Below are 47,732 nucleotides of genomic sequence, written 5' to 3' on the forward strand. Positions count from 1 at the left end.
TTTCTCTATACAGGAGCCTCACCTAACAGAGACTTATTTTCATTACATTGAAAATGTTACTCTTATTTAAAATAGATGTCAACCGTAGCCTACAATTTTTTCAAATGGTATGGCAAACTAACGTATATAAAGTGAAACTTTAATCAGTGGGGGTTTTGTTCATCCGCCACTGATTATTAGCCCTCACCAATCGGGCTGCCCGGCAAATAGCGGGATAAAATAAAAAACTTTACGTTTAAACGTAAAGTTTTTAATAAGTTATACAACCAGCGATTACAATCCCAATTGAAAGCGATAAAAACATAAGAAAAAGACCGACTGCTTGATTATCTTCTTCGAGACTTTTGTTTATATTAAAGCGTGGTGTAAGCCACTCAGCTAAATAAAAGACGATAATTTGAGCCAAAATCCCAACTGCTCCCCACGAAATCATATCAAGAAGTGAAATTGAATTAGCTGCTGTCGAATATAAAACGATAGCTAACCCAAGTAATCGCCCTCCAAGCACATAGCTTACCGCCTTATTACCTTGAGCCATTAACTTAAATTCCTTAACTTTCGTTGTCACTTCCATCAAGAACAGACCAATACATAAAAGTCCAAGTGTTACTGCTAAATATAATAAAAAATTAATCATTTTTCCCCCTCCTTTTTATACCTACCGGTAAATAGTACGATTCATTTCCTGTAATCTTTTCTCCCGCGCGAATACCGATACTACTCGCTTTTCCAGCAATTAAAAAAGAACCAAACACATAGGACAGTTTCTCCATCCCTTTTTCTGTTTCCAAGGATACGACTGGCAGTTCTGTATACTTTTGAAATATCGGCAGTGCAGTTTTATACGTTTGATGTGCATTTTGAAGCATAATATTTTCATCCTTATCGCGAATCGTAATTGTATCTCCTTCTCTACCAAATGAAGGTTTTTGAACGAAAGAACCTTTTCCTAAAAATAAATCTGGTTCTAAATATGTAGGTAACATATATTCTTTAATCCACTGTTGTTCCTCGTTTGTATAAAAGACCTCTTCTTCTGCTAACCCCCAAATAAGACACTGAATTGATTTTGGCTGAAGTAAAAATGCTGACAAAGGATTTATTATAAAAAGCTTTCCGGCTTTTACAAGTTGCAGCAGTTCCACACCTACCAAATCTCCTGTTTCAGGATCTTGATCCTCAATTAAATCTTCTATCGGATATGTTTGGCGATATAAAACATCAATCTTCGCCCCATCTTTATCAACTAGAGCATCTTTTGTAATTCTAAGTTCTGACATTGGCACTACTTTATTTTCAACATGGCATAGCTGACTTAAATACATAGTGGTATTCCAATCCTCGATATGTTCATGATGTGCTGTAAAAACAACATTTGGATTATCTAATCCCTTTGTCGCTTCCATTACTGCTTTCGTTAGACCAGAAGATAGCAATCGTTCTTGATCCGAGTTTGGATCATCATAGCCTAGATTTTCACATACTTTCCCATTCATTTGAAAACATTCCACAATAAAAGTTGGTGTATCACTATTAAACTCAAGCATTTTGATTTTGTTATCCTCTGTTACAGCAAAATCAAATCGCGAAATTACAGATTCAGGATAAAGCCCTTTCATTCTAATGAATGATAAACTCGGGGATGGAAAGCCAAGATCTAGAAGCTGTTCGTCACTTAGATTACGCAGCAGTCTAGCAGTCTTAAAAAATATTTTGCCCATTCGTTCAGTCGCTAAGTGTAATTGGTCCAAAGTCTGATTTGTTATAGAAAAAACATGAAACAAACTATACTCACATTCATATAAATCCGACCAAAAATTCGGATATTTTAAATAAAATTCTTTTCGATCCCTTATGTATTGCGACATATTTTAGCCCCCAAATCCTCCCTTTGAACCGCTTCCAATTCCACCTTTAAATTCAGTAGACGATTGATACGATTTAAACGCCGATGAATTTTTAAAAGTGGATTTATTTTGATAGTATCGCCCACCATAGAAATAATGCCCACGATAACCTGAACTACTATCATCACACTGCCATACCCCAAGTTCATCATCCCAATCCCAATCAGAACAACTATTATCATTCGGTTTTGGGGGAAGATCTTGTGCGCAACCAAATAAAGTGCCAGTCATTAAAGACGTTACGACACCACCTACTAGCCATTTCGTTTTTGTCACCTTCGCACTCCCCTTTTTAAATTCTATTCCTATTATATAGGATGGCATGATAAAGTAGAAGAAAAAGGAAGAAGAGGTATAAAATGCGCTTAGAATATCGACTTAATGATGAAACGAAAGGGTATCCTGCTTTATGGAACTACGCCAATATTTCTAATTCTGAAATTATCGCACGCATGACTTGTGAATATTTTATTAAAGAGAAAAATACTTATGTTGTTACTGCAACTTCGGTTGACCCAGACGGAACAGCAGTTATTTATATTCAAAAAGAAGTTTTCGCCAATGACCCTTCAGACCCTACATACTCCCACATCGGTTTTGAAATTAGAGAACTAAGTGAAACAAGTTCAAGCTTAGTAGATAGTCAAGATGTATGGAACTACGAAGAAATTTTACCATCTCTTCATTCAGATATTATATATATTCAGCGAGACGGCATTTCTATGGAATTCTCCTTGGATTCAAGAGAGATTGATGAAGACAGAAAGTGCTACATTTATTACGGAAACTTCACAGGTGAATCAAGATAATATTAATATATCTATGCAACAAAAAAACCTTACGTATAAAACGTAAGGTTTTTATATAGCCCCACATATGCCGTTCTCTCTAGATGTCCATAAACCTGCTCTCACAGGTGGATGCCCTCACAAATGTTTGTAACTTCCTTCTTAAAAAGATGGCATGTTAGCTACATTTAAATATTGAACTTCCATATTAAACTTATTGGTTTAAGACATGCATAAGCTACGTACACCGTAGGAATTTTATATAAGGTTAGTTGAAATAAGACCCCCGCACGTGCCGCTCCTCGTAAATGTCCAAAAACCCGCTACTCGCAGGTGGATGCCCTCACAGTTACCGTACATCTTCCTCCACAAGGAAGGCTTGATGATGGTCGCTAAATATTGAGCTTCCGTATAACTAACATCGGTTTTAGACATAAATAAGTTACGCACACCGCAGGATGTATTATTTACTTGTCGTTATATTATCACATTGTTTCCAATGTGTAAAATACAAAGTTTTTCGAGCAATCTCTTGCTTGTGACCTTATTTTAATACAAATTATTTTTGCATGCAAGTGATTAATCTTCTTCTTTTGCAATTTGATTTTCTGGATAAGAGATCCAATCACTCCAGCTACCTGCATACAATTTAACATTTTGGAATCCAGCCAATTTTAATGCGACGATATTTGGACATGCCGTAACACCAGAACCACAATATACAATGGTTTCCTTATCTTTCGACAGATTTTGGAATCGTTCTTGTTGCCCAGCTTTATTCTTAAATTGTCCTGATTGCAACATTCCATCCTTCCAAAAATGGTTTACCGCTGTTGGAATATGTCCTGCTTTATGATCGACAAGTTCCTCTACACCAGCATAACGTTTGGGCTCTCTTGAATCAATTAATGTAACATCCGCACCTGCACGGATATTCTCTCTGACCGTTTCCATCGTTACAAGCATATGATCTTGTATATTAGCTTTGAATGTTTTTCGTATAGCAACAGGAATTTCCGCTGTTGTCGGTAGTCCATTCTCTTTCCAAGCCTGGAAACCACCATCTAATATATATACTTTCTCATGTCCTACATAGTTACATAACCACCATAAACGAGCAGCATTTGCACCGGCTTGACTGTCATACGCAATTACTGTCGTATGTTCATCAATACCAGCCTTCGAAAGCTTGTCTGCAAACTCCTCAATATTTGGTAAAGGATGGCGGCCACCATGTTCTGCTATAGGACTTGATAAATCTAAATTCAAATCAAAATATAACGCATGAGGAATATGTCCTTCTTCATACTTTTCTCTACCCCAATTAGGATTCGCTAAATCAAAACGACAATCGATTATACGGACATTCTCATCTTCTATATGCTCACGTAACCATTCGACTGTAACTATCATCTTTAACGACCTTCTTTCTCTTTCAAACGACTTACATACTCCATAACCATTTCTTCTGTAACATATTTACGCTGCAAGGTAACACCATTTTTTGCAAGATCATTAATCTGCTTCGTTACAACATTAATGACATCAACCGAAAATTCTTTCCCATTTGACGCAAGAGATACGGCAGCTTCAATAGCTGCTTCACGCTGTGCATCTAATTGTAAACATGCTTTTACACTTTCATTTTGTTTACGAGAATGTGCTGTAATTGCTTTATGTACTTCCATCTTCTCTTCCCCCTAAATAGTTATACGTTTTTATTCAATTCCATTGCAAGCCGGATCATATCACGACATACAATCCCATTTTCAATAATCTCTTCTTCATAATGCTTCGAAAAGTAATCAAAATCAATAGAAAAAATACGAAATCCACATTTTTGATATAAAGCAAGTTGTGAAACACTAGAATTGCCTGTACCAACTTCAAGTTTTGACATACCATATCCTTTAGCAGTTTCTACAGCATGCCTTAATAGCTTCTTCCCAATCCCTTTTCCTTGCAAATGCTCTGCAACCGCAATATTCATGATTTCCATCGTCTTTGGCCTTGTTTCCAAAAGAACATATACACCGATAACGCTCCCCCCCTGCTTAGCTACGTATGTTAATCCTCTTTGTACATACGTAGCTATTTGCCGTTCACTTGGATCAGCAAGTAACAATAAAGCCTTCGGTATAGCCTCTTTTGGAATACGTTCTATTACAACAGACATAAAAAATTCCCCCTTCTCTATTGTTCTAAACCCTCCTTGTCTACCATAAATAATAGAAAGGAGGGATTCACCATGGACAACAATGAGAAAAAATGCAACGTCATCTCTATTGATGGAAAGAAGAAGAAAAGCGACACGTATTCCTATCCAAAATTAGTAGTTGAAAACAAAACATATGAATTTTCTTCATTCGTCTTATGCGGTGAAACACCAGATGGCAGACGACTCGTTCTTACTCATATGATTTCTACCGATGAATTTGCTGGATTTGTAAAATCTTTAGATACTGTACTTCAAAAGAAAATTGAACGAATCTTTTTCTCATAACGACTATATAACATAAATTTCTTTTTCAATCTCTACTAACTGCTTTTGCAATTGTTCTTTACTTTGTTCATATAGAGATACATCGATCGTTTCAGCCAATGCAAACAATATACTTTCATAATAGTTCATCACATCTTGCTGCATCACTTTTTCGAATAAATTCCACTTCATATCCCACTCTTGCTTATAATGATGAACAAATAAATGTTTTTCATCAGCTACATAGTTTGATACGAGCGGTTCTAATACAGATTTAGCGTCTTCTTGCATAAAAGCCTTGTCATTCTTTTCAAAAAAGCTTTTCTCATTTTTAAAATGTGCCAGTGCTTTTTTGAAATCTTTTATTTCAACTGAAGGGAACGGTTCTTTATGTGTAATATCTTTGTATTCATACTCCACTGTTCCATTCATAGAAATTGATTCATTTTCTACTTTACAGTTCACTACAATTTCATCCTTTGCACGCTTCATCGCTTCGTCTATCCATTTTTCAAGGCGTAATGATGTCGCACGCATTTCTTGTAATAAATCATGCTGAATAAATGCTACTAATTCCATAACACACTGTTGCAATTGTGTTTTCACATTTCCATCCGTTCGAAGTGATGCCGGATTAATAAATTCAGTAAACACATCATTATAGCGGAGGAATAGACGCTGTTGCACGTAATAAAGCAACTCTTTCACTTCATTTTGCATCGCCTGTTCTTCAGCAAGTACACTATATGAAGAAATGATATGAAGTAGTTGATCACGCTCTGCTTCATATTTTTTCGTTTGCTTCTCTTTCTCTTCATTCCCCTGCTTTGCACCCTTTATCATGTTTACTAAAAGCTGATCTGCCCCTTGCAACGCACCATATAGAGCATGCACAGAAACAAGCATTAAATCTCTCATCATAAAGGACGTAAATGATTCCTCAAACTTAGTAATCCCAGAGTTTTGTAAAATACCATACTTCTCTTTTTCAACATTCTTTCCTTGTTTCTCTTCAAGCGCACATAAACTTGAAATTGCAAATAAACGCGGATTTCTAATACCGTATTGTAGTAGCTGATCTGCGATATAACCTTTTACCATTTCAAGTTCTTCTTCAGACTCTGCTAAATCCGCCGCATTAATTAAGAAGAACATTTTATCAAGGGCAAAAGTATCCTTTACACGACCAAGCTGAATTAAAAATTCACGGTCAGCACGAGAGAATACATGGTTATAATATGTTACAAATAAAATAGCATCTGCGTTTTTAATATACTGGAATGCAACATCCGTATGGCGAGCATTGATAGAATCCGCTCCAGGTGTGTCTACAAGCGCTACTCCCTGCCTTGTTAAAGCACAATCATAATAAAGTTCCATATACTCAACGAAGCATGATTTCTCTTCATTCGCTACATAATCAGAGAACTCTTCTAATGTAACTTGTACTTGTTCTCCTAAATAAGTAGAAACTGCATCATACCCTTTTTGTACCGCTCGTAAAAAGCTAAATGTTGTTTTTTGCTTCCCAGTTGGTGAAGGATATTTCATAACGTTATCAATTTGTGCTAACGCTTCATCTAACGTAGCAATCTCATAATGAAACAGCTTATAAACAGCTTTCATATCTTCTAATAACGCTTGCTTTGATTTAAACTGAACAATTACTGTTCCATGTGGTTTTTCCTCTGTAACCGGCAAAATTTGATTAATCGTTGCCGTCGTCGGGTTTGGTGATACAGGAAGTACTTTCTCACCGAGTAAGGCATTGGCAAATGATGATTTTCCAGCACTAAATGCCCCGAATAACGCTACTGTAAATTGTTTTGTTTCTACACGTCTTCTTTTCTCTATTACCTCTTGCTGTACATGTTTCAGCGCTGGCAATGGCTCTAATATCGTTTCAGCTTTTTTCACTTTCTCTAATATCCGCTGAATATTTAAAGCCGCCGTTCCTTTCAGCTCTTCTTCATGAATCGCTACGTTATCGTTTACGATTTCCTGCTCTTGTAGTGTAAATTTCTCACTAACAATTTGCTTTTCCCTTTGCAATATCTCATCTATTTGCAAACCTTCAGGCGTAGCAACATGATCGTGCCAAACATTTCGTAAATAGTCTTCATATGCCGCCAAATTGTTATTGTATTGTAATTGTGTTTCTTTCGCCGTTTGCAACATCGTATATGTTTCAATCTCTTCTTCAATACGAGCAACTGCTTCCCTCACCTTTTGCTTTAAAACGACCGCACTTTTATCAAAAATTTGCTGTGCTTTTATAAAATAACGCTTCTTTAGTTCATTCGCTACATCCGCTGTATAAAGAAGTAAGTAATCACCTGTGAAACCTGCGCCTTGTTTAATTACCTCAGCCAACATTTCTGGTCCGAAAGCAATTTCTAACCCATATATGTCTTTCCCAATTTCCTCCGTGAACAATCCTTCTTCTTTTAAGAAGGCTACAATAAATTCCTTCACATGAAAATCAAGCTGCGTTTCAACAGTCTTTTGAAGGGCAGAATAAAACGCCTCTACACGCCTTTGTTTTTCTTGCTCCGTCTTTCCTTTCGCAAATAGCAAACCGACTTTAAACTTTGTTAATTTCGTTTCTAAGTACGCATTTGCCAATTCTCTCATTTCAAATGGCATTAAATACGCGTTATCTAATATAGCTTGTAGGCCTTTTATAAATTCATTTCTCACATGAGACTCTTTACTAGCCTCGCGACGTTTCGTTTCCATTAGCTCCGCTTTCTTTTCAACTATCTCTGAAATAGAAAGCGGTGATGCTAACTCTTTCTCATATTTCAAAAGAGCTTTTTCATTTTCAGAAAGAATAAACGAGAAATGTTCCCCCATTAAATATTCTGTTTCTCTCTCCATTCCCTCTCTTACATACCGCTCTTTTTCTTTCATGATAGATGTAATTAACGTTTCTAAGCTTCCAATTTCATTATGTGGATGGTTCATCATTCGTAATGACGTATAATATACTCCATCTACTTCAATATCCCAGTTAGAGAACGATTGCTTTACACTATCTTTATAATTCTCAAACGACAATTCATTTTCTTTATGTTTATCTATTTGATTGACAACGAGATAAACCGTTTTATTACGTTGTTTCAATTCTTTAACAAATTGCAAATTCACTTCCGATTGGACGTGATTATAATCCATCATATAAAAAATTACGTCTGCTAGATGTAGCGTTGATTCTGTCGCTAATTGATGGGCATCATCTGTTGAGTCAATCCCTGGTGTATCTACTAACATAACACCTTCAGGAATTGGCGCATCATTCCGATAAATGTGAACACCAATTACCTCATCACCATCTTTACAAATTTGTTTTAATTCTTCAGCTGAATATGCACCGTCATACTCGTACTGTTCTCCAGATTTAACCGTTACAACAACACGATCCATTCCTTTTTCAATTTTGACAACGTTAGCGCTTGTCGGAATTGGACTTGTTGGTAACAGCTGCGCTTTATATAGATGATTCATCATCGTTGATTTCCCTGCAGAGAAGTGACCACAGAACGCTATCATAAGCTGTTCTTGTTTATATTTTTGAATCACCTCAAACAACTTTAAACTATTCTCTGCATCGCCGTGTTTTTGCCACTCTTCATAAAAACAAACAAGTTTTTTCATACCGTTTGTCTGTACTATGTTTGTCATCCCCTTGTTCCCCTTTATCCAAGATGTATATACTTTTTCCCGCTAATTGCGAGCTCATAACCAGTGAGAGTTACACCTACCCATTGATTACAGTTTCACTTTACTATCATACTAAATTTTCAGCATATTCTCATTAAAAATAAAAAATCCCTTTCATTCTTTTTACAAATGAAAGGGATTTTATGTCATATCACTCATTTTGCTGTTCCTACTCCATTTAAAACATACTTCGCAATAACTGCATATACAGCGACTGTACCTGCTACTAATGCATATACCATACTGATGCACCAACCTTTTTTGATAATGATTATCACTTTTAAATACATTTTATCATTAAAGAGAATCATTATCAACACTTTTCATAAAGAAAGCCCCTTATAAGAAGGAGCTTTACTGCCTGTTTTGAAAAAGGTTAAAACTTGTTGTGCACTCTTATTATATCTCATCCTACATAACTTAACAGTTTAAAAAAATGGAAATATCCCCTATCCCCTCCATCTTACATTTTGTACAATAAAAGGGAATTACTTAACAAGGAGGAAAAAAAATGACACAAAATCTCACACAAGGCGAGAGGATACACTCCATTGACATTATTAGAGGAATAGCTGTACTAGGTATTTTTCTTGTGAATTGGCCTGTTATCGCCGGAGTTGACTCACGTGATGTTTCAGGAATTTATGAAGGGATAGACAGCTACATTCGCCTATTTTACGATATGTTTATTCAAACGAAATTTTATACAATTTTTTCGTTTTTATTCGGATTAGGTTTTTATATTTTTATGAGTCGTGCTGAAGCGAAAACAGATCATCCGAAAATTTTATTTGTTCGCCGCTTACTTATTTTATTATTATTCGGTTTCTTACATTACGTTCTTTTATGGGACGGAGACATTTTACATACTTATGCGATTGCTGGATTTTTCTTATTTTTATTTTATAAGAGAGAACCTCGGACTATTTTAATATGGGCTATCGTTTTATTGAGTATTTTTCAATTCATTATGCTAATGGCTGGTATTACAGTTGCATTGGTACCAAAGGAAGAGCTAGGTTTTTCCTTACCTATCATGCCATTAGAAGATTGGCTGTCACAAATACAAAATCGTTTCCATGCATTTTACGCTGATGGAATTGGATTAAATTTACTTATGCTTCCAGAAACAGTTGGGCTATTTTTGCTTGGTTTATACGCCGGCAAAAAGGATATTTTCCGCCGCACGAAAGAGTTAGATCTAAAACTTAAAAAATGGCAAATTATTATGTTCCTTTTAACATTACCAATGTGGTTCTTCATGGTCCGTTACTTCTTATCAAAACCATTTTATGAACCAATTTATATGCAGGTCTTTACAATGTTTAGCGGAAAAACGTTATTCATATTCTACATTTTCACGCTAATGCGTTTATTACAAAAAGAAAAATGGCAAACGTTATTACGTCCATTCCAATACGTTGGACGAATGGCATTAACAAATTACATCTCGCATACAATTGTTACATTACTTGTATTTGGTCTATTCCTTAAAAATTATTATCCTGCTCCATTATGGGTTGGACCAATATTCTGCATTAGTTTCTACACGTTACAAATCTTTATTAGCCGCTGGTGGCTTTCACATTACCAATACGGGCCACTTGAGTACATTTGGCGTCTTGGTACGTACGGGAAAATAATGCCACTTAAAAAGAAAAGCAAGGTCTCATAACGAGACCTTGCTTTTTCACGCTTCTCTTACTGCACTTTGTATAGATACTGGCTCTTCTTCTACTTTCACTTTGCGCTGTGGCACCATATTAAATACGATATTTAAAAGTACTGCTGACGCACTTCCAAGTACAATTCCGTTATCTGTTAAAATACGAATGCTTTCTGGAAGTTGTGAAAATAATGTAGGAACGACTGTTACGCCAAGCCCAATTCCGACAGAACATGCAACGATTAATAAGTTTTCTTGTTTACCAAAATCAACGCTACTTAACATTTTAATACCATATGCCATTACCATACCGAACATTGCTAACATCGCACCGCCCAGTACTGATTTCGGAATGATTGTTGTAATAGCTGCAATTTTTGGAATAAATCCAAGAACGATTAACATACCACCGCAAGTATAAATAATAACGCGATTTCTTACTCCAGTTAATTGAACAAGTCCTACGTTTTGAGAGTATGTTGTATATGGGAACGCGTTGAAAATGCCACCTAACACCATCGCTAATCCTTCTGCGCGATAGCCTTTTGTTAATTCTTTTTCACCGATTTTTTTATTGCAAATATCAGATAATGCAAAGTATACACCCGTTGCTTCTACAATCCCTACGCAAGCAACTAAAATCATCGTAATAATTGGCGTCAATTCAAATGTTGGTGTACCGAAGTAAAATGGCTGAATACCATGGAACCAATCTGCTTCTCCAACTGCTTGCAAGCTTACTTTCCCCATAAACGCTGCAACGATAGTACCGAACAACAAACCTAATAGAATAGAAATGGAACGGATAAATCCATCAAAGAAACGATACATAATGATGATAAATAATAACACTCCAAATGCTAACGCTAAGTTTTCAAGACTTCCGAAATCTTTGCTTCCTACTCCGCCAGCCATATCATTAATAGCAGCTGGAACAAGTGTAACTCCAATTACTGTAACGACAGATCCTGTTACAACAGGTGGAAATAGTTTTACAAGTTTTCCAAATAATTTCGCAAAAATAACAACGAATAACCCAGCTGCAATAATTGCTCCATAAATTGAAGACACACCGTATTGTTTTCCAATCGCAATCATCGGTCCAACGGCTGTAAATGTACAACCAAGTACAACGGGAAGTCCTATACCGAAAAAGCGATTTGATAATGCTTGTAAAATTGTCGCAACGCCGCACATTAATAAATCAATTGAGACTAAATATGTTAACTCTTTTTGATTTAAACCAAGTCCACCGCCCACAATAAGCGGAACGATAATTGCTCCAGCATACATTGCAAGCATATGCTGCATACCAAGCGATGCAATTTTAAATGGATGCTGCTTCATCGTTTATTTCACCTCCGCAGTTTCTTGCTGTACAAATGTAACTGTGCCGTTATCAAGTGATGCAATTTCTGCTAGTGATTCAACACGAACGCCTTGTTCACGAAGCTTCTTTCCTCCATCTTGAAATGCTTTTTCAATAACAATTCCAATTCCTGCAATACTCGCTCCGGCTTGCTCTACTAAACTCATTAAACCTAAAGCAGCCTGACCATTTGCTAAAAAGTCATCGATGATTAATACACGATCATTTTCATCGATATGATTTCGAGATAATGAAATTTCATTTGTTTCTTGTTTTGTAAATGAATATACGTTTGCAACGTACATATTATCTTGTAACGTTAACGATTTACGTTTTCGTGCAAAAATTACTTTTACACCAAGCTCTAATGCAGCCATAACTGCTGGTGCAATGCCTGAAGATTCAATCGTCACGATTTTTGTAATGTTCTCTTCTTTAAAACGTTTAGCAAATTCTTTTCCGATTTCTTGCATAAGTACTGGATCAATTTGATGATTTAAAAAAGCATCTACCTTTAATACGTCACCAGATAAAACCTTTCCTTCGTTCAAAATCTTTTCTTGTAATACTTTCATGTTTGTTCCCCCTCTTATGCAATAAAAAAACTCCAAAAGCCGCCACCACTCGTTACAAGTGAGAGACGCGCTTTTGGAGTTTCGCAAAAAAAGAATGCTAAACAAGCAATTATATTCGTCCTCACTCATAGTCAAAGTATTTACGGTACTTCGGTAGAAACTTGCAGGCCATATCCCCGCGATTATATGAGTGTAGCTAACTATTTATTTTATAGAAGGATTATAACGTACTTTTTATGCTTTGAAAAGCATTTATCAAAAAAACACGTACAAATTTTTAAAAACCACTATCTTTGTTCGAGTTTTGCAAACTCTTTCATTCCCAATTACACCTTCGTTAAAATGATTGGCCCATCTTTTGTAATCGCAATTGTATGCTCATATTGAGCTGATAATTTCCCGTCCATCGTTCGTGCAGTCCACCCATTTAAATCTACTTTAGAATATCGCATACCTATATTTACAATCGGTTCAATTGTAATTACCATTCCTTCTTGTAACTGAGGTCCTTGTCCTTGTTTCCCAAAATGAAAAATTGCTGGTTCTTCATGAATCTCTTTACCAATCCCATGTCCCGTAAAGTCTCTTGCGACAGAAAAACCTTCATTTGTTACATAACTTTCAATTGCATAGCCAATGTCTCCTACATGATTACCAATTACCGCCTGATCAATCCCTTTATACAAAGCATTCTCAGCTACTAACAACAACTTTTCTGCTTCATCAGAAACTTTTCCAACTCTATACGTCCAAGCAGAATCTGAAAGCCCCCCATTTAAGTTTACTACCGTGTCAATTGTTACAATATTACCCTCAGTTAAAGGAACATCGGCCGGAAACGCATGACACATTTCATCGTTTACAGATGCACATATCGCATATGGATACCCGTTGTAACCTTTCTGTTCAGATGTGGCACCATGCTTTTTTAAATACATTTCAACAAACGTATCAATCTCTTGTGTCGTTATACCTGGCTTTATCATTTTCGCAATTTCTTTATGACATGAAGCAAGTAATTTTCCAGATTCATGCATCAAATCTATTTCATTTTTCGTTTTAATTGTAATCATACTACCTCTACCTTTCCTTGCTAAACCTACTATTTGCTACTAAACTTCTATCATACACACCCTCTACCAAAATTTCAAAACCCTCAATTACAACAAGTAAAAAAATATGTATCATATATTTCTAAATCAAAATAAAAAAACAGAAGATCCTCTGTTTCTTAATCACGTTTACATATATAGTTCATTTTCAAAAACTCAAAATAACTACCATTTGTTTTCTGTATAAACGTTCCAATCGCTTCAAACCCCACCCTTTTATACACTTTTATCGCTCTCTCATTAAATGTCGCTACTGATAGTGTTATATAATTGCACCCGTATTTTTCTTCACTAAAAGCTAGTCCAGCATTCACGAACTGTAAACCAAATCCATTTCCAGTTATATCAGGCCTCATTCCAAGTCCTATCTCAACCGTTCTATCATTCATTTTACAAACAGTAAAAAAACCAATGAGAATGCCATTTTCCTTCACAGAAAATGTATGATTCCCTCTACTCTCATCATGTAAAAACTCATCTAAATCTTCTTCATCTGCCTCTATATCGTAAAAAGAATATTCCCCTTCATAATGCCAGTTATACGCGATTTCCTCCGCTTCTTCTTGCTTCATTACTGTATATGTATACCCCATTCTCTCATCCCCTTTAATAAAAAGAGCTGCAATTAAGCAGCTCTTTTTTTACAACTCATAAATCTCTTTATATTTCGTTTCTAAATAATCGGCTAAGTAGTTTGCATTTAAGCCTTCGCCTGTTACATCTTCTAAAATTTCAAGTGGCTTTTTCGTTTTACCATATTGGTGAATATGTTCTGTTAACCATTCACGAATTGGTGTTACGTTTCCTTCTTCTAATAATGCATCAAAGTTCGGAATGTCTTTTAACATTCTTTGCTTAAATTGCGCTGCATACATGTAACCAAGCGCATAAGATGGGAAGTATCCAAATGAGCCACCAGCCCAGTGAACATCTTGCAATACACCTTGCGCATCATTTTCCGGACGAATTCCTAAATATGCTTCCATCTTATCATTCCAAGCTGCTGGTAAGTCCTTCACTTGTAATGTACCATCAAATAATTCTTTCTCTAATTCATAACGCACCATAACATGAAGCGGGTATGTAAGCTCATCTGCTTCTATACGAATGAATGACGGCTTCGATTCGTTAATTGCATCATAAAATTCATCGACTGACATATCATCAAATTGACCATTGCTATACTCTTTTAATAAATCATAATTTTTCTTCCAGAATGATTTATTACGGCCGATAAAGTTCTCAAAGAATAACGATTGTGACTCATGAATACCCATAGATGTTCCACTACATAACGGTGTACCTTCAAATTTCTCTGCAATATTTTGTTCATATACAGCATGACCACATTCATGAATTGTTCCAAACACAGCCATGCGGAAATCCTTTTCGTCATAGCGTGTCGTAATACGAACATCCCCTCTATTTAATGTAATCTCGAATGGATGTACTGTTTCATCAAGACGGCCTGCTTCAAAGTCATAATTCAATTGCTTTAATAGTTCTAATGTAAAGTTCTTTTGTTTTTCTTTTGAAAATTTTTCCGATAAAGCACTTGTTTTTAATCCTTTTTTAGACTCAGAGATTTCTTTTACAAGCGGCACGATGCGCTCACGAAGTTGACCAAATACGTGATCTAAAACTTCTACTGTAATACCTGGCTCATACATGTCTAATAATGTATTGTATTTATATGTTTCGTAACCCCAATATGTAATAAATTTCTTTTTAAATTCAACAATTTTTTCTAAGTACGGGCGGAACATTTCGAAATCAGATTTTTCACGAGCTTCTTCCCACACACTCTCTGCTTTCGCTTCTAATTTCACATACGCTTCGTATTCCGCTTGTGGAATTTTCTTATTTCTATCATATTCTTTCCGACACTCTTCAACCATTTTCTTCGACGTTTCAGAAAGTTTATCTTCACGTATTAAAGCTTCAAGCTCTGTTAAATAGTTCCCCATCTCATCTGAAGTCGACATGGCAAATACTTCTGATGAAAGCATGCCAATTACTTCTGAACGCTGGTCTACACCTTTTTTAGGCGCCCCTGTTCTCAAGTCCCAAAACATTAAGCTTAATGCTTCTCCGTAATTTTGTATCTTCTTCACGTATGTTAAAAATTGTTTTTCTACTTCATATGTAGCTACTGTCATTGTATAAAAACCTCCTTTTTCTACCTCAAACTTAATTCGACATGAAAATCTAATTTCCTTTTATAATAGAAAAAAAGCTTGGCAAGCGCCAAGCTTTCTCCTTATAATTCTTTACCTTCTACTGGTAGTACGTTTTTCACCGCTTCTATCACTTTCTCATCTTCTGTATCAGATAAGAAGATTGATATAGCACCTTTATCGTCGCTCGTACGAATTAAACGGCCAATCCCTTGACGAAGACGTAAAATCATATACGGTACATCTACATCCCAGAATGGATCATTTACATGTTTACGCTTCGCCTCAAACACAGGATCGTTTGGAGGGAATGGTAATGACCAAATGATAACATGTGATAATGATGAACCAGGAATATCTAAACCTTCCCATAAATGAACGGCACAAAGTACAGTCTCTTCTTCATTTTGGAAACGAGAAACGAGCTGACTAATTTCTTGATCCCCTTCATATAAGAACGGAACTGACATTTGTTCTTTACTTACATATTCTTTAAACGCTGCAAGTTCTTGCGTTGTACGGAATAATACAAGTGTACGTCCGTTTGTTTTCTGTATATTTTCAAGTGTATATTGACACTTTCTTTCCCACTCATTTTCTTTCGTATGCGATAGTAAGTTTACTGCCATTTGCTCTTCATAATCAAATGGTGAGGCAACTGAGAATGATAAGTAATCTTTTACCCCTAGGCTATTTGCTGTAAATGCGAATGAATCGTTATTAGATAATGTAGCAGATGAGAAGATATACGGGATTTTCTTCGAGAATACTTTCTCTTGTAATACTTCTTCAACTGCACGTGGCATAATTACTAACGTGAAGGCTCCATCACCTTCTTCACCCCATGTAATTACATTTTTCTCATGCATGAATAGACGAAGTGAATGTTCTAATACATCTAAATGTTCATCAACGATATTTAAATCATACGTATTTACTGTATGCATTTCACTTTCAAATACTAACGCATCACCGACTTCACCAATTTTCGCATAAAGTCGTTTTGCTTCAGCTGTTACTTTTTCTGTCACAGTAATTTCTAAACGATCAGAACCGGCAATTTCTTTTTTGTTTTCTTGTAACACATCAAAGAATCGCTCTGTTTGCCAAATTGTTTCTTCTACTAAATGTGCAAACTCTTCACGAATATCGTTTTGTAATAATCTCGTTAAAAGTTGCTCCATCATCGTTTGCTTTAAACGATATGTTAAAGCTTTTTGAGCTGCATATTCTACAAGATGTCCTTCATCGAATACAACACAACTACTTTCTGGTAATAATGGAATTTGTCCTTCACGCTTTCGAGCATCGTACGTCCAAATATGATCCATATAAAAATCTTGAGAACAAATAATTAAATCTGCTGCTTTACGATAATGTTCACGTGAAAGAGTTTGACCGCAACGATGACGAGAATCACAAGTGAAGCAATCTTGGAAGTAATCCCAATTTACTTTTGACCATTCTTCGTCATTTAATAGTGGAAATTCTTTTCGGTCACCATAGTGAGTAAAGTTTTGCATCGTACCATGATCAAATACGAATTGTGGTAATTCATAATATACGTCTTCAATTACTTCTGGAGCTCGTCCACTCATAACATCTTCAAGCTTACGTAAACATAAATAATTATCCATTGATTTCGCAAGTCTTACATCTACAGATAAGCCTAACGCTTCAGATAATTTCGCAATGTCTCCTTCTTCTTTCACAAGCTGTTCAATTAACGTTTCATCTGCACAAGCAATTATAGCTGGTTTTCCAGTATAACGCGCATAGCAAATTGCATATAGAAGATATACAATAGTTTTCCCTGTTCCTACACCCGCTTCTGCGAACATAACTTTCTTTTCTTGGAAAGCACGCTCTAATTGAAACGCCATAAAAATTTGTTCATCACGCTCTTCAAAACCTTTTTCCGGAAGGATGTCGTAAAACACATCTCCAATCCACTCATTCAACTTATCATAAAAATTGTCTTGTTTTCCTACTTCAAATGGTAATCTCTTCTCAGTAAACATCCTTAGCCTCCAACCAAAAAGTTTTTCTATAAAAAGATATAGTAACCGCTACTTATATGTGTGCAGCTACTTTCCCCTGTTGCCATACATATAAATACACGAAAAAAAATTTCCCTTTCGAAAAAGGAAAATTTTCTTCTATATTAATGACTTTAAATACCTTTTATCAATCGCTGTTTCATGTGAAAGAGCTGACAAATATTCTTCTTGTGCTTTTTGTATTTCATCTACAATCGCATCTTGACTATCCACTTCTTTTCCGAGCTCATCATACGTACGGTGAATAGCTTTTTGAATCATTGATAATTGGAAATTATCCATATCACTTCCTCCTTTACGCATTACATAATAGCCAGTATATGCGCGCTGGAGGAGTTTTATACTATGAATTGCGCGGTGGACGTTTTCCGAAGTATTGGTAGTAATCTGTACGGATAAATCCGTTAAACAGTTTACGCTTCTTCGACGCATCTTTTCCGTAACACTTCTCAAATGCTTCATAGCTTGTTAATACATATGCTGACCATGTATCTAATGGGCGGAATACTTGTCCCATTTCTTTGTACAGTTGTTCAACGAGTGCTTTTTCACTTAAACGTTCTCCGTATGGAGGATTCGTTACAACGTAGCCATAATCCTCTTTTGTTGTGAAATCTTTTACTTGCATTTGTTTAAATGTAATTAAATCGCCCAAGCCTACTTCTTCTGCGTTATCTTGAGCAACTCGAATCATACGATGATCAATATCGGATCCAATGATTTGTAATTGTTGATCATAGTTCGCTAAATCTTCAGCTTCTTGACGAGCTTCACGCCAGTTTTGTTTACCTACCCAGCCCCACTCGTCAGATGCGAAACCACGGTTAAATCCTGGTGCAATGTTTTGTCCAATTAATGCTGCTTCAATCGGAATTGTACCTGATCCACAGAATGGATCAACAAATGGACGATCCGGCTTCCAGTTTGTTAATTTAATTAAAGACGCAGCTAATGTTTCTTTTAACGGAGCTTCCCCTTGATCCATACGGTATCCACGTTTATGAAGTCCAACACCGCTCGCATCAATTGTTAATGTCGCAATATCCTTTAGCATTGCAATCTCGATACGGAATAACGGGCCATCTTCTTCAAACCAAGTTGTCCGTTTATATGTTGTTTTTAATTTTTCAACGACAGCTTTTTTAACGATACGTTGGCAATCCGAAACACTGAATAATTCAGATTTTAAAGATTTTCCGATAACAGGGAATTCACCATTCTCTGGAATATAATCTCCCCAGTTTAATGCTTTCGTTTTTTCAAATAGCTCATCAAATGTTGTTGCTTTAAATTCGCCAACTTTAATTTTTACACGGTCCGCAGTACGTAACCATAAATTCGTACGACAAATCGCCTTTTCATCTGCTTCAAATGTTACTTTGCTGTTTTCTACTTGACATTCATAACCAAGATCGCGAACTTCTCGGGCAACTAACGCTTCAATACCCATTGCCGCTGTTGCAATTAAAGTAACTTTTCCCATTTGCATTCACCTCTTATGTATATTCAAACAATAATTAATAGCAATTGGTCCTATTAATCATTACATTTTACGAAAAATTTTCTCATTAACCATTTTAACTCATACTTTATAACTTCATACAAATAAAAAGCCCTCCTCTAACAAAGGAGAGCTGAGTTATTTCATAGTTGGTTCATAACGTTCTGTAAGCCATGTTCTGTTCCTTTGTACTACAAACGGCCCACGCCTCGTACTCCGGTGGCAATCATCTATCTACAGGTTATAAAACCTGTCCTTTCCCGTCGTTCATTTCCTTGGAAAAGATTCCCCTACCATTATTTGGGTTTCTCGCTCGTGGGGTTTACCTCGTTCCACTCCTATCATTTCTTCAAGGACTTCGTCACTGTGGCACTTTAAAGGTAGTCAAACCATATCCGAAAGGACTTAGGTTTTTTCCCTGCCGTTAAACCAGCCTTACAGCCAGAATACCCTAGCTTATGAATTGGCTAGGCACGAACACTACAGCCATCTCAGGCCGTGCGAGCATGGACTTTCCTCTACAACGTTGGCGTTGCAGCGATTACCCAAACGTTATGACATCCATTAGTATAGTGGAAACAAAAAGATTTTGCAACGTTTTTTTCTATGTAAAATGCTTAAACCTTTTCCCACCTTACATCATTCGTATAACTTACTTCCAAATACAGCTTTTTCTAAGTTAGATAAGCGTTTTAAAATATCCGTATTCGTGTTGTTATAAACTGGTTGTGCAACTGGTGTTTGTACAGGTTGTTGTGGAACTTGCGTTACTGCTAGTTTTTGTTCCTCTAATTCACGCTTTAAACGAGCATTTTGTTGCTTTAATTGCTCAAACTCTTTGTGGAAAGCTTCATAGTCTTTAATGATCATATCAAGAAACTTGTCTACTTCTTCTTGCTGATAACCTCTCATACCTGTTTTAAATTCTTTTTCTAAAATATCTTTCGCTGTTAATTTAATTTTATCCGAAATCATTTTCTTCACCTCAAATTTTTACCAAAACTTTCATTAACTAAATTTTTTCAGAAACAATGCTTTTTGTCAATCATATATACGAGTACTATATTACATATTTACTCTGCATTATTCCACTGTTCCTCTTCTATTATATCTTGTAAATCAGAAAAAAGAATGAAATAACTGTGATAATTTTCTATTTCTCCTTTTTTCTTTGCTGCTTCTACAATATATTTGGGACTTCCTGGTTTTTCTTCATCGTATACCGCTAAAAGCGCATCACTTTTTTCAATAAAAAATTGATTTTTTAATTTAAATTGCTCTGGACTTTCATACTTCCGTTTCGTGATACTATCAACATGGTCTGCTTGAGAAAGGATAAATTCGTAATATTCACGATTATCTTCTTTCCAATTTTCTTCTTGTTCTAAAAACGGAGTGAATACCGCTAATTTTAAATCTGGATATTCTACTTGAATTTCAAAAACAACTTCAGCAGCCCATAATTCTACACCTAATTGGCCACTTATTATAACCCACTCTAAACCATCTTCTACAAAATTGGTTAATTTACGGTGTAACGCTTTCTTTATACACTCCACCCCTGGATGATCATTTTTAAATATTCCAAGTTCAAATGGCTTATATCCTGTTACTGCAATAACTTTCATATCAACACTCCAATTACAAAAAAAGAACTAGCATTTCGCTAGTTCTAACATATCATTTACTTTTTAAACATTCCACCAACGTTTGGTCCGATATTTGGACCGAATGGTGATACGTTTGGTCCAATATTCGGTCCGAATGGTGATACGTTTGGTCCAAACGGAGATACATTTGGTCCTGGACCAAATGGTGATACGTGATGTCCATGATGTCCATGATGTCCATGACCACACGGTCCACATCCGCCACCGAATCCTGGGTCGATTGGGTCCACAACATTTACATTTGAATTTGTTTGTGGGAAGAAGTTTTGGTTTTTAATTTGTTGATGATGTACATGTGTTGTATGTGTTGGAAAAATGTGTGGCACCACCGTTGTTGAAAAAGAGTGTGTTACGCATTGTTTCGTCGGATGAATGACAGGAGCAGTCGTACAAATAGGTCCTGTAGGCTTATGCCCTCCAAAGCAAGGATGACAATGATGCATAGTTTTTTCTCTCCTCTCTCGTTAAAAAAATCTGATTACACTTTACAGTATGAGAAAAGAGAGAAAGCCGTTTGTTATATATACCCATTTATTACAAGGAAATTTGTCTAGTCCTTTATTTCATTTACATTGTTTTTATAGACAATCCTTCAACATCACTTACCAAAAAAGCCTCCAACTTGCTTTACAATACCTGTCACTTGATTCATCGCATTCATCATTTGTCCAGCTGTATTCATCATTTTATTTACATCATAGTTACCATCTGATGTTTTAAATTGAGAAACAAAACTAGAAAACTGGCTTGGCTGTTGTTGCTTTTGCTTACCCTGCGTCGGGTACGGTTGTTTTGGTGGATAAAACATCGCTTGTTGATTAGCATACGGCGATGGTGGTGGCATATAATATTGCGAATTCATATAAGGCTGCTGCTGTGGTTGATTCATGTATGGTTGCTGAGCTTGTGATTGTTGAGCTTGATTCACATAAGGTTGCTGCTGTTGTGGTTGTTGAGCTTGATTCATAAAGGACACTTCAAACGGTTGATAATAATTTTGATTTCCATAATAAGGCTCGAAAGGATACATATTATACCGTAAATATGTATCCGTATTATATTGGTACATATTTTGCTGTGCATATGGATTCGTTTGCTGATATACGTTAGGTTGTTGAAACATGCATTCTCTCCTCCTTCACATAAGTTTCTACATATATAATATGTACCTATAAAATAATATGTGTGATGGAATATATGTCTATTTTTGTCGGAAGTTTAAATTTTTAAAAAATTAAAAAAGAAAACCCTTCCATGCTATGATAATTAAGAAGAAGATTCTCATGGGGGAGGAATCAACATGGTATTAGGGGATTTAAAACAAGCGTTTTCTCAAAAAAAGGGGTATTGCACAGAGAATGCAAATGAATTATTAGACTTTGCGAGACATTGGTATCTCGAAGGAAAAATATGCATATCAGATTATCGAACATTAATAAAAGAATTAGAAATAAACGGCGCAACAAAACCTACAACAATGACAGAAGCATAAAAATAACAAGAGGGCTCTCCCTCTTGTTATTTACATTGCTCAACTATATTTTGCAAAGTATACGAAATGGCTTGGTGTGTTTCAAAGAATCGTTTACCTTTACCTTTATTTACAAAGCATTGCAACACATTCGTTTGTAAATTATCGTATACTTGATCAATTTGCTGTACATGTATATACTTTGGCTTTTCTTCTTTAATCCACGTATAAGCTAGTTCTTTCCACTTCTTTAATTCCTCATCTACCATATCTACAAACGGTTTCATATCCTTATAAAAGTCGTATTCAGTTAGTTCTCTTTTTTTTACATTCGCTTCATTATTATACTGCATGAGTTTTTCTGAAGACTGTATTAATGCTTCATTCTTCATTTCTTTCCCACCTTATTATGCACTCACTACGACGTTTTGAAATGTCTTCACCCAATTCCCTTTTTCTTCGTGATGCACTAATTTATTTTCCATATGTTCAATATGCATTTCTGTTATTTCTATCTTATTACATATTTTTTCACTCGCATCCTTTAATGCATGATTCATTCTAATCCCTATATTCATTTCCAGCAAATCGAGAGAACTTAACATTTGATCCATTTTTTTCATTACATCTTCCTTCTGAACCATCGCCATATACAAAACGCCTCCTTCTTTGCTTTTCCTTTGTCATGTAATTTCGCCGGATGATTCACCACTCCTGCCCACATGACAAAACTAGTTGTTATTCGTCAAAGAAATCATTTCGTATGTCATTTATAGAAATGGTAACAATACAAAAAGGAGGTGTATTACAATGGCAAAGAACAAAAATGAAAAAAAGAAAAACCAAAACAAACAACAAAATAAACCCGAGACTGGCAATCCAAAGCTAGATGGTCCAAACTTCCCTGCTACATAAAGCGAGACTTTATTACGAACATTTAAATTTCAAATCATCCTTAATCTCCTACTAGCATTACGTTTTGAAATTAAAGTTGTAGCACGCATAGCAGAATTTTTTCAAATTAAGAAGTCCCGTCTTCAAAATGGAAGACGGGACTTCTTTTTTATTATATCATGAACTCATCGATCCTTTTAGCAAAACGGTTTACGATAGATAGCCTATAGATTTGTTCTCTCTTTCTTCTATACCATTCTGTTATATTAACTTCCCCTTTAGGTTCTTCAAGTACAAATAGCACATTCATTTTCATATTTGCACAAAACCAATCTCTCATTTTTATTTCTTCATGTAAAATAACAGGATAAATATCTCTAAGTGTTGGCGTATAAGACTTTCGAGTTTCCTTTGCGTAAACTTCATAATCTTCTCTAGACCCAGTATGTGTAGTTTGCAGTGCAAACTTATAAAACGAACCATTATAAATTGGATGAAACAATAACCATGCTAATTTTTTTCCTAGTTCTATACGCTGTTGTAACGTTTCAAATTGATAAACCGAAAACCCATACATTCTCCCTTCAATTGTTGGGAAGATAACTGCACTAATATGAAGTCTTTCTTGTACTTTAAAAAGTGCAGTATGGAATACATGTTTTTTAAAATATGTGTTCTCAATGACTGGTTTTTGAATTTTATTTTGTTCATTTATAATAAGCGCTGTCATAAGTCTATTCATATCTCTTCTTTCCCAGAAAAGTAACCATTCTTTTTCCATAAAAATTGATACGTTGAAGTATTGCAACAAATGAAAGAGAGGTGCATGTCTCTTCTTACTTTCCTCATACAATAATAGCTGAGGAAATGCATCTAAAAAAATAATCCAATTAGCCTGTTCGTACAGAAGAAATAAATGTTTTTTTACCGTTCTAGGTAAAACAGTAGCATAATATCTCCCTTCTAAATCAGTCATATTCCAGCCCGCATTTCTCGAAACCATACTCGCTAAAAAGGCCCACCTGATTTCACTATTTCTCAAATAATATTCTTGATAAGATTGTGTCCGAGAAATATTGTCCACATTAGCTATTTCTGTTTTCTTTTTAATATTGTGAATGATTGCTTTTTCTTCCTCTGTACAAAAATTTTTTTCTCGATTTTGTTTAATTTTCATATAATCATTCCATGTAAACATAAATAAGTCATCATACCTTTCATCAAAAAGGTCACATCTTTTTTCATTTTTTGATATAATCACCTTTGTAAGTAATTCTTAGCAAGTTGGGGGTGGACACACTATGACCATTCGTTACCCAAATGGAAAAAGGTATAATCAAGCTTCACAACCTCAAAAAACACCTATAAAAACACATACTTATAGTAATAGAGGTATGTCCCTTGAAGAGGAATTGAATGAAACAAATCAATATTACTTAACCCATAATATTGCATGTGTACATAAAAAGCCTACACCTCTTCAAATTGTAAAAGTAGATTACCCCGCTCGAAGTGCTGCAGTGGTAAAAGAAGCGTATTTTAAACAACCTTCTACAACAGATTACAACGGTGTATACAAAGGGAAATACATCGATTTTGAAGCAAAGGAAACCAAAAATAAAACTAGTTTCCCACTTCAAAACTTCCACCTTCATCAAATTGAACATATGAAGCAAGTCGTTGCTCATAATGGAATTGCATTTGTTATTATTAAATTTACACTTTTTGATGAATTTTATTTACTAGATGCAAAACATATTATTGCATTTTGGAATCGTCAAAATACTGGTGGACGCAAGTCGATTACGAAAGAAGAAATAGAAGAGCATGGATCCTTATTATCATGCGGTTATCACCCTCGGATTGACTATATCCGTGTACTAGACATGGTTTATTTTTCGTGATAGAGTCATCACTAAGGCTCTTTTTTCGACTTTTGGGGGAGAGAATGAAAGGTAGGAGAAAGTATAATGTCAGATAATTATCGTTCTCGTACAGAACGAAATCATGTGAAAAATCAAGAGAAAAAAACACATAAAGAAGAAAAACCAAAGAAAAAAGGCTCCTTTTTCAAGAAATTCCTTATAGGTTGTCTACTTCTTGGTATCGTTGGTCTTGTAGCCGGCGTTTCCGCTTTCTTTGTTATGGTAAAGGACGCTCCAAAATTAGACAAATCCAAACTTGTTAATCCTTTATCAACAAAGTTTCTCGATAAAAACGGAAATTTCTTCTATGAATACGGTGCTGAAAAACGAACACATGTTACTTATGATCAAATTCCAAAAGTAGTTGAAAATGCATTTCTTGCAACTGAGGATTCGCGTTTCTATGATCATAATGGAATTGATTTTAAACGAACTACAAAAGCAGTTATGGAAAATGTCACTGGTGGTTTCGGTTCCCAAGGTGGTAGTACGATTACACAGCAAGTCGTTAAAAACTACTTTCTAACGATGGACAAAACTGCTAAAAGAAAAGTGCAAGAATGGTACTTATCTTACAAATTAGAGCAACAATACTCTAAACATGAGATTTTAGAAATGTACTTAAATAAGATTAATTTAGGTAACCGTTCATACGGTATTGCGACAGCAGCGCAAAAATATTATGGTAAAGATTTAAAAGACTTGCAATTACATGAAGCTGCTATGCTCGCTGGTTTACCCCAAGGTCCAAACATTTATGATCCAACAAAAAAGGAAAATGTTGAACGAGCAACAAATCGTCGTAATGTCGTATTATCATTAATGAATCGACATGGTTATATAACAAAAGAAGAAATGAATAACGCCGTTAAGATTCCAGTAACTGAGGGCCTTCAACCGTCTTCAGAAGTAACTGAGATGAAGTATCAAGCATTTTTAGATGCGGTTGTAAAAGAAGTTGAAAAAGAATATCCTGATGTAAATATCGGTTCAGATGGTTTAACGATTCATACAACACTTGATCAAGATGCTCAAGATTACGCCGACAAAATTATGGATGGCAATCTTATTAAGTATCCGGACGATCAATTCCAAGGGTCATTCGTATTTATGGATACACAGTCTGGAGAAGTTCGAGCAATTGGTGCTGGACGTAAAGAAAGTAAGTCTACTTTCAAAGGTCATAATATGGCAACTGATTTAAAACGCCAAGTTGGTTCAACAATGAAACCAATTTTCGACTACGGTCCGGCAATTGAAAATTTACAATGGTCTACATACCATCAATTAAACGACTCAGAGTATACGTATTCCAATGGTAAGAAAATACAAAATGCAACAAAGAGTTACAAAGGTGACGTTTCACTACGTGAAGCTTTGAAAAAGTCATTAAACATTCCAGCTTTAAAGACAGCACAAACAGTTGGTCTTAATAAGTCAAAAGAATTTGCTGAAGGTTTAGGCATGACCTTTAAAGAAGGAAAAGTCTACGAATCAACAGCAATCGGTAGTAACGATAGTTCTCCATTAGAAGTAGCAGGTGCATATGCAACCTTTGGTAATAGTGGTAACTATAATAAACCACACTTCGTAAAAGAAGTAACCTTCCCGGACGGGAAAAAGAAAAGCTTTAAACCGAAAGAACATCGCGCAATGCAAGACTATACAGCTTATATGGTTACTGACGTTCTTCGTGACGTAGTAAAACCTGGTTCTGGTGGTACAGGTCCAACAGCATACGTTTCAGGTGTTGACGTAGCAGGTAAAACAGGAACACAAAACTTTGATGAATCAGTTCTTCAAAAATATGACATCCCAGCTGATGCAAACAGAGATAGCTGGTTTGCTGGATATACGCCACAATACACAATGGCTGTTTGGACCGGTTACGAAAAAGATGGTCCAAAAAATTATGTTAGCGATCGCTCCACTAGAATTGCACAGCAAATGTTCCAAGTAATGATGAGCAAATTCGCTACAGATAAATCACGCTTTGAACGTCCTTCTTCTGTACAAGAAATAAACGGAGAGTTATACGTAAAAGGTGCGAAAAAAGATGCAATTAAACAAATTAAAGTAGATGCCCCTAGTGGTCTGAATGTCACTTTTGATGGCGCTAGCACAGTTACACTAAACTGGTCTGGACCAGCAGAAGTTGATGCATATGCAGCCAGCTATAAAGCAACTGACGGTTCAAGTGGTAGCCTATCAATAAGTGGTACGACAGCTACTCTTGGTGGTATTAAACCAGGTGTTACTTACAGCTTCTCTGTAGTAGCGAAAAAAGGTACTGGCACAAGCCCAGCAGTTGGTGCATCCTTCACTGCGCCTGGCGGAACTCCAGATGCAAAAAAAGCTGAAGAAGAGGCTAAGAAAAAGGCCGATGAAGAAGCTAAGAAAAAAGCTGATGAGGAAGCCCAGAAAAAGGCTAATGAAGATAAAGTAAAACAAGACGAAGCTAAGAAAAAGGCTGAAGAAGAGGCTAAGAAACAACAAGAACAGCAACAGCAAGAACAACAACGTAAACAGCAAGAAGAAGCTCAAAAGAAAGCTGATGAGGAAGCTAGAAGGAAAGCTGAAGAAGAAGCTAAGAAAAAAGCTGAAGAAGAAGCTAAGAAGAAAGCTGAAGAAGAGGCCAAGAAAAAAGCTGAAGAAGAGGCTAAGAAACAACAAGAACAGCAACACCAAAATCCCGGAGGAGATACACCTCACGCAGACGGTGCTGTTGTTACAACAGAGTCCTAATATACAAAAAAAGAAGTCCGTTTCTCTTAACGAGAAGCGGACTTCTTTTTTGTTATCATTTTCTTTACATACAGCTTTTCTATTTCGATATACAACTGCGCTAATTGAATATAAGAATGATAATTACTCGGTTTCTTTATAATGAATGAATATCTTTCCATAAAATTAACAGGTTGCACTTTTAATTTATTCGTATTTATTTGCATTTCATTCAAACTATGAACAGGTTGTTCATTTAGCCAATAGACAACCGATAACAAGTGAGCTGAAAAAAGAATCATTGGTCCCTCAGCCTCTTGCTTATTTCTATTTCGAAACAGTATAGCAATGTCTTCATGCTTATTTTTCCATACATTCAACATCACTGGAATGCTGTTTTCAATTTCCTTCCATGGCTCATACTGTCTTTCAATATCAAATATAAAGTAAGTATTTTGTATTATCTCTTCAAAAGAATTGTCTGTATGATACTTAATTAAATTTACACTTTCTTTAAAAAATGGTAAACAGTGAAATTCTTTCGGTATTTCTATAACTCGTTCCATCCTTTATTTCACCTTCATTCGCTTCTTTCCTTCACGACATACTTCTAACAGTCTGCATTCCTCACATTGCGGTCGTTGTGCTTTACAATGATAACGTCCAAAGAAAATCATACGATGATGTGTAACTCCCCACTCATCCATTGGTACTTTCTTCATTAATGTTTTTTCTACTTCTAACACAGAGTCTTTCCATCTACACATAGCTAATCGTTTACTCACTCGCTCCACATGTGTATCAACAGCAATTGCCGGAATTCCAAACGCTACGGAAACTACAACATTCGCTGTTTTCCTTCCTACACCTGGTAATTTCGTAAGTTCATCTCGATCGTTCGGTACTTCTCCATTATAGTCATCTAATAACATTCGGCATAATTTTTGAATGTTTTTTGCTTTATTTCTATACAATCCGATAGAGCGTATATCTTGTTGTAATTCTTCTAGAGAAACACTTAAATAATCTTCTGGTGTTTTATATTTTTGAAATAAATTTCTTGTCACTTTATTTACAAGTACATCCGTACATTGTGCAGATAACGCCACCGCGATTACAAGTTCAAATGGATTATCATGAACCAATTCACAATGTGCTTCTGGATACATATCCGCCATTGTGTCTAAACAATAACGGATTTGCGTTTTGTTAAGCATATTTTTCCTCCTATATTACTGCTCCAACCAATTATAAAAAGGCACTTTTCCAGTAAATTTCGTCTCTTGTTTTGTCATTTGTTGTGCCCTTTGTTGATTCGCTCTAAATTTTTGACCTTGATTTTGAGCCTGATCTACCGTTTTAATTCCATTCTTTTTCCACTCAAATAAAATACGATCAATATATCGGAAATTTAGTTTTCCACTCATTACAGCTTCTCTAAGAGCCGCTTGAATTAAATTTGGATGATGTTGATCTTGGTCCTCCCACATCCCTAACGTTTCACATTCGAACGGCGAAAGTGGTCTTCCAAATTCTTTTTCAAATACTGTATATAAATTTACTTGTAGCTGTTTTTTTTCTTTTTGCTCTTCCTCTATTGATTCATCCATTAAGAAATGTAATATTTTTTCCCATAACGGTTGTAAAGAATAACTTTCGCACATCATCGCTTCTGATCTTTGTCCACCTTCTAGTGATAAAAAACCTTTTTGAATCAACGTCTGAATTACTTCCATACATTTCATTTCCGTTATCGTCATCCGTTCAGAAATCTCTGAAGGAGTCGGAAACGAATTACCTGATTCTAAAAATGTGTGTACATGAAGTACAACCATAAATTCCGTCTCATTTAAACCTAATTTTTTATAATGCATCATAAGCAATTTTGGAATTGCAATGCTTCCCTGCTCAAACCACTGTAACATCATTTTCTTTTTCATCACCAAACACCTCGCTCTCTAGTATAACACACCTTTAGCTATTTCTTTTTGCCACAATCCGTCAAAAAAACCTCCCCATTAATAGGGAGGTTTTTTATATTACATGAATGAAATATAAAATTAAGCTTGCACTTTACTTTTCATAAATGTATGGATGCGCTCTAATGCTTTCTCTACTTGTTCAAGAGATGTCGCATATGATAAACGAACATTATTTGGAGCACCAAATCCTGTACCTGGTACAAGAGCCACTTTTTCCTCTTCTAATAGAGCTTTTGCCCAATCATCAACTGTTGCATATCCTGATAAAGCTACAGCTTCTTTTACGTTAGGGAATAAGTAAAATGCCCCTTGCGGTTTAATACAAGTAAAGCCAGGGATTTGAATTAATTTATCATAAATGATGTTTAATCTCTCTTCAAAGGCTTGACGCATTGTTTCCACAGGTTCTTGTGAGCCTGCATATGCCGCAATTGCGCCGTATTGAGCGATTGAAGTAGGGTTTGACGTACTATGACTCGCTAAATTCGTCATTGCTTTAATAAGCTGCTTATTTCCTGCAGCATATCCAATACGCCATCCTGTCATAGAATGAGATTTAGATACACCATTAATAATAAGTGTTTGTTCTTTTAATGCATTAGAAAGCTGGGCAATTGAAGTATATTCTACGCCACCATAAATTAATTTTTCATAAATTTCATCAGAAACGATTAAAATATCATGTTCTAAACATACTTCTCCAAGCTGTTGTAATTCTTCTTTGCTATAAATCATTCCTGTTGGATTGCTCGGTGAATTAATAATAACTGCTTTCGTTTTCTCTGTAATTGCCTCACGCAGCTGCTTTGCTGTAATTTTGTACTCATTGTCTTCTAAACCTTCTACATAAACCGGCTTACCGCCAGCAAGCTTTACTTGCTCTGGATAGCTTACCCAGTAAGGAGTTGGGATGATAACTTCATCTCCCTCATCAAGTAATACTTGGAATAATGTATATAATGCATGCTTTGCACCATTACATACAATAATTTCAGATGGATCATACGCAATACCTTGATCGCGAGTAAATTTCTTCACAATTTCTTGTTTTAACGATTGTAATCCACCTGTTGGTGTATACTTCGTATGCCCTTCTAACATCGCTTTATGTGCAGCATCCATAATATGCTCTGGTGTATTAAAGTCAGGTTCCCCTGCCCCTAATCCAATTACATCATGACCCTCTGCTTTTAATGCTTGTGCCTTTGCTGTAATTTCTAAAGTTGAAGACGGTGTTAAAGCAGCTACTCGCTTTGCTAATTTCATTTGTAGTTCCCCCTACATCTATTTTTCAATGCTATATCGTCTTAAAAATTTTCCATCTTTAAATTCAAGATAGTAATAACTATAACGATTGTCATCATCAATATATGTAACTTCCCATAGTGGTACATCATTTTCAAAGCCTAATTTCACTTTCATAATCTCTTTCGGCTTACTTTTTGATTCCTTACTTTCATTGCCGACTTGCTCTATTGTTCTTTGTATAGCCTCTTTTTCAGAAATACCTTCGCTCTTTTTCCTTACTACAGTATCCCCTTTTTTCTCAGGCACCCAAACGATAAGTTGTTCTCCCTTTTCATCTGTACCTTGCACGACTATATATGCAGATTTTCCGTTGTAATAATCAACAGATTTCACCTTTGTAAGCTTTGCTTTTTCTTTAGCAATTTCTACAAATTTCGACTCTTTTGGAATTTTCTTTCCCATCGCTTTATTATAAACATACGCCCCATATATTCCGCTAGCAACGATAACAATAATGATTGCAAAGATCCACTTTTTCATTGTATCACTACGTTCTGTAAATCGTAAATACAGCTGTTTCTTTATCTTTTTCGTCTAATGCTAGTCCGAACATGAGGTCCTGCTCTTTTAACGTACGATTTAAACTATCAACAATTTTATACAAATCCGACGAATATTTAATACGCGTCGTTGATAGTACTTCGATTTTCTTATCCATGAAAAAACTCCTCCGTTACACAAAAATTTCTAATTATAGAAGAACGCAATGCGGTTACAATAAGAGTACATTCTTTACAACCCCTGCTTCATCACCCATCTATTATAGCAGGACATGTACAGCAAAAAAAGGTTTCAAGTCGAAAACCAACACATTTTGTATACAAGAAGTAAGAAAAATAAAATTCCTCCTACCCACATTTTTTACGCCTGAAGTTTATAAGTACTTCAGGCGTATTTTTCTTCCATTTTTATTCATTTGATGGTTCTTCTAATTGTACTAACAATTCTTCTAATGGTCCTTCATAAAGAGGTACGTTAGGAATCGATTGTAGAAATCGTTTTCCATAGGAAGAACTCGTCAAACGACGATCTAACACTACTACCGTTCCTGTATCTGTATTCGTTCGAATTAAGCGGCCGAATCCTTGTTTGAAACGTAATATTGCTTGTGGGAGCGCTAATTTAGCGAATACATCTTCACCTTGATTTTTTAGCCACTCACCTTTCGCTTCCATCATCGGCTGATGAGGAGGTGTAAATGGTAGACGGACTATAACAAGACAACTTAAGGCATCTCCAGGAATATCTATTCCTTCCCAGAAACTGCTCGTCCCTAATAAAATTGATTTGTCGAACTCTTGAAACTTTCGAATTAAGCGGCTTCGACTTCTATTATTCACACTTTGGGTGAGTAATAAATAACCCTCTAATTCATCATTATTTTTTAAATTCGCATACGCTTCTTTTAACATTTCATACGAAGTGAATAAAACGAGCATTCTGCCTTTTGTGGCTTTTGCTATCTTTGCAATATGTTCCGATACAGATTCAATATATCGCTCATTACTTACTTGCTTAATAAAAGGTACATCCGTTGAAACCATTAATTTCATCTGTTCATCATAACGAAATGGTGACGGAACCTTTAAAGTATTTGGAGCGAAATCATGTAAACCAAGTTCCTCTTTTATATAATCAAACGTATCGTTAACTGTTAGTGTTGCGGATGTAAAAATAACACTCTTTTTTTCTGTTAAAAATTCATCAGCAAATCTTTCACCAATATGGACAGGCTGTGCGTATAGAACTGTTGAATGAATCGTCCCTTTCGTTTCAGTCTCCATCCAAGTTACATACGAATTCTTTTCTAATACGAGTAACTGTAATGATTCTGCCATCTTTCTCAGCAACTCAATTAAATGCATAAATTCACCTGTTACAACATGCATCTCCCATTCTAACTTACTTTGCAATATATCCACTTGCTTCTCAAGAGCAGTTACTACCCTTCTTAATTCATATATAAAACGATTTGTTAATTCGACGATACTATCCCACAACTTACCTTTTTCTAGTTCTGCGTTATACCTATAGATGAGCGGCATATTATTCGTTCCTTGCTCTTGCTTTGTTTGTTTAAATATAAAAGTACGTAACATTTGGAAGAGTTCATCCGCATCAAACTTAAGTTCCTTCAAACTATAACTTATCATACGGAAAGTTGAACGAGATGCTTGCTCTGATTTTTTCATCATTTTATATACTTTGGAGAGTACATCTTCTGTTTCTAGCGTCCCAAGACGAGATATAACCAATTGAAAATACATACAAGAGAACTGTTCACCCAATGTTCTACTCGCAGCTTCTTCAATATGGTGAGCTTCATCAAAAATAATATGTTCGCATGAAGCAAACAACGGTTCTTCACTTGAAAAATCTTGAAATAATAACGCATGATTTGTAATAACGATATCTGCAAATAAAGCTTTATTCTTCGCTCGCTGATAAAAACAACGACTAAACCAATTACTTTGCATACCGCCTGGACTATACGCATCGCTACAAATACGATTCCAAAGTAACTTTCCGCCCTCAGGAATATTTAATTCGTCTCGATCACCTGTTTCAGTTTGCAATAGCCAAACTAAAATCTTCGCCTTCGTAAGTGCCATATCATAATTTTTTTCTTCCTCTTGCAAAGCATACTCAAATTTATGTAAGCATAAATAATGCTTTCTTCCTTTTAGAAGAGCTGCCTCAAATGAAAATGGCATTATTTTTTGTAATAACGGAATTTCTTTTTCTAATATTTGTTGTTGGAGTTGTACCGTTTGTGTACTTATAATGACAGGTTCTTCTTTTCTCTTTGCAAAATAAAGACTAGGAAGCAAATAAGCAAGAGTCTTTCCTGTTCCTGTACCCGCTTCAATTAGTGAAAAACGAGAATCTCTTAACGCCGTATATATCTCTTTCATCATCAGTTGTTGACTTTCTCTTCTTTCAAACTTTGGCATATGTGATTCCAATTTATCCATCGTTTTATTCAAGAAAGCATCAAACTTTGATGAACACGTTTCTCCAAGGTTTAAGGAATAGTTCCGCTTTTTCAGCGCAATATTTCGATGTATTTCATACTCCGCTATATCTTCTTTACCGTGCATTACTTTCTTTAAAATATTTTCAGAAAGCACATCAGCTATATCGCTTTGGAACACATCACTTAATTCATAAAGCGATTGCAACGTGACAAGTGGTAACTTTTCAATTTCATTTAAAAATTGTAAAAATAATTCCGCTGTTGCAAGAGCATCACTATCCGCACGATGTGGTTGATCGTGCTCTAGTTCATGCTTCTTAGCTAAATCACGTAATTTATAACTATCGGCTGTCGGCAAAAGAATTTGAGCCAATTCAACCGTGTCGATTTTCGGACAATGTATTTCTGTATATCCAGCTTGCCTTAATTCTTCATTTAAAAAATTCCAATCAAAGTGAACATTATGCGCAACGAAAGCCGCACCTTGTAATAGCTCAACAATCATCGGGGCTACATCTTGAAATAACGGGGCTTGTTTTACAAGACTTTCATCAATCCCTGTTAATTCTGTAATAAATGGTGGGATCTCTCTCTTTGGGTTAACAAAAGACGAAAAAATCTCCAATATCTCTCCATCTTCTACTACAACAGCTGCAATTTGGGTAATTTTATCCTTCCCATCTTTCCAGGAGTTCCCTGTCGTCTCTAAATCAACAACGACATAACGCTTACTCATATATGTAACACCTCAATTTCTTACCTTTCAAACAACAATAATTTATATAATGTTACTATACCACGTTTTATCTCATCTTAATGAAAAGATGCACAAAAAAGCTATCTCCGCAATGGAGATAGCCTTTCTACTTATAATATCGTACCCGCTTTTTCAGCACCTAACATTTCAATAATTTGATTATTATCGTCTAATACTGCAATTTTTGGTTCTTGTTTATGAATCTCTTCTTCCGTAACTAGCCCATAACAAATAATAATTACTTTGTCCCCTGGTTGTACAAGCCTTGCCGCAGCACCGTTTAAACAAACAACACCACTACCGCGTTCCCCTTTAATAACGTATGTCTCTAAGCGAGCACCATTATTATTATTTACAATTTGGACTTTTTCGTTTTCTACAATATTTACTGCATCCATTAAGTCTTCATCAATTGTAATACTACCTACATAATTTAAATTTGCCTCCGTTACAGTTGCACGATGTAACTTTGCTCTCATCATTGTGCGAAACATAGATGCTCCCCCTTATTTAACTGTTAATGTTATATTGTCAATTAATCTTACATTTTCAAACTTAACTGCAATAGCTAAAATGATTCTTCCTTTGACTTTCTCTACCATTGTTAATGACGGATATGCATATAAATCTGCATAATCTACAGTGCCTTTCGTATGCGTCTCAATATACTCTTTCACAAGATTTGTAATGATTTCGGGATTACGTTCACCTGCCTCAATTCTTTCTTTCGCTATACATAGGCTGCGGTATAAATGAAGAGCTTCTTCACGTTCATCTTGTGATAGGTACACGTTACGAGAACTTTTCGCTAAACCATCTTCTTCCCTTACAATATCAACTGGTACGATTGTAACTGGAATATTGAAATCAGTTACAAACCCTTCAATTACTGCAACTTGTTGAGCATCTTTCATACCGAAATAAGCACGCTTTGGCAGCGTAATATTAAATAGTTTCATTAGTACAGTTGCAACACCAGCAAAATGACCAGGTCTTTGTTGACCGCATAATACGTCCGTGCGCTTCACAACTTCTACCGTTGTTGTTTGTTCTGCTGGATACATTTCTTCTACACTCGGATAAAATAAATAATCTACACCGTTTTCTTTTGCTACATTTTCATCTCTATCAATATCACGAGGATATCGATCTAAATCTTCATTTGGGCCAAATTGTAGTGGGTTTACAAATACACTTAAAACTACAGTTTCATTTTCTTCTCTTGCCTTACGTAATAAAGTAGCATGGCCTTCATGTAAATAACCCATTGTTGGAACAAAACCAATACTCTTTCCACTTGCACGAAGTTCGCTCGTAATTTGCTGCATCTCTTGCACTGTAGTTACGATTTTCATTATTGTTTTCCTCCATATAACGCTAAGCATTCTTCCTCTTTCATTGTGAACGAATGTTTTTCTTCAGGAAATTGCCTTGTCTTTACTTCAGTAACATATTGTGAAATCCCACGCACAATCTCCTCTTGAACAGACGTATATTGCTTCACAAATTTCGGAACACGATTTACGCCGTATGAGATAAGATCATGATAAACAAGCACTTGCCCATCTACTTTTTGTCCTGCGCCAATCCCAATTGTCGGTATTGTTAGTTGCTCTGAAATAAGTTCTGCTAACTGCATTGGTACACATTCTAACACAAGCGCTATTGCACCAGCTTCTTCACATTTCTTTGCATCTTCTATTAATTTTTTTGCACTCTCCGCATCTTTTCCTTGCACTTTATATCCACCCAACACTCCTACAGATTGAGGGGTTAAACCTAAATGCGCTACAACAGGAATTCCTGCGTTCGTCAAATATTGAATCGTCGATATAACTTCTCCAGCACCTTCTACCTTCAGTGCGTGTGCCCCGCTCTCTTGAACGATGCGGCGTGCATTCACCATCGTTTCTTGTAATGATACGTGATACGACATAAATGGCATATCAGTTACAATAAACGTCTCTTTCGCTCCGCGGCGTACAGCTTTCGTATGATGAATCATATCCTCTACTGTTACAGGTACTGTTGAATCGTATCCGAGTACAACCATTCCAAGAGAATCTCCAACTAGAATCATATCAACTTCAGCTTCTTCTGCTAATTTAGCAGATGGATAATCATACGCCGTTAGCATTGTAATCGGCTCACCTTGCTCTTTCATCTTCAAAAAATCTGTTTTTGTTTTCAAAAACTACTCCTCCTTTATGCAGGAGAGAGGAGATGGCCGAAATCATATAAAAAAAACCCCTCTGGCCATAAAAGGGCAGAAGGGTTGTGTGTTAGTCGGCATTATTCATCCCTCTGTCCCAGTCCGTTATTGGATCAAGGCAGAATCCAAGTTATTATTTTTCGTATGACTTCGAATCATGGTGCAGTTCGCTCTGATACTGCCCACATTCGAACTAATTATAGCAAACTACAAAAAGGAATTACTACATTTTTTTGAAAAAATAATTTTTTATTCTTATTACGGTATATGAAATTTAACACGAGAGTATATATGCTATACAGTTTTTATGGATAATTCAATCCTGAAAAGATACATGTTTTTTCAACGCATGTTAAAAAAGTCCAAGTTAATTTTTTCTGTAATCAATTTAACTATATAGTATAACTCTTAAACTAATGATGCAGGTTAATTGAGGAAAGTACTTAACAAAGGAGAATTGCAGATGTCTATGAACAGGTGGTTATTTCGATTCAGCAGTTTGCTTGTAATGATTGTATGGTGGATGTCTTTAGGATCCTCCCAAGTATTTGCCTCAGTTCATGTCGTAACACAACCCACCGATTTAACGAAAGTGATTGAGGTTGAACTAAATGATGATTACTTTAATCCAAATGTCATCACGATTCCGCTTGAAGGATCAACAACATTACTATTGAAAAATAAAGGTAAAAACGAGCACACCTTTACAGTGAAAAAACTCGGTATTGACGTCGTAGTCCAGTCAGGAAAAGAAAAGAATATTACCGTGAAACCTAAAAATACTGGTACATATGAATTAATATGTCGATACCATCTTCTTAAAGGAATGACAGGCAAAGTAATCGTCAAATAACATGCCAGGTCAACTCGACGGAAGCTATTTTGAAATGAACTTTAAATATGAAAAGAATTTATTATCATGTTACAAATTTAACTCAAAACTATTGAAATAAAAAGAAGTTCCAAAAGAGGAACTTCTTTTACTTAATTTCGATATCTGCAGAATGAATATGATGTACTTTCCCCTCATGATCCTCCAGAAGTAATACACCATCCTCTGTGATTCCTTTTGCTAACCCCGTAATTGTCTCTCTCATCGTTCGGGCGGTAATTTCTTTCCCGATGCTCACAGCGTAACTTTCCCAAAGAATTTTAATGACAGAGAAACCATTTTGTAAATATTCTTCATATAATTTTTCTAGTTGTAAATAGATTTGTTGCATAAGTTCTGCACGAACAATCGGCTTACCTGATTCAATCGCTAATGAAGTAGCGATGTGCTGAATTTCTTCATCAAAATGTTCTTGCTTTTGATTCGCATTAATACCGATGCCCATAATGACAGCATTAATTTTATCAGGATCCGCTTGCATTTCTGTTAATATACCTACAGCCTTTTTACCTTGAATTAAAATATCATTTGGCCATTTTATTCCTACGTTTACACCTGTACATTTTTCAATTGCCTGTGCAACACTAACAGCCGCTAACAAAGTAAGTTGCGGTGCATGATGAACTGGGATTGACGGGCGTAAAATAATACTCATCCAAATCCCTGTTCCTTTTGGTGAATGCCATTTTCTGCTTAAACGACCTCTTCCCGCTGTTTGTTCTTCTGCTACAACGACAGTTCCTTCTTCTGCACCTTCATAAGCAAGTTTTGCTGCAATGTGCTGCGTTGATTCAACAGTTTCTTCAAAATACACTGTTCTACCAATCCGCTTCGTTTGTAGCCCTAACTGAATTTCATTAGCAGTCACTTTGTCTGGCTTACTTGCAATTCGGTAACCTAATCGGCGCACAGCTTCAAGTTCATATCCCTCACTCCGCAGATCCTCCATATGTTTCCACACAGCAGTTCTTGAACAACCAAGTTTATCACTAATTGTTTGGCCGGATACAAACTCGCCATCCGCTTCAGAAAAAACTTGCAATAACTGCTTTCTTATAGTAGATTGCATCCTTGCAGCCACTCCCTTATACGCTCTTTCTCATTAACTACGTTTCCTTGTACGATTGCTTCTTCGATTTTCTGAAGCATTTCAGCAACCCACGGACCAGGCTTTTTGTTTGCCCAGTTTAATAAATCATTACCAGTCACATTCATTTCTTGACGTTCCTGGATTGGCAATGCATGAAACATTAATTGTACTCGTTCAACAGATGTAGGGTCATAGCTTTCAATCATCGCTTCATATACTCTCTCTGCCATTTCAGCGATATGAATTCCCGTTTTATAAAGAAGGACTGTATCCCAATCCTTCTCCTTTCTAGTACGAATTGCCAATAAAACTGCAACAATATCTTTTATTTTTTTATTCGAAAACTTCCATTGACGTAAAAAGACAGATGGATGTTCTTCTCCGATACAATATAAGAAAAATGCCCACGCCTCAATATCCGTTTCGAAAGAATCCCATTTATACTGCGTAGCTTTTAACAGTCTCTCTTCTGACATTTGTAAATATGGCAAATGAGAAAATAGCTTCGTCTCTACTAATTCTTTGAGACCTTTCACACAATATGTACCAGTTAACAGTTTCTCAAACTCTACTGTAATACGCTCAATTGCTATATGTTCTAGCAAATGCCCATACGTTTCAATCGCTTGCTTCGTTTTCATTTCTAATGAAAAACCTAACGTGCTTACAAACCGAATACCACGCATCATTCGCAGGGCATCTTCTTGAAAACGATCCGCAGCATTTCCAACTGTCACAATTTCTCTCTGTTGAATGGCTTCCTGTCCAGCAAATAAATCAACCATTTTGCCTTCTTCTGTCATAGCAATTGCATTCATCGTGAAATCACGACGTTTTAAATCCTCTTCTAATGAACGAACAAATTGAACACTACTAGGTCTTCGAAAATCTTCATATTCGCTTTCTGTTCGAAAAGTAGTTACCTCATAAGGCTCACCATTTTCTACAACAATTACAGTTCCATGCTCAAGACCAACAGGAACATTTCTTGGGAATATAGCCATCACTTCTTCTGGTAGAGCAGATGTCGCAATATCAATATCTCCAATCGGCCTATCGATAATAAGATCTCGTACGCTCCCACCAACAAAGTAAGCCTCATGTCCTTGTTGCTTTAATGTCTCAATAATAGAACTAGCTTTTTTAAATCTTTCCATTTTTTTCATCCCTTAGTACGTCATAGTAAATCGTTTCATATTGTGAAACAATTTTTTCTGAGCGAAATTGCTCATAAACACTTTCTCTTGCTCGTTCTCCCATATTACGGTGAAGTTCCTCGTCCTTTAATAGCTGAATAGCTTGATTTGCCACTCCTGTTGTATCGCCAACTTCACATAAATATCCTGTTTCCCCGTGTTGAATAACCTCTGGAATACCTCCAACCCGCGTTCCGATACAAGGTACACCACACGCCATTGCTTCTAATAAAACAAGACCAAAACTTTCCTTCTCTGATAGAAGCAACATTAAATCACTCATCGCAAGTAGTTCTGCAACATTATCTTGCTTCCCTAAGAATAAAACGCGATCTTCAATATGTAAATTTTTCACTATCTGTAAAATCGTACAGAATTCTGGTCCGTCTCCAACAAGAAGCAACTTCGCATCTACTTCTTTAACAATTTTAGCAAATGCCTGAACAACATCCTGCACACGTTTCACTTTACGGAAATTCGAAATATGAATAAGTACTTTTTCACTCTCACTTATACCATATTCTTTCTTTAATTGAGACATATTACGCTTGAAATATATACGTTCGTCTATAAAGTTATATACCGTTTGAATTTCTTTACTTGGTTTTACAAGCTCATGTGTTTCGTTAATTAATGAATGCGAGACAGCAGTGACAACATCTGATTGCTCAATACCAAAACGAATTAAATTATTTAACGAAGGGTCGGAACCTAACACAGTAATATCTGTTCCATGTAAGGTTGTAACAATTTTAATACGCTCTCCGATCATTTGTTTTGCTAAATATGCACAAATTGCATGTGGTATTGCGTAATGCACATGTAAAATGTCTAAGTTTTCTCTTTGTGCAACCTCGGCCATTTTACTTGCTAACGCTAAATCGTATGGTGGATATTGAAATACAGAGTATTGATTTACCGTCACTTCATGAAAATAAATGTTTGGATATACTTTATTTAACCGGAATGGTAAACCCGATGTAATAAAGTGAATTTCATGCCCACGTTCCGCCAATTGCTTTCCTAATTCTGTTCCAACAACTCCAGAACCACCTACAGAAGGATAACATGTAATACCTATTTTTAATTTCATTTACATCCCCCTAATAAATCAGCATGTAATAAAACCGGTTTCTTACTCATAAATCCCTCGGCATACAAGACTCCAACTTCTTTTCCAAACATCTTCTCACGAGCGATTACAGTTTCAACGTAACCTTCTGTTAACGGTGTCTTAACACCATCGCTCCCTGTTGAAAACTGACTTTCATACGCTTCTAATGCTTCCACCTTTATAGAGAGGTACTCACTTATATCTATACAAAAATTCGGTTTATGAAAACCATTAATCATATAATTATAAAAAGACTCCACACGATGTGGTGAAAGTTCCGGCATATATTTACGGATTCCTGCTGAAAAAATAGCCTCTTCCACAAGCTTTGCACAATTTGCATGATCTGGATGGCGATCTTCATAGTACGGCGCAAAAACTAGTTTTGGTTTATATGTACGGATCACCTTGACAATTTCACGTATATACTCTTCTTTCATATACAAACCACGGTCTGGCATCGCTAAATTCAGCCTCGTTTTTACTCCCATTATACGAGCTGCAACCTTCGCTTCTTCTTTTCTCAACTCTATCGTTCCATTTGAAGAAAGATCAGCTTCTGTTAAATCACAAATACCTACTTCATACCCTTGCTTTGTATATTTAGCGATGGTACCAGCCATGCCGATTTCAACATCATCGGCATGAGCACCAAACGCTAATATATGTAATCCACTCATAATTGTTCCCCTCATTTTCTTAACTTACGATAATCTAAATCTCCTCGCTCTAATGCGTGCATTAACATTTCAGCACTTGCCATATTCGTTGCAAGTGGAATCGCATATACATCACATAAACGAAGCAATGCATTCACATCCGGTTCATGCGGCTGTGCTGTTAATGGATCGCGGAAGAAAATCACCATATCTAAATCGTTCTTTGCAATCATTGCACCAATTTCTTGATCTCCACCAAGAGGGCCAGATTGATATCTTGTTACAACTAATCCAGTCGCTTCCATAATACGAAGCCCTGTCGTTCCTGTTGCAAATAATTCATGTTGTTCAAAAATTGGTTTATATGCGTATGCAAACGAAACCATATCATTTTTCTTTTTGTCATGTGCGATTAAGGCAATTTTCATCCGTTGTCTCCCCTTTAGTCGATAATATTTTCTAAACCGTACACAAGATGATCAAGGTTCATTACTGTCTCAATTGATAGTTTTACACCTGACATAAATGATGCACGATTGAATGAATCATGACGAACTGTTAACATTTGTCCATCTCCACCGAACATTACTTCTTGGTGTGCAATAAGCCCTGGCAAACGTACACTATGAATGTGAATACCGTCTACATTTGCACCACGTGCACCTGCTAGTTGCTCTACTTCATTTGGATGACCTTGCTGCTTTGATTCACGATTTTGACGAATTAACTCTACCGTTTTTACAGCTGTACCAGATGGTGCGTCTAATTTTTGATCATGATGTAATTCAATTACCTCAACATCTTGGAAATATTTCGCTGCCATTTGTGAGAATTTCATCATAAGAACTGCACCAATTGCAAAGTTTGGAGCAATAATTGTTCCTACTGCTTTTTCTTTTGCATTCTCTGTTAAACGTGCCAATTCTTCTTCTGTAAATCCAGTTGTACCAATAACCGAACGAAGTCCACGCTCAACTGCAAGTGTAACGTGTTGTTTCCCCACTTCTGGTGTTGTTAAATCTAACAACACATCTGCTTCTACTTCATCTAAACAAGTATGTAAATCAGCGTAAATCGGTGCATGTAATGCTGGCATGCCAGGTAAATCAGAAATCTTCTCACCACCATGCTTATAATCCACTGCTGCTACTAAATTAAAATGTTCCGTTCTTTCCATAAGAAGAACTGCTTCATGTCCCATACGTCCTCTTGGTCCGGCGATAATTACTTTAATTTCTTTCATTATTCTTTCTCTCCCTCATCAATACGTGTCCAGCGATCTTTATCACGTGTATTAAATTTATTCATTACAATGTTATGTGCTGTCTCTAAATCAATATTTAAACTATTTGCCATACAAATCATAACAAATAATACATCTCCAAGCTCTTCTTCAATACTTCTTTCTTTTTCAGTTGTTTTCTTCGGTTTCTCACCATAATAATGATTTACCTCTCTTGCAAGCTCTCCCATTTCTTCCGTTAAACGAGCCATCATTGCAAGCGGACTGAAATAACCTTCTTTAAACTGACCAATATATGCATCTACTTCTTTCTGCATATCTTTCATCGTTTTTGCTTCCATACTATTCACCTCTAATCCTTCCTCTTTCATGTTAGCCAATTCATCGCGATTTGACAAATATTATTCCCCGCCAAACACCTATTTGCGACCCATTTTTGGATAGACTATAATAAAGTGAAACTTCTTTTGCGTTTTTTTGCAAAAGATTAGTTGAACTAATCGGGTTCCTACGGCTGGTTCGCCTTTCTTCAGAGCTTTATCTCCTACCAGCCGTTGGTACGGGGTAAAGTGAAACTTCTTTTGCGCTTTTTGCAAAAGATTAGTTGAACTAATCGAGTTCCTACGGCTAGTTTGCTTCTCTTCTTTGCTTCATCTCCTACCAGCCGTTAGAGCGGGATAAAGTGAAACTTTCTTTTGCGCTTTTCACAAAAGATCAGCCCACATCAATCAAGTTCTTACTATTTTCACTAGCAACTAGAAATTACTTATTATTATGTTTTACTGTTTCAGCGGAGCAATGCAATCATTACATAATTAGGGGGATTTCTATATGACATCAAAATTGAAGATGCGAAATATTATTTTTATTTTAATCGGTTCCGCTATATTTTCTTTCGGTATTGTCAATATCAATATTGAAAACCACCTTGCAGAGGGTGGGTTTACTGGTATTACACTATTATTGTATTTTTTATTTAAGTTTGATCCTTCCTACTCAAACTTAATTTTAAATATCCCTATATTTTTTATTGGTTGGAGGTTACTTGGCAGAACGACATTTTTATATACATTAATTGGCACCTTTAGCGTATCTTTATTTCTATGGATTTTCCAGCGTTACGAAGTACTCAACTTACATTTAAACTTGCAAAATGATATGACACTCGCAGCTTTATTCGCCGGGGCATTTATCGGTATCGGCCTTGGAATAATATTTAAATATGGTGGGACTACTGGCGGTGTAGATATTATCGCACGACTAGCTCACAAATATGTTGGCTGGAGTATGGGGAAAACAATGTTTATGTTTGATGCTGTCGTTATCGTAGTCTCTATTCTTACCTATTTATCATACCGCGAGGGCATGTATACGCTAGTTGCTGTTTTTATCGGTGCTAAAGTCATTGATTTTATGCAAGAAGGAGCTTATGCTGCCAAAGGAGCGACTATTATCTCAGAGAAAAACGATGAAATTGCTGCCAAAATTTTATCTGAAATGGAGCGCGGAGCAACCTTTTTAAAAGCTGTTGGATCGTATACAAAAGTGGAACGTAACGTATTGTATTGCGTTGTTGCTAAAAATGAAATCGTGAAATTAAAGAATATCATTACTTCTGTAGATCCTCATGCTTTTGTCGCTGTAAGTGATGTACATGATGTAGTTGGTGAAGGATTTACGTTAGATGAAAATAAAAACCCTTTACATAATTAAATGTAACTAGAAAAGCGCCTTAGCTTTTCTAGTTTTTTATTACAAGTCTTTTAAGCTTCTCAAAATCCTCATGAATAAGCTCCAATAAACTCCGATTATAAAAAATGGAAGCTGGATGAAAAGTCGGAAAAACATGATATTCTTTCTCTGACCATGTAAACTCTGCACTTTGCATATCCTTTAATTTTTGAATGGGCTGTTTTAATAATTGCCCGTGTATATCTGTGATTTTTTTATTTTTTCCTGTTAAACGTTGAAGACCGATATTTCCAAGCGTGACGATAAGCTTCGGATGTATTTTCTCTAATTCATAATCTAACAAAGGCGCATGGGCAACTATTTCTCCCTGATTTGGCGTTCTATTATACTTTTTTTGTATGATTTCACCATTTCGTTCTTTTTTCTCTCGCCATTTATAAGGTCTACTTCGAACAGCGCTCGTAATATATACTTCTTCCCTTGTAACATCAATACGCTCTAAAAAATCCATTAATTGTTTTCCCGCCCTCCCGCTAAACGGAATCCCATTATGAATTTCTGTTTCACCAGGCGCTTCTCCTAACAACATAAATTTGGGATTTTCAGGACCTTGTCCACTTAAAAAACCTTCTAGTTGATAAGGAGCACTGCGCTCTTGCACTTGTTTTACTAAATGGTCTGGATATTTCATTTCCCCCCACCGCCTTTCCGCATTACTTCTATTATTTCTATTTGCAATACATTATATAATTCAATCCATACAACAAAAAAAGACTATCAAAATTGATAGTCTTTAGTCGTCGCTACGCTGCATACCAGTATACATTAATACGAGACGTAATAATTCAAATACCGCTACAGCTGCAGCTGCTACATATGTTAATGCTGCCGCATTTAATACTTTACGAGCTTGCCCATATTCATCTGTTGATACAATACCTAACGCTTCAATTTGTTGCATTGCGCGCCTTGACGCATCAAACTCAACTGGCAATGTAACGAGCTGGAACACAACACCTGCTGCCATTAAAATGATACCTAATAACAACAAACCAGACATTTGTGCAAATATACCGATTAGGACGAAAATCCAAGACATATTCGAACCAAAGTTTGCAACTGGCACTAACGAATGACGAACGCGCATAAATTTATAATCTTTTGCATCTTGAATTGCGTGTCCTACTTCGTGTGCTGCAACTGCTGTACCAGCAACTGAATGTCCATAATAGTTATCTGTTGATAATCGAACCGTCTTAGCGGTTGGATCATAATGGTCTGATAAATGACCTGGTGTTTCTTCTACAGCTACGTTGTATAATCCATTTTCATCTAAAATTTTTCGAGCCACTTCCGCTCCTGTCATACCTGATGTTGAATAAACTTGTGAATACTTGCTATAGGCACTACGTACTCTTGACTGTGCATACAACGGTATGATCATTATGATCGCGAAGTAAATTAAATAAAACATCATGAACCTCCATTGAAGTTTTAATTATAGTACTTCTCATTCTATTTTCTTCTGCCACTATTGTCAATGAATAAACCTTACAATCCATATCTTTATTTATTGCATTATCTATTTTTAGAATGTACATTACTTTTTCTTTTTTCTCTCTCTCCTTTATACTTTCTCCATCCAACATAAGTTAATGTGAAGAAAATAAGTCCCCCAGTAATTGTCATAAACCAAATGAGAGAGGGTGCAATTTCATCTTTTTTTACTGTGTGAAATATCTTTTGCAAATCCCCTTTAATAATCCCTAATTGCATTTGGCCGCCTTTCGTTTTTAACATAACGTTACGAAATTCATCTAAATAAGATAAATGAACGTTTACACGCTGAACCTCGTTTTCTGGCAAAGCAATCATTAAGCTTGGATAAATAATATTGAATTCATTTAAAAACGTATTTAACGTTTGTTGAAACTGCCCAGCATCTTCTTTTTCCATCGCTTTTTCCATTTGAGAAAAGGCATCCATTACTTTCCTTTCTCTTTCCATCCAAAGTGGTTGATATTTCGATACTTGTGCATCAACAGCAAGTTGTAATGCCAGCACATTATCAATTTTAGCTTGCTTACCTAAACCTTCTTCAGAGAGCGATTGTTGCGCCTTATCGTAAGCTAAAGAAATAACTCTAACTTGATCTGGTGTTACTTCCTGCTTCTTTTCATTCCCCTTTATTAAAAATTGCTCCGAGAAATGTTGTAATACTTGTACCGCTTTTTCATCTTCATTACGCTTCACTAACTGTAACGAGTCGTCTAACAACCCTGTTAGCTCATTCCACTCTTCAGCATATATACGTAACGGAAACATTATAATTAGAAATGCTATCAATCCAATTAATGTTCTCTTCATCCCGGTCCCCCCTATAACTACTAGTACAAAATATGTTAATTTGGACAAGAATAGAACAGAACTAGACCGAAAAATATATTATCATTTTACAAAGAAAAAAATTCTCTTTAAGCAGAGAATTTTTTCTGTGACATCCTTTTCTTTTTTACGAAATATCGATATAAACTGTAACAAAGTATACTACCTGTCTCTTATACAC

52 protein-coding genes, 3 other RNA genes, 1 pseudogene and 1 riboswitch are annotated in these 47,732 nt (G+C 35.9%); of the genes and pseudogenes, 9 read left to right on the forward strand and 47 right to left on the reverse strand.

Going from position 1 to position 47,732, the window contains the following annotated elements:
* Positions 1–250: 250 nt before the first annotated feature.
* From ABWK52_RS12125 to ABWK52_RS12135, 3 genes are read right to left on the reverse strand one after another with little or no spacing between them, the layout of a single operon-like run.
* Complete coding sequence (locus ABWK52_RS12125; protein ID WP_000606857.1) at positions 251–637, reverse strand: DUF350 domain-containing protein; 387 nt, start codon at positions 635–637, stop codon at positions 251–253.
* The gene (locus tag ABWK52_RS12130) at positions 630–1,868 is read right to left on the reverse strand and encodes a glutathionylspermidine synthase family protein (RefSeq protein ID WP_000084939.1); all 1,239 of its coding nucleotides are present in this window, start codon (positions 1,866–1,868) and stop codon (positions 630–632) included. Before ABWK52_RS12130 ends, ABWK52_RS12125 begins: the two co-directional genes overlap by 8 nt.
* A 3-nt stretch (positions 1,869–1,871) precedes the next feature.
* Positions 1,872–2,183, reverse strand: coding sequence for a hypothetical protein (locus ABWK52_RS12135; protein WP_000169031.1), 312 nt, complete (start codon positions 2,181–2,183; stop codon positions 1,872–1,874).
* Positions 2,184–2,266: 83 nt separating this feature from the next.
* On the opposite strand from ABWK52_RS12135, the gene ABWK52_RS12140 reads away from it, so the two are divergent.
* Positions 2,267–2,716, forward strand: coding sequence for a hypothetical protein (locus tag ABWK52_RS12140; protein ID WP_001235520.1), 450 nt, complete (start codon positions 2,267–2,269; stop codon positions 2,714–2,716).
* Positions 2,717–2,770: 54 nt separating this feature from the next.
* Here ABWK52_RS12140 and ssrS (ABWK52_RS12145) read toward each other — a convergent pair.
* From ssrS (ABWK52_RS12145) to ABWK52_RS12165, 5 genes are all read right to left on the reverse strand, one after another.
* Positions 2,771–2,954, reverse strand: a non-coding RNA gene (gene ssrS, locus ABWK52_RS12145) — 6S RNA.
* A 21-nt stretch (positions 2,955–2,975) separates the two neighbouring features.
* Positions 2,976–3,158: non-coding RNA, 6S RNA (gene ssrS, locus ABWK52_RS12150), on the reverse strand.
* Positions 3,159–3,274: 116 nt separating this feature from the next.
* A complete protein-coding gene (locus ABWK52_RS12155; protein ID WP_000637566.1) occupies positions 3,275–4,108 on the reverse strand; it encodes a sulfurtransferase in 834 nt (277 codons plus the stop codon).
* 2 nt (positions 4,109–4,110) lie between these two features.
* Positions 4,111–4,383, reverse strand: a complete 273-nt coding sequence (locus ABWK52_RS12160; protein ID WP_000451818.1) for a YpbS family protein — start codon at positions 4,381–4,383, stop codon at positions 4,111–4,113.
* A 20-nt stretch (positions 4,384–4,403) separates the two neighbouring features.
* Positions 4,404–4,871, reverse strand: coding sequence for a GNAT family N-acetyltransferase (locus ABWK52_RS12165; protein WP_000117686.1), 468 nt, complete (start codon positions 4,869–4,871; stop codon positions 4,404–4,406).
* A 72-nt stretch (positions 4,872–4,943) separates the two neighbouring features.
* On the opposite strand from ABWK52_RS12165, the gene ABWK52_RS12170 reads away from it, so the two are divergent.
* Positions 4,944–5,198, forward strand: a complete 255-nt coding sequence (locus ABWK52_RS12170) for a DUF3931 domain-containing protein (protein ID WP_000369740.1) — start codon at positions 4,944–4,946, stop codon at positions 5,196–5,198.
* Positions 5,199–5,201: 3 nt separating this feature from the next.
* On the opposite strand, the gene ABWK52_RS12175 is transcribed toward ABWK52_RS12170, so the two are convergent.
* Entirely contained in the window at positions 5,202–8,861 is a 3,660-nt protein-coding gene (locus tag ABWK52_RS12175; RefSeq protein WP_098507654.1) for a dynamin family protein, read from the reverse strand.
* Positions 8,862–9,055: 194 nt separating this feature from the next.
* Positions 9,056–9,220, reverse strand: coding sequence for a hypothetical protein (locus ABWK52_RS12180; protein WP_157409512.1), 165 nt, complete (start codon positions 9,218–9,220; stop codon positions 9,056–9,058).
* Between the two features lie 191 nt (positions 9,221–9,411).
* Here ABWK52_RS12180 and ABWK52_RS12185 point away from each other — a divergent pair, with 191 nt between their 5' ends.
* Complete coding sequence (locus ABWK52_RS12185; protein WP_061654664.1) at positions 9,412–10,575, forward strand: DUF418 domain-containing protein; 1,164 nt, start codon at positions 9,412–9,414, stop codon at positions 10,573–10,575.
* A 15-nt stretch (positions 10,576–10,590) separates the two neighbouring features.
* On the opposite strand, the gene pbuX is transcribed toward ABWK52_RS12185, so the two are convergent.
* The 13 genes from pbuX to ABWK52_RS12250 all read right to left on the reverse strand — a co-directional run bounded on the left by pbuX (position 10,591) and on the right by ABWK52_RS12250 (position 22,153).
* Positions 10,591–11,913, reverse strand: coding sequence for a xanthine permease PbuX (gene pbuX, locus ABWK52_RS12190; protein WP_098541408.1), 1,323 nt, complete (start codon positions 11,911–11,913; stop codon positions 10,591–10,593).
* A 3-nt stretch (positions 11,914–11,916) separates the two neighbouring features.
* Positions 11,917–12,510: a xanthine phosphoribosyltransferase gene (locus ABWK52_RS12195; protein WP_000866483.1), complete on the reverse strand. Its 594-nt coding sequence runs from the start codon at positions 12,508–12,510 to the stop codon at positions 11,917–11,919.
* A 108-nt stretch (positions 12,511–12,618) separates the two neighbouring features.
* Positions 12,619–12,720, reverse strand: a riboswitch (purine riboswitch).
* 116 nt (positions 12,721–12,836) lie between these two features.
* A complete protein-coding gene (locus ABWK52_RS12200; protein WP_061654663.1) occupies positions 12,837–13,583 on the reverse strand; it encodes a type I methionyl aminopeptidase in 747 nt (248 codons plus the stop codon).
* A gap of 158 nt (positions 13,584–13,741) precedes the next feature.
* Positions 13,742–14,215: a GNAT family N-acetyltransferase gene (locus ABWK52_RS12205; RefSeq protein WP_061654662.1), complete on the reverse strand. Its 474-nt coding sequence runs from the start codon at positions 14,213–14,215 to the stop codon at positions 13,742–13,744.
* A 48-nt stretch (positions 14,216–14,263) separates the two neighbouring features.
* Positions 14,264–15,781: a carboxypeptidase gene (gene ypwA, locus ABWK52_RS12210; protein WP_061654661.1), complete on the reverse strand. Its 1,518-nt coding sequence runs from the start codon at positions 15,779–15,781 to the stop codon at positions 14,264–14,266.
* Positions 15,782–15,882: 101 nt separating this feature from the next.
* The gene (locus ABWK52_RS12215) at positions 15,883–17,820 is read right to left on the reverse strand and encodes an ATP-dependent DNA helicase (RefSeq protein WP_000493698.1); all 1,938 of its coding nucleotides are present in this window, start codon (positions 17,818–17,820) and stop codon (positions 15,883–15,885) included.
* 138 nt (positions 17,821–17,958) lie between these two features.
* Positions 17,959–18,141, reverse strand: a complete 183-nt coding sequence (locus ABWK52_RS12220) for a DUF3921 family protein (RefSeq protein WP_000368569.1) — start codon at positions 18,139–18,141, stop codon at positions 17,959–17,961.
* 61 nt (positions 18,142–18,202) lie between these two features.
* The gene (locus tag ABWK52_RS12225) at positions 18,203–19,342 is read right to left on the reverse strand and encodes a THUMP domain-containing class I SAM-dependent RNA methyltransferase (protein ID WP_000521223.1); all 1,140 of its coding nucleotides are present in this window, start codon (positions 19,340–19,342) and stop codon (positions 18,203–18,205) included.
* Positions 19,343–19,522: 180 nt separating this feature from the next.
* Positions 19,523–19,913, reverse strand: an RNA gene (gene rnpB / locus ABWK52_RS12230) — RNase P RNA component class B.
* An 86-nt stretch (positions 19,914–19,999) separates the two neighbouring features.
* On the reverse strand, positions 20,000–20,335 hold the full coding sequence (gpsB, locus tag ABWK52_RS12235) for a cell division regulator GpsB (RefSeq protein WP_000622431.1): 336 nt from the start codon (positions 20,333–20,335) through the stop codon (positions 20,000–20,002).
* A 98-nt stretch (positions 20,336–20,433) separates the two neighbouring features.
* Positions 20,434–20,988 carry a DUF1273 domain-containing protein gene (locus tag ABWK52_RS12240; protein ID WP_000862912.1) on the reverse strand — a complete coding sequence of 185 codons (555 nt, stop codon included), beginning with the start codon at positions 20,986–20,988 and terminating at the stop codon, positions 20,434–20,436.
* Between the two features lie 56 nt (positions 20,989–21,044).
* Positions 21,045–21,473, reverse strand: a complete 429-nt coding sequence (locus ABWK52_RS12245; RefSeq protein ID WP_000546268.1) for a CotD family spore coat protein — start codon at positions 21,471–21,473, stop codon at positions 21,045–21,047.
* A gap of 155 nt (positions 21,474–21,628) precedes the next feature.
* Positions 21,629–22,153, reverse strand: coding sequence for a YppG family protein (locus ABWK52_RS12250; protein WP_000487626.1), 525 nt, complete (start codon positions 22,151–22,153; stop codon positions 21,629–21,631).
* Between the two features lie 177 nt (positions 22,154–22,330).
* Between ABWK52_RS12250 and ABWK52_RS12255 the strand changes: the two genes are divergently transcribed.
* The gene (locus ABWK52_RS12255; RefSeq protein WP_000242652.1) at positions 22,331–22,522 is read left to right on the forward strand and encodes a YppF family protein; all 192 of its coding nucleotides are present in this window, start codon (positions 22,331–22,333) and stop codon (positions 22,520–22,522) included.
* 26 nt (positions 22,523–22,548) lie between these two features.
* Here ABWK52_RS12255 and ABWK52_RS12260 read toward each other — a convergent pair whose 3' ends face one another.
* Entirely contained in the window at positions 22,549–22,893 is a 345-nt protein-coding gene (locus tag ABWK52_RS12260) for a YppE family protein (RefSeq protein ID WP_000786940.1), read from the reverse strand.
* Positions 22,894–22,908: 15 nt separating this feature from the next.
* Complete coding sequence (locus ABWK52_RS12265) at positions 22,909–23,151, reverse strand: hypothetical protein (protein ID WP_001252036.1); 243 nt, start codon at positions 23,149–23,151, stop codon at positions 22,909–22,911.
* Positions 23,152–23,236: 85 nt separating this feature from the next.
* Between ABWK52_RS12265 and ABWK52_RS12270 the strand changes: the two genes are divergently transcribed.
* Positions 23,237–23,416 (forward strand): hypothetical protein, encoded by a 180-nt coding sequence (locus tag ABWK52_RS12270; protein ID WP_001987054.1) that lies wholly within the window; start codon positions 23,237–23,239, stop codon positions 23,414–23,416.
* 151 nt (positions 23,417–23,567) lie between these two features.
* Here the strand turns inward: ABWK52_RS12270 and ABWK52_RS12275 are convergent, their stop codons facing one another.
* Positions 23,568–24,593, reverse strand: a complete 1,026-nt coding sequence (locus tag ABWK52_RS12275; protein WP_000495654.1) for a DUF2515 domain-containing protein — start codon at positions 24,591–24,593, stop codon at positions 23,568–23,570.
* A 103-nt stretch (positions 24,594–24,696) separates the two neighbouring features.
* Between ABWK52_RS12275 and recU the strand changes: the two genes are divergently transcribed.
* Positions 24,697–25,299: a Holliday junction resolvase RecU gene (gene recU / locus ABWK52_RS12280; protein ID WP_000155598.1), complete on the forward strand. Its 603-nt coding sequence runs from the start codon at positions 24,697–24,699 to the stop codon at positions 25,297–25,299.
* Between the two features lie 66 nt (positions 25,300–25,365).
* Positions 25,366–28,065, forward strand: coding sequence for a PBP1A family penicillin-binding protein (locus ABWK52_RS12285; RefSeq protein ID WP_001283099.1), 2,700 nt, complete (start codon positions 25,366–25,368; stop codon positions 28,063–28,065).
* Positions 28,066–28,091: 26 nt separating this feature from the next.
* On the opposite strand, the gene ABWK52_RS12290 is transcribed toward ABWK52_RS12285, so the two are convergent.
* The 10 genes from ABWK52_RS12290 to panB all read right to left on the reverse strand — a co-directional run bounded on the left by ABWK52_RS12290 (position 28,092) and on the right by panB (position 37,259).
* Positions 28,092–28,610: a YpoC family protein gene (locus ABWK52_RS12290; protein WP_000442653.1), complete on the reverse strand. Its 519-nt coding sequence runs from the start codon at positions 28,608–28,610 to the stop codon at positions 28,092–28,094.
* Between the two features lie 3 nt (positions 28,611–28,613).
* Entirely contained in the window at positions 28,614–29,261 is a 648-nt protein-coding gene (gene nth / locus ABWK52_RS12295; RefSeq protein WP_000933034.1) for an endonuclease III, read from the reverse strand.
* Positions 29,262–29,276: 15 nt separating this feature from the next.
* Complete coding sequence (gene dnaD / locus ABWK52_RS12300) at positions 29,277–29,984, reverse strand: DNA replication protein DnaD (protein WP_000728552.1); 708 nt, start codon at positions 29,982–29,984, stop codon at positions 29,277–29,279.
* Positions 29,985–30,104: 120 nt separating this feature from the next.
* Positions 30,105–31,292, reverse strand: a complete 1,188-nt coding sequence (gene aspB / locus ABWK52_RS12305; RefSeq protein WP_000761571.1) for an aspartate transaminase AspB — start codon at positions 31,290–31,292, stop codon at positions 30,105–30,107.
* 18 nt (positions 31,293–31,310) lie between these two features.
* On the reverse strand, positions 31,311–31,814 hold the full coding sequence (locus tag ABWK52_RS12310; protein ID WP_000758739.1) for a cell wall elongation regulator TseB-like domain-containing protein: 504 nt from the start codon (positions 31,812–31,814) through the stop codon (positions 31,311–31,313).
* Positions 31,815–31,821: 7 nt separating this feature from the next.
* Entirely contained in the window at positions 31,822–31,992 is a 171-nt protein-coding gene (locus tag ABWK52_RS12315) for a YpmA family protein (RefSeq protein WP_000358352.1), read from the reverse strand.
* Positions 31,993–32,242: 250 nt separating this feature from the next.
* Entirely contained in the window at positions 32,243–35,047 is a 2,805-nt protein-coding gene (gene dinG, locus ABWK52_RS12320) for an ATP-dependent DNA helicase DinG (RefSeq protein ID WP_000044957.1), read from the reverse strand.
* 131 nt (positions 35,048–35,178) lie between these two features.
* Positions 35,179–35,562, reverse strand: coding sequence for an aspartate 1-decarboxylase (gene panD, locus ABWK52_RS12325; protein WP_000490182.1), 384 nt, complete (start codon positions 35,560–35,562; stop codon positions 35,179–35,181).
* A 12-nt stretch (positions 35,563–35,574) separates the two neighbouring features.
* Entirely contained in the window at positions 35,575–36,423 is an 849-nt protein-coding gene (gene panC, locus ABWK52_RS12330; RefSeq protein WP_000707027.1) for a pantoate--beta-alanine ligase, read from the reverse strand.
* Complete coding sequence (gene panB, locus ABWK52_RS12335; protein WP_000851108.1) at positions 36,423–37,259, reverse strand: 3-methyl-2-oxobutanoate hydroxymethyltransferase; 837 nt, start codon at positions 37,257–37,259, stop codon at positions 36,423–36,425. Before panB ends, panC begins: the two co-directional genes overlap by 1 nt.
* 484 nt (positions 37,260–37,743) lie before the next feature.
* On the opposite strand from panB, the gene ABWK52_RS12340 reads away from it, so the two are divergent.
* A complete protein-coding gene (locus ABWK52_RS12340) occupies positions 37,744–38,133 on the forward strand; it encodes a cupredoxin domain-containing protein (protein ID WP_000062393.1) in 390 nt (129 codons plus the stop codon).
* A gap of 127 nt (positions 38,134–38,260) precedes the next feature.
* Here the strand turns inward: ABWK52_RS12340 and ABWK52_RS12345 are convergent, their stop codons facing one another.
* Genes ABWK52_RS12345 through ABWK52_RS12375 form a run of 7 tightly spaced genes read right to left on the reverse strand, consistent with a single transcriptional unit; the run spans position 38,261 to position 43,815 of the window.
* Positions 38,261–39,241, reverse strand: a complete 981-nt coding sequence (locus ABWK52_RS12345; RefSeq protein ID WP_001192063.1) for a biotin--[acetyl-CoA-carboxylase] ligase — start codon at positions 39,239–39,241, stop codon at positions 38,261–38,263.
* Positions 39,226–40,419 (reverse strand): CCA tRNA nucleotidyltransferase, encoded by a 1,194-nt coding sequence (locus tag ABWK52_RS12350; RefSeq protein ID WP_053514231.1) that lies wholly within the window; start codon positions 40,417–40,419, stop codon positions 39,226–39,228. Before ABWK52_RS12350 ends, ABWK52_RS12345 begins: the two co-directional genes overlap by 16 nt.
* Positions 40,406–41,551: an N-acetyl-alpha-D-glucosaminyl L-malate synthase BshA gene (bshA, locus tag ABWK52_RS12355; RefSeq protein WP_098541404.1), complete on the reverse strand. Its 1,146-nt coding sequence runs from the start codon at positions 41,549–41,551 to the stop codon at positions 40,406–40,408. Before bshA ends, ABWK52_RS12350 begins: the two co-directional genes overlap by 14 nt.
* Positions 41,548–42,252 (reverse strand): bacillithiol biosynthesis deacetylase BshB1, encoded by a 705-nt coding sequence (gene bshB1, locus ABWK52_RS12360; RefSeq protein WP_000015673.1) that lies wholly within the window; start codon positions 42,250–42,252, stop codon positions 41,548–41,550. Before bshB1 ends, bshA begins: the two co-directional genes overlap by 4 nt.
* 11 nt (positions 42,253–42,263) lie before the next feature.
* Positions 42,264–42,659: a methylglyoxal synthase gene (gene mgsA / locus ABWK52_RS12365; protein WP_000684765.1), complete on the reverse strand. Its 396-nt coding sequence runs from the start codon at positions 42,657–42,659 to the stop codon at positions 42,264–42,266.
* A gap of 14 nt (positions 42,660–42,673) precedes the next feature.
* Entirely contained in the window at positions 42,674–43,474 is an 801-nt protein-coding gene (gene dapB / locus ABWK52_RS12370; protein WP_000658810.1) for a dihydrodipicolinate reductase, read from the reverse strand.
* Positions 43,474–43,815, reverse strand: a complete 342-nt coding sequence (locus ABWK52_RS12375) for a nucleotide pyrophosphohydrolase (RefSeq protein WP_002108639.1) — start codon at positions 43,813–43,815, stop codon at positions 43,474–43,476. Before ABWK52_RS12375 ends, dapB begins: the two co-directional genes overlap by 1 nt.
* Positions 43,816–44,305: 490 nt before the next feature.
* On the opposite strand from ABWK52_RS12375, the gene ABWK52_RS12380 reads away from it, so the two are divergent.
* The gene (locus tag ABWK52_RS12380) at positions 44,306–45,187 is read left to right on the forward strand and encodes a YitT family protein (RefSeq protein WP_000202121.1); all 882 of its coding nucleotides are present in this window, start codon (positions 44,306–44,308) and stop codon (positions 45,185–45,187) included.
* 28 nt (positions 45,188–45,215) lie between these two features.
* On the opposite strand, the gene ABWK52_RS12385 is transcribed toward ABWK52_RS12380, so the two are convergent.
* From ABWK52_RS12385 to ABWK52_RS12400, 4 genes and pseudogenes are all read right to left on the reverse strand, one after another.
* Complete coding sequence (locus ABWK52_RS12385; protein WP_016117488.1) at positions 45,216–45,857, reverse strand: uracil-DNA glycosylase; 642 nt, start codon at positions 45,855–45,857, stop codon at positions 45,216–45,218.
* Positions 45,858–45,959: 102 nt separating this feature from the next.
* On the reverse strand, positions 45,960–46,643 hold the full coding sequence (locus tag ABWK52_RS12390; RefSeq protein ID WP_098541402.1) for a zinc metallopeptidase: 684 nt from the start codon (positions 46,641–46,643) through the stop codon (positions 45,960–45,962).
* Positions 46,644–46,744: 101 nt separating this feature from the next.
* Positions 46,745–47,533, reverse strand: a complete 789-nt coding sequence (ypjB, locus tag ABWK52_RS12395; RefSeq protein WP_000831583.1) for a sporulation protein YpjB — start codon at positions 47,531–47,533, stop codon at positions 46,745–46,747.
* Positions 47,534–47,640: 107 nt separating this feature from the next.
* Positions 47,641–47,718 (reverse strand): annotated as a pseudogene (locus tag ABWK52_RS12400) (TIGR01906 family membrane protein); the annotation flags it as partial.
* Positions 47,719–47,732 lie beyond the last annotated feature (14 nt).

Source organism: Bacillus sp. AP50 (assembly GCF_040492675.1).
GTDB lineage: Bacteria > Bacillota > Bacilli > Bacillales > Bacillaceae_G > Bacillus_A > Bacillus_A cereus.

Coding starts and splice junctions, on each gene's coding strand:
- ABWK52_RS12125 (WP_000606857.1), bottom strand. CDS start 637: ATGATTAATTTTTTATTATATTTAGCAGTAACACTTGGACTTTTATGT.
- ABWK52_RS12130 (WP_000084939.1), bottom strand. CDS start 1,868: ATGTCGCAATACATAAGGGATCGAAAAGAATTTTATTTAAAATATCCG.
- ABWK52_RS12140 (WP_001235520.1), top strand. CDS start 2,267: ATGCGCTTAGAATATCGACTTAATGATGAAACGAAAGGGTATCCTGCT.
- ABWK52_RS12155 (WP_000637566.1), bottom strand. CDS start 4,108: ATGATAGTTACAGTCGAATGGTTACGTGAGCATATAGAAGATGAGAAT.
- ABWK52_RS12160 (WP_000451818.1), bottom strand. CDS start 4,383: ATGGAAGTACATAAAGCAATTACAGCACATTCTCGTAAACAAAATGAA.
- ABWK52_RS12165 (WP_000117686.1), bottom strand. CDS start 4,871: ATGTCTGTTGTAATAGAACGTATTCCAAAAGAGGCTATACCGAAGGCT.
- ABWK52_RS12170 (WP_000369740.1), top strand. CDS start 4,944: ATGGACAACAATGAGAAAAAATGCAACGTCATCTCTATTGATGGAAAG.
- ABWK52_RS12175 (WP_098507654.1), bottom strand. CDS start 8,861: ATGACAAACATAGTACAGACAAACGGTATGAAAAAACTTGTTTGTTTT.
- ABWK52_RS12185 (WP_061654664.1), top strand. CDS start 9,412: ATGACACAAAATCTCACACAAGGCGAGAGGATACACTCCATTGACATT.
- pbuX (WP_098541408.1), bottom strand. CDS start 11,913: ATGAAGCAGCATCCATTTAAAATTGCATCGCTTGGTATGCAGCATATG.
- ABWK52_RS12195 (WP_000866483.1), bottom strand. CDS start 12,510: ATGAAAGTATTACAAGAAAAGATTTTGAACGAAGGAAAGGTTTTATCT.
- ABWK52_RS12200 (WP_061654663.1), bottom strand. CDS start 13,583: ATGATTACAATTAAAACGAAAAATGAAATAGATTTGATGCATGAATCT.
- ABWK52_RS12205 (WP_061654662.1), bottom strand. CDS start 14,215: ATGGGGTATACATATACAGTAATGAAGCAAGAAGAAGCGGAGGAAATC.
- ypwA (WP_061654661.1), bottom strand. CDS start 15,781: ATGACAGTAGCTACATATGAAGTAGAAAAACAATTTTTAACATACGTG.
- ABWK52_RS12215 (WP_000493698.1), bottom strand. CDS start 17,820: ATGTTTACTGAGAAGAGATTACCATTTGAAGTAGGAAAACAAGACAAT.
- ABWK52_RS12220 (WP_000368569.1), bottom strand. CDS start 18,141: ATGGATAATTTCCAATTATCAATGATTCAAAAAGCTATTCACCGTACG.
- ABWK52_RS12225 (WP_000521223.1), bottom strand. CDS start 19,342: ATGGGAAAAGTTACTTTAATTGCAACAGCGGCAATGGGTATTGAAGCG.
- gpsB (WP_000622431.1), bottom strand. CDS start 20,335: ATGATTTCGGATAAAATTAAATTAACAGCGAAAGATATTTTAGAAAAA.
- ABWK52_RS12240 (WP_000862912.1), bottom strand. CDS start 20,988: ATGAAAGTTATTGCAGTAACAGGATATAAGCCATTTGAACTTGGAATA.
- ABWK52_RS12245 (WP_000546268.1), bottom strand. CDS start 21,473: ATGCATCATTGTCATCCTTGCTTTGGAGGGCATAAGCCTACAGGACCT.
- ABWK52_RS12250 (WP_000487626.1), bottom strand. CDS start 22,153: ATGTTTCAACAACCTAACGTATATCAGCAAACGAATCCATATGCACAG.
- ABWK52_RS12255 (WP_000242652.1), top strand. CDS start 22,331: ATGGTATTAGGGGATTTAAAACAAGCGTTTTCTCAAAAAAAGGGGTAT.
- ABWK52_RS12260 (WP_000786940.1), bottom strand. CDS start 22,893: ATGAAGAATGAAGCATTAATACAGTCTTCAGAAAAACTCATGCAGTAT.
- ABWK52_RS12265 (WP_001252036.1), bottom strand. CDS start 23,151: ATGGCGATGGTTCAGAAGGAAGATGTAATGAAAAAAATGGATCAAATG.
- ABWK52_RS12275 (WP_000495654.1), bottom strand. CDS start 24,593: ATGTTTACATGGAATGATTATATGAAAATTAAACAAAATCGAGAAAAA.
- recU (WP_000155598.1), top strand. CDS start 24,697: ATGACCATTCGTTACCCAAATGGAAAAAGGTATAATCAAGCTTCACAA.
- ABWK52_RS12285 (WP_001283099.1), top strand. CDS start 25,366: ATGTCAGATAATTATCGTTCTCGTACAGAACGAAATCATGTGAAAAAT.
- ABWK52_RS12290 (WP_000442653.1), bottom strand. CDS start 28,610: ATGGAACGAGTTATAGAAATACCGAAAGAATTTCACTGTTTACCATTT.
- nth (WP_000933034.1), bottom strand. CDS start 29,261: ATGCTTAACAAAACGCAAATCCGTTATTGTTTAGACACAATGGCGGAT.
- dnaD (WP_000728552.1), bottom strand. CDS start 29,984: ATGAAAAAGAAAATGATGTTACAGTGGTTTGAGCAGGGAAGCATTGCA.
- aspB (WP_000761571.1), bottom strand. CDS start 31,292: ATGAAATTAGCAAAGCGAGTAGCTGCTTTAACACCGTCTTCAACTTTA.
- ABWK52_RS12310 (WP_000758739.1), bottom strand. CDS start 31,814: ATGAAAAAGTGGATCTTTGCAATCATTATTGTTATCGTTGCTAGCGGA.
- ABWK52_RS12315 (WP_000358352.1), bottom strand. CDS start 31,992: ATGGATAAGAAAATCGAAGTACTATCAACGACGCGTATTAAATATTCG.
- dinG (WP_000044957.1), bottom strand. CDS start 35,047: ATGAGTAAGCGTTATGTCGTTGTTGATTTAGAGACGACAGGGAACTCC.
- panD (WP_000490182.1), bottom strand. CDS start 35,562: ATGTTTCGCACAATGATGAGAGCAAAGTTACATCGTGCAACTGTAACG.
- panC (WP_000707027.1), bottom strand. CDS start 36,423: ATGAAAATCGTAACTACAGTGCAAGAGATGCAGCAAATTACGAGCGAA.
- ABWK52_RS12340 (WP_000062393.1), top strand. CDS start 37,744: ATGTCTATGAACAGGTGGTTATTTCGATTCAGCAGTTTGCTTGTAATG.
- ABWK52_RS12345 (WP_001192063.1), bottom strand. CDS start 39,241: ATGCAATCTACTATAAGAAAGCAGTTATTGCAAGTTTTTTCTGAAGCG.
- ABWK52_RS12350 (WP_053514231.1), bottom strand. CDS start 40,419: ATGGAAAGATTTAAAAAAGCTAGTTCTATTATTGAGACATTAAAGCAA.
- bshA (WP_098541404.1), bottom strand. CDS start 41,551: ATGAAATTAAAAATAGGTATTACATGTTATCCTTCTGTAGGTGGTTCT.
- bshB1 (WP_000015673.1), bottom strand. CDS start 42,252: ATGAGTGGATTACATATATTAGCGTTTGGTGCTCATGCCGATGATGTT.
- mgsA (WP_000684765.1), bottom strand. CDS start 42,659: ATGAAAATTGCCTTAATCGCACATGACAAAAAGAAAAATGATATGGTT.
- dapB (WP_000658810.1), bottom strand. CDS start 43,474: ATGAAAGAAATTAAAGTAATTATCGCCGGACCAAGAGGACGTATGGGA.
- ABWK52_RS12375 (WP_002108639.1), bottom strand. CDS start 43,815: ATGGAAGCAAAAACGATGAAAGATATGCAGAAAGAAGTAGATGCATAT.
- ABWK52_RS12380 (WP_000202121.1), top strand. CDS start 44,306: ATGACATCAAAATTGAAGATGCGAAATATTATTTTTATTTTAATCGGT.
- ABWK52_RS12385 (WP_016117488.1), bottom strand. CDS start 45,857: ATGAAATATCCAGACCATTTAGTAAAACAAGTGCAAGAGCGCAGTGCT.
- ABWK52_RS12390 (WP_098541402.1), bottom strand. CDS start 46,643: ATGATGTTTTATTTAATTTACTTCGCGATCATAATGATCATACCGTTG.
- ypjB (WP_000831583.1), bottom strand. CDS start 47,533: ATGAAGAGAACATTAATTGGATTGATAGCATTTCTAATTATAATGTTT.